54 protein-coding genes (2 of these 54 only partly in view) are annotated in these 55354 nt (G+C 72.5%); 25 read left to right on the top strand and 29 right to left on the bottom strand.

The window, feature by feature from the left end; genetic code table 11:
• On the bottom strand, positions 1–17 hold the 5' portion of the coding sequence (gene tuf, locus ACIO3O_RS33785) for an elongation factor Tu (protein ID WP_401752578.1). It extends 1156 nt beyond the left edge of the window; 17 of the gene's 1173 nt are visible here — the first part of the coding sequence; it begins with the start codon at positions 15–17; the stop codon falls past the left edge of the window.
• 359 nt (positions 18–376) lie between these two features.
• Between tuf and ACIO3O_RS33780 the strand changes: the two genes are divergently transcribed.
• Entirely contained in the window at positions 377–1225 is an 849-nt protein-coding gene (locus ACIO3O_RS33780; protein ID WP_401752576.1) for a spermidine synthase, read from the top strand.
• 98 nt (positions 1226–1323) lie between these two features.
• On the opposite strand, the gene ACIO3O_RS33775 is transcribed toward ACIO3O_RS33780, so the two are convergent.
• Positions 1324–2472: a hypothetical protein gene (locus tag ACIO3O_RS33775; protein ID WP_401752575.1), complete on the bottom strand. Its 1149-nt coding sequence runs from the start codon at positions 2470–2472 to the stop codon at positions 1324–1326.
• A 144-nt stretch (positions 2473–2616) separates the two neighbouring features.
• Between ACIO3O_RS33775 and ACIO3O_RS33770 the strand changes: the two genes are divergently transcribed.
• The 3 genes from ACIO3O_RS33770 to ACIO3O_RS33760 all read left to right on the top strand — a co-directional run bounded on the left by ACIO3O_RS33770 (position 2617) and on the right by ACIO3O_RS33760 (position 5804).
• On the top strand, positions 2617–3063 hold the full coding sequence (locus tag ACIO3O_RS33770; RefSeq protein ID WP_401752673.1) for a DUF4442 domain-containing protein: 447 nt from the start codon (positions 2617–2619) through the stop codon (positions 3061–3063).
• Positions 3064–3331: 268 nt separating this feature from the next.
• The gene (locus tag ACIO3O_RS33765; RefSeq protein ID WP_401752573.1) at positions 3332–4948 is read left to right on the top strand and encodes a carboxylesterase/lipase family protein; all 1617 of its coding nucleotides are present in this window, start codon (positions 3332–3334) and stop codon (positions 4946–4948) included.
• A 130-nt stretch (positions 4949–5078) separates the two neighbouring features.
• Positions 5079–5804 carry a DedA family protein gene (locus tag ACIO3O_RS33760; protein WP_401752671.1) on the top strand — a complete coding sequence of 242 codons (726 nt, stop codon included), beginning with the start codon at positions 5079–5081 and terminating at the stop codon, positions 5802–5804.
• Between the two features lie 67 nt (positions 5805–5871).
• Here ACIO3O_RS33760 and ACIO3O_RS33755 read toward each other — a convergent pair whose 3' ends face one another.
• Positions 5872–6909: a Gfo/Idh/MocA family protein gene (locus tag ACIO3O_RS33755; RefSeq protein WP_401752572.1), complete on the bottom strand. Its 1038-nt coding sequence runs from the start codon at positions 6907–6909 to the stop codon at positions 5872–5874.
• Between the two features lie 152 nt (positions 6910–7061).
• Entirely contained in the window at positions 7062–8171 is a 1110-nt protein-coding gene (locus ACIO3O_RS33750) for a substrate-binding domain-containing protein (RefSeq protein WP_401752570.1), read from the bottom strand.
• 244 nt (positions 8172–8415) lie between these two features.
• On the opposite strand from ACIO3O_RS33750, the gene ACIO3O_RS33745 reads away from it, so the two are divergent.
• The 9 genes from ACIO3O_RS33745 (at position 8416) to ACIO3O_RS33705 (ending at position 19119) form a co-directional block, all read left to right on the top strand.
• A complete protein-coding gene (locus ACIO3O_RS33745) occupies positions 8416–9729 on the top strand; it encodes an ABC transporter substrate-binding protein (protein WP_401752569.1) in 1314 nt (437 codons plus the stop codon).
• Complete coding sequence (locus tag ACIO3O_RS33740; RefSeq protein WP_401752567.1) at positions 9729–10760, top strand: carbohydrate ABC transporter permease; 1032 nt, start codon at positions 9729–9731, stop codon at positions 10758–10760. The genes ACIO3O_RS33745 and ACIO3O_RS33740 overlap by 1 nt, the downstream gene beginning before the upstream one ends.
• 3 nt (positions 10761–10763) lie before the next feature.
• Complete coding sequence (locus ACIO3O_RS33735; protein WP_401752565.1) at positions 10764–11651, top strand: carbohydrate ABC transporter permease; 888 nt, start codon at positions 10764–10766, stop codon at positions 11649–11651.
• Positions 11652–11833: 182 nt separating this feature from the next.
• Positions 11834–15499, top strand: coding sequence for a heparinase II/III family protein (locus ACIO3O_RS33730; RefSeq protein ID WP_401752563.1), 3666 nt, complete (start codon positions 11834–11836; stop codon positions 15497–15499).
• A 168-nt stretch (positions 15500–15667) separates the two neighbouring features.
• A complete protein-coding gene (locus ACIO3O_RS33725) occupies positions 15668–16243 on the top strand; it encodes a gamma carbonic anhydrase family protein (RefSeq protein WP_401752561.1) in 576 nt (191 codons plus the stop codon).
• Positions 16244–16393: 150 nt separating this feature from the next.
• Entirely contained in the window at positions 16394–16633 is a 240-nt protein-coding gene (locus ACIO3O_RS33720; protein WP_401752559.1) for a hypothetical protein, read from the top strand.
• A gap of 186 nt (positions 16634–16819) precedes the next feature.
• Complete coding sequence (locus tag ACIO3O_RS33715) at positions 16820–17605, top strand: acyltransferase (protein ID WP_401752557.1); 786 nt, start codon at positions 16820–16822, stop codon at positions 17603–17605.
• A gap of 111 nt (positions 17606–17716) precedes the next feature.
• Positions 17717–18307 carry an XRE family transcriptional regulator gene (locus tag ACIO3O_RS33710; RefSeq protein WP_401752555.1) on the top strand — a complete coding sequence of 197 codons (591 nt, stop codon included), beginning with the start codon at positions 17717–17719 and terminating at the stop codon, positions 18305–18307.
• 98 nt (positions 18308–18405) lie between these two features.
• On the top strand, positions 18406–19119 hold the full coding sequence (locus ACIO3O_RS33705; protein ID WP_401752554.1) for a hypothetical protein: 714 nt from the start codon (positions 18406–18408) through the stop codon (positions 19117–19119).
• A gap of 23 nt (positions 19120–19142) precedes the next feature.
• Here the strand turns inward: ACIO3O_RS33705 and ACIO3O_RS33700 are convergent, their stop codons facing one another.
• A complete protein-coding gene (locus ACIO3O_RS33700; protein WP_401752553.1) occupies positions 19143–19550 on the bottom strand; it encodes a CoA-binding protein in 408 nt (135 codons plus the stop codon).
• A 93-nt stretch (positions 19551–19643) separates the two neighbouring features.
• Complete coding sequence (locus tag ACIO3O_RS33695; protein ID WP_401752551.1) at positions 19644–20585, bottom strand: AraC family transcriptional regulator; 942 nt, start codon at positions 20583–20585, stop codon at positions 19644–19646.
• Between the two features lie 137 nt (positions 20586–20722).
• Between ACIO3O_RS33695 and ACIO3O_RS33690 the strand changes: the two genes are divergently transcribed.
• The 6 genes from ACIO3O_RS33690 (at position 20723) to ACIO3O_RS33665 (ending at position 28187) form a co-directional block, all read left to right on the top strand.
• A complete protein-coding gene (locus tag ACIO3O_RS33690) occupies positions 20723–22099 on the top strand; it encodes an MFS transporter (RefSeq protein WP_401752549.1) in 1377 nt (458 codons plus the stop codon).
• A gap of 58 nt (positions 22100–22157) precedes the next feature.
• Positions 22158–23066: an SDR family oxidoreductase gene (locus tag ACIO3O_RS33685; protein ID WP_401752547.1), complete on the top strand. Its 909-nt coding sequence runs from the start codon at positions 22158–22160 to the stop codon at positions 23064–23066.
• 60 nt (positions 23067–23126) lie between these two features.
• On the top strand, positions 23127–23753 hold the full coding sequence (locus tag ACIO3O_RS33680; protein ID WP_401752545.1) for a YigZ family protein: 627 nt from the start codon (positions 23127–23129) through the stop codon (positions 23751–23753).
• A gap of 95 nt (positions 23754–23848) precedes the next feature.
• On the top strand, positions 23849–25018 hold the full coding sequence (locus ACIO3O_RS33675; protein ID WP_401752544.1) for an exonuclease SbcCD subunit D: 1170 nt from the start codon (positions 23849–23851) through the stop codon (positions 25016–25018).
• Complete coding sequence (locus ACIO3O_RS33670; RefSeq protein ID WP_401752542.1) at positions 25015–25176, top strand: hypothetical protein; 162 nt, start codon at positions 25015–25017, stop codon at positions 25174–25176. The genes ACIO3O_RS33675 and ACIO3O_RS33670 overlap by 4 nt, the downstream gene beginning before the upstream one ends.
• Complete coding sequence (locus ACIO3O_RS33665; RefSeq protein WP_401752540.1) at positions 25173–28187, top strand: AAA family ATPase; 3015 nt, start codon at positions 25173–25175, stop codon at positions 28185–28187. Before ACIO3O_RS33670 ends, ACIO3O_RS33665 begins: the two co-directional genes overlap by 4 nt.
• Before the next feature lie 49 nt (positions 28188–28236).
• On the opposite strand, the gene ACIO3O_RS33660 is transcribed toward ACIO3O_RS33665, so the two are convergent.
• Positions 28237–28683 (bottom strand): Lrp/AsnC family transcriptional regulator, encoded by a 447-nt coding sequence (locus ACIO3O_RS33660; RefSeq protein ID WP_401752538.1) that lies wholly within the window; start codon positions 28681–28683, stop codon positions 28237–28239.
• Positions 28684–28776: 93 nt separating this feature from the next.
• On the opposite strand from ACIO3O_RS33660, the gene ACIO3O_RS33655 reads away from it, so the two are divergent.
• Both ACIO3O_RS33655 and ACIO3O_RS33650 read left to right on the top strand, forming a co-directional pair.
• Entirely contained in the window at positions 28777–29349 is a 573-nt protein-coding gene (locus tag ACIO3O_RS33655) for a rhodanese-like domain-containing protein (RefSeq protein WP_401752536.1), read from the top strand.
• 65 nt (positions 29350–29414) lie between these two features.
• The gene (locus ACIO3O_RS33650) at positions 29415–30269 is read left to right on the top strand and encodes an SDR family oxidoreductase (RefSeq protein WP_401752534.1); all 855 of its coding nucleotides are present in this window, start codon (positions 29415–29417) and stop codon (positions 30267–30269) included.
• Here the strand turns inward: ACIO3O_RS33650 and ACIO3O_RS33645 are convergent.
• The 3 genes from ACIO3O_RS33645 to ACIO3O_RS33635 form a co-directional block, all read right to left on the bottom strand.
• Positions 30235–31113 (bottom strand): ATP-grasp domain-containing protein, encoded by an 879-nt coding sequence (locus ACIO3O_RS33645; RefSeq protein ID WP_401752532.1) that lies wholly within the window; start codon positions 31111–31113, stop codon positions 30235–30237. The genes ACIO3O_RS33650 and ACIO3O_RS33645 overlap by 35 nt on opposite strands.
• Positions 31114–31194: 81 nt before the next feature.
• Positions 31195–32886 (bottom strand): DUF885 domain-containing protein, encoded by a 1692-nt coding sequence (locus tag ACIO3O_RS33640; RefSeq protein ID WP_401752531.1) that lies wholly within the window; start codon positions 32884–32886, stop codon positions 31195–31197.
• A gap of 35 nt (positions 32887–32921) precedes the next feature.
• Positions 32922–33437 (bottom strand): Lrp/AsnC family transcriptional regulator, encoded by a 516-nt coding sequence (locus ACIO3O_RS33635; RefSeq protein ID WP_401752529.1) that lies wholly within the window; start codon positions 33435–33437, stop codon positions 32922–32924.
• A 60-nt stretch (positions 33438–33497) separates the two neighbouring features.
• On the opposite strand from ACIO3O_RS33635, the gene ACIO3O_RS33630 reads away from it, so the two are divergent.
• Positions 33498–34784, top strand: a complete 1287-nt coding sequence (locus ACIO3O_RS33630) for a trans-sulfuration enzyme family protein (protein WP_401752527.1) — start codon at positions 33498–33500, stop codon at positions 34782–34784.
• On the opposite strand, the gene ACIO3O_RS33625 is transcribed toward ACIO3O_RS33630, so the two are convergent.
• The 4 genes from ACIO3O_RS33625 to ACIO3O_RS33610 form a co-directional block, all read right to left on the bottom strand.
• The gene (locus tag ACIO3O_RS33625; protein WP_401752525.1) at positions 34711–36168 is read right to left on the bottom strand and encodes a GNAT family N-acetyltransferase; all 1458 of its coding nucleotides are present in this window, start codon (positions 36166–36168) and stop codon (positions 34711–34713) included. The genes ACIO3O_RS33630 and ACIO3O_RS33625 overlap by 74 nt on opposite strands.
• A gap of 144 nt (positions 36169–36312) precedes the next feature.
• Positions 36313–36645, bottom strand: a complete 333-nt coding sequence (locus ACIO3O_RS33620; protein WP_401752523.1) for a winged helix-turn-helix domain-containing protein — start codon at positions 36643–36645, stop codon at positions 36313–36315.
• A complete protein-coding gene (locus ACIO3O_RS33615; protein WP_401752521.1) occupies positions 36642–37064 on the bottom strand; it encodes a hypothetical protein in 423 nt (140 codons plus the stop codon). The genes ACIO3O_RS33620 and ACIO3O_RS33615 overlap by 4 nt, the downstream gene beginning before the upstream one ends.
• Positions 37065–37159: 95 nt before the next feature.
• Entirely contained in the window at positions 37160–37990 is an 831-nt protein-coding gene (locus tag ACIO3O_RS33610; protein ID WP_401752520.1) for an alpha/beta fold hydrolase, read from the bottom strand.
• Positions 37991–38158: 168 nt separating this feature from the next.
• On the opposite strand from ACIO3O_RS33610, the gene ACIO3O_RS33605 reads away from it, so the two are divergent.
• On the top strand, positions 38159–39088 hold the full coding sequence (locus tag ACIO3O_RS33605) for an RNA polymerase sigma-70 factor (protein WP_401752518.1): 930 nt from the start codon (positions 38159–38161) through the stop codon (positions 39086–39088).
• A 290-nt stretch (positions 39089–39378) separates the two neighbouring features.
• Entirely contained in the window at positions 39379–40146 is a 768-nt protein-coding gene (locus ACIO3O_RS33600; protein ID WP_401752516.1) for a GntR family transcriptional regulator, read from the top strand.
• 374 nt (positions 40147–40520) lie between these two features.
• On the opposite strand, the gene ACIO3O_RS33595 is transcribed toward ACIO3O_RS33600, so the two are convergent.
• The 13 genes from ACIO3O_RS33595 to bioB all read right to left on the bottom strand — a co-directional run bounded on the left by ACIO3O_RS33595 (position 40521) and on the right by bioB (position 53667).
• Positions 40521–41687, bottom strand: a complete 1167-nt coding sequence (locus ACIO3O_RS33595) for an ROK family protein (protein ID WP_401752514.1) — start codon at positions 41685–41687, stop codon at positions 40521–40523.
• Positions 41688–41792: 105 nt separating this feature from the next.
• Positions 41793–42341, bottom strand: a complete 549-nt coding sequence (gene mug / locus ACIO3O_RS33590) for a G/U mismatch-specific DNA glycosylase (RefSeq protein ID WP_401752512.1) — start codon at positions 42339–42341, stop codon at positions 41793–41795.
• A 6-nt stretch (positions 42342–42347) separates the two neighbouring features.
• A complete protein-coding gene (gene purB / locus ACIO3O_RS33585) occupies positions 42348–43790 on the bottom strand; it encodes an adenylosuccinate lyase (RefSeq protein ID WP_401752511.1) in 1443 nt (480 codons plus the stop codon).
• A 104-nt stretch (positions 43791–43894) separates the two neighbouring features.
• The gene (locus ACIO3O_RS33580; protein WP_401752510.1) at positions 43895–44698 is read right to left on the bottom strand and encodes an SGNH/GDSL hydrolase family protein; all 804 of its coding nucleotides are present in this window, start codon (positions 44696–44698) and stop codon (positions 43895–43897) included.
• 93 nt (positions 44699–44791) lie between these two features.
• Positions 44792–45811 (bottom strand): hemolysin family protein, encoded by a 1020-nt coding sequence (locus ACIO3O_RS33575; RefSeq protein ID WP_401752509.1) that lies wholly within the window; start codon positions 45809–45811, stop codon positions 44792–44794.
• Positions 45808–47154 (bottom strand): hemolysin family protein, encoded by a 1347-nt coding sequence (locus ACIO3O_RS33570; protein WP_401752508.1) that lies wholly within the window; start codon positions 47152–47154, stop codon positions 45808–45810. Before ACIO3O_RS33570 ends, ACIO3O_RS33575 begins: the two co-directional genes overlap by 4 nt.
• A gap of 218 nt (positions 47155–47372) precedes the next feature.
• Positions 47373–47807 carry a GNAT family N-acetyltransferase gene (locus tag ACIO3O_RS33565; protein WP_401752506.1) on the bottom strand — a complete coding sequence of 145 codons (435 nt, stop codon included), beginning with the start codon at positions 47805–47807 and terminating at the stop codon, positions 47373–47375.
• 56 nt (positions 47808–47863) lie between these two features.
• Complete coding sequence (locus ACIO3O_RS33560) at positions 47864–48745, bottom strand: LLM class F420-dependent oxidoreductase (protein ID WP_401752505.1); 882 nt, start codon at positions 48743–48745, stop codon at positions 47864–47866.
• 62 nt (positions 48746–48807) lie between these two features.
• Positions 48808–49512 (bottom strand): class I SAM-dependent methyltransferase, encoded by a 705-nt coding sequence (locus ACIO3O_RS33555; RefSeq protein WP_401752503.1) that lies wholly within the window; start codon positions 49510–49512, stop codon positions 48808–48810.
• Between the two features lie 129 nt (positions 49513–49641).
• The gene (locus ACIO3O_RS33550) at positions 49642–49989 is read right to left on the bottom strand and encodes a VOC family protein (RefSeq protein ID WP_401752501.1); all 348 of its coding nucleotides are present in this window, start codon (positions 49987–49989) and stop codon (positions 49642–49644) included.
• A gap of 10 nt (positions 49990–49999) precedes the next feature.
• Positions 50000–50722 (bottom strand): dethiobiotin synthase, encoded by a 723-nt coding sequence (bioD, locus tag ACIO3O_RS33545; protein WP_401752499.1) that lies wholly within the window; start codon positions 50720–50722, stop codon positions 50000–50002.
• Between the two features lie 472 nt (positions 50723–51194).
• Positions 51195–52490 carry an adenosylmethionine--8-amino-7-oxononanoate transaminase gene (locus ACIO3O_RS33540; RefSeq protein WP_401752497.1) on the bottom strand — a complete coding sequence of 432 codons (1296 nt, stop codon included), beginning with the start codon at positions 52488–52490 and terminating at the stop codon, positions 51195–51197.
• Positions 52483–53667 carry a biotin synthase BioB gene (bioB, locus tag ACIO3O_RS33535; protein WP_401752496.1) on the bottom strand — a complete coding sequence of 395 codons (1185 nt, stop codon included), beginning with the start codon at positions 53665–53667 and terminating at the stop codon, positions 52483–52485. Before bioB ends, ACIO3O_RS33540 begins: the two co-directional genes overlap by 8 nt.
• A 215-nt stretch (positions 53668–53882) precedes the next feature.
• Here bioB and ACIO3O_RS33530 point away from each other — a divergent pair, with 215 nt between their 5' ends.
• On the top strand, positions 53883–55040 hold the full coding sequence (locus tag ACIO3O_RS33530; RefSeq protein WP_401752494.1) for an 8-amino-7-oxononanoate synthase: 1158 nt from the start codon (positions 53883–53885) through the stop codon (positions 55038–55040).
• Positions 55041–55058: 18 nt separating this feature from the next.
• On the opposite strand, the gene ACIO3O_RS33525 is transcribed toward ACIO3O_RS33530, so the two are convergent.
• Both ACIO3O_RS33525 and ACIO3O_RS33520 read right to left on the bottom strand, forming a co-directional pair.
• The gene (locus ACIO3O_RS33525) at positions 55059–55283 is read right to left on the bottom strand and encodes a DUF397 domain-containing protein (protein ID WP_401752492.1); all 225 of its coding nucleotides are present in this window, start codon (positions 55281–55283) and stop codon (positions 55059–55061) included.
• Positions 55284–55322: 39 nt separating this feature from the next.
• Positions 55323–55354 carry the final stretch of a helix-turn-helix domain-containing protein gene (locus ACIO3O_RS33520; protein WP_401752490.1) on the bottom strand. It continues 826 nt past the right edge of the window, so the window shows 32 of its 858 coding nt (coding positions 827–858); its start codon lies beyond the right edge, outside the window; it ends in the stop codon at positions 55323–55325.

The raw sequence follows: 55354 nt of genomic DNA, 5'->3' as shown, positions 1-55354 counted from the left end.
TATGCCGTCTTGGGCATGGCTGTGTTGTTCCTCTGCGAAGTGACGCGAAGCGTGAGTGGACCCCCTGGGCCTGCCGACCCTCCCCGTACGGGGTCCGCCGGACGCGCTCCGGGAAGGGTCAGCTTCGGGCGCCGTCGAAGGGCGCTGCGGCAGCAGGTGCGAGTGCTGCGGGGAATGCGGCGAGAGCCGCGGAAGTGAGTTCGGTGACGGCAGCCTTCGGCGCGTCCGCGACTGCGGACGGCGCTGCGAGGAAGGCGTACCGGAACATGCGTCAGATCATTGCCGATCCGCCCACCTGTGGCGAACGGTTTTCCCGAGGGGCCCCGGTGGTGCGGGGCCCGGCGCGGAGCTGTCGGGTCCGGGGGAGAATGGGCGGATGAATGAATCCGTGCCCGTCGTGCGGGAGGTCGACGGTGGTACCGCCCGGCTGATGCCCGACGTCGACCGTCCCCGGGCCTGGCTGCTCACCGTCGACGGGGCGCCGCAGTCGTACGTCGATCTGGACGAGCCCGAGCATCTGGAGTTCGAGTACGCGCGGCGCCTCGCCTACGTCGTGGACGGGGTGGGGGAGCCGGGGGAGGCGCTCGACGTCCTGCACCTCGGTGGGGGTGGGCTGTCGTTGCCCCGGTACGTCGCCGTCACGCGGCCCGGGTCGCGGCAGGACGTCGTCGAGGCCGACCGGGGGCTGCTCGCGCTGGTCGCCGAGCACCTGCCGTTGCCGCACGGGGGAGCCGGGATCACCGTGCACGGAGCGGACGGGCGGCGGTGGCTGGAGGGGGCCGCGGACGCGTCCGTCGACGTGCTGATCGCGGATGTCTTCGGGGGATCCCGGGTGCCCGCCGCGTTCACGTCGGTGGGGTACGCGCGGGAGGCGGCCCGGGTGCTGCGGGCGGACGGCGTGTATGTGGCCAACCTCGCGGACGGGGCGCCTTTTGATTTCCTGCGGTCTCAACTCGCCACCTTTCGGGGTGAGTTCGCCGAGCTGGCGCTGGTCGCCGAGCCCGCGGTGCTGCGTGGGCGGCGGTTCGGCAACGCGGTGCTGGTCGCCTCACGCAAGCCCCTGGACACCGCCGCCCTGGCCCGGCGCACCGCCCGTGACGCCTTCCCCGCCCGGGTCGAGCACGGGGCGGCCCTGGTCCGCTTCGTCGGGGGAGCGGTCCCCGTGCCGGACGCCGAGGCGACGGCCTCGCCCGAGCCGCCGAGCGGGGCCTTCGGCATCGGGTGAGTCCCGGACGTAGCGGAAGCAACGGAACGGGACGACGGGCGACCGCCACCTGCGAGGTGGCGGGCGCCCGTTTCGTGCGGGACCGGGGGCGGAGTGGGTCAGCCCGCCAGGCGGAGGGTGCCCAGGATCTTCATGACGGTCGCGTCCGAGACCTCGTCCTTGACGCCCTTGGCGCTGTGGAAGACCCAGGTCTTGAAGTCACCCTTCGCGTTCTTGAAGCCGAAGGCGAGCGACTTGCCGTCCGACGAGCACTTGTTGGCCTTCTTCACGCCGACCGCCGTGCCGACCGAGATGCTGCCCTCGACCCCGGCCGTGGTGGTGAAGGGCTTGCCCTTCGTCACGTTGATCTTGCCGGTGCGCTTCTGGTCGTAGCCGCCGAAGACCCAGTTGCCCGCCTGGCCCTGGGCGACCTCCGCGGTGTCCTTCGCGCCCTTGATGCCGCCGGTGGTGCCGACGTGGGACAGGGCGGTCTTGTCCTGGTCGCCGTCGTTGTCCTCGTCGGTCACGCACCACTGCTCCTTGAGCGTGGCGGGCGCGGACATGATGGCGACCGGCGGGCCGGTCGGGTTCTTGGCGTCCTCGAAGCCGAGCAGCGTGCTGGTCGACTGGACGTCCCACTCCGGCGGCACGTCGAAGACCGTGCCGTGCTTGGGGTTGATGACGACCTTCCAGCCGGGGATCGTCGGCTTGGCGTCGATGCCCGCGCGCGGGTTGGCGGTGCCGCCCGCGCCCGGCGCGGGTGCGCTCGGGTCGGAGGTGGCGGGCGCGGAGTCCCCGCCGGCCGCGGGCTGGGTCGTCTTCGGGGCGGCCACCGGAGGAGCCGGCTTCTCGTCCTTGTCGCCGAGGACGAAGATGCCGGTCACCGCCAGGGCGGCGACGACCACCACGCCCGCGATCGACGCGGTGATGATCGTCTTCTTGCGGTCGCCGTCCGGGCTGCCGCCGGGTCCGGGCGGACCCGCCTGCATCGGCACCGTGTACGGAGCCTGCTGGTACGGGGCCTGCTGGCCGAAACCACCCGGCGGGGGCGTCGGCGCGGAGGCGGGGTAGCCGTATCCGGGCTGGGTGGGGGGCTGCTGGTAGCCCGGCTGCTGGTAACCGCCCGGCGGCGGCGTCGGCGGCTGCCCCGGCGGAGGGGGCGGCCCTCCGGGCGGAGGCGTCGCCGAGTACCCCGGCTGCTGGTACGGGTTCTGGTTCTGGTCCTGCGGGTTTTGCTCGCCCCCGGGCGGCTGCTGTCCTGGCCACATGGCCAGTAACCATAGAGGGGTGGGGGCACAGGGGCCACAGTCGCCCCTGGAGGGAGCGTGAAGGCTTCGCCGGGGGACGGGGCGGAGGGGGATGGCCAAGCGTCACTACTCGTGGGTAACATCACGGCCATGAGCGCAGATCAGATGTCCGTCGGCGAGATGCTCGCCGCCACCGTTCCGATGGCCCGCACGCTGGGACTGGAGTTCCTGGAGACCACCCCCGAGAGGGCCGTCGTCCGCCTGCCGGACCAGGCCGACTACCACAACCACGTCGGCGGCCCGCACGCCGGAGCGATGTTCACCCTCGCCGAGTCGGCGAGCGGTGCGATCGTGATCGCCGCCTTCGGCGACCAACTGGCGCGTGCCGTGCCGCTGGCCGTCAAGGCCGAGATCGGCTACAAGAAGCTGGCCATGGGCGTCGTCACCGCGACCGCCACGCTGGGCCGTCCGATCGCCGACGTCGTCGCGGAGCTGGACGCGGGCGAGCGTCCCGAGTTCCCGGTCGAGATCGCGATCACCCGCGAGGACGGCGCGGTGACCGGCGAGATGACGGTCGTCTGGACGCTGCGGCCCAACAAGCCCAACGCGTAGTACGGCGCGGCTCTTTCGGCAGGGCGGTGTCGCAGGGCGGTGTCCCACCTCGGCGGAGGTGGGGCACCGCCTTTTGCGTGTTACATCTGTTTCTTGTTCAACTTATTGACTCCTTCCGGGCCCAGATCTAGCTTTCACGGACAAGTCGCAAGCCCCGGCGTGTTCCGCCTTCAAGGAACGAACGCCGCATGATAGTTGGCACGTGTATATGCCCCATGACCTCAACGAAGAGGGAGCGGCCATGACGCATGCAGCAGCACCGGGCCCGATGAGACTCCGAACGCACCGTGCCGCGCTGGGACTTGCCGCCCTCGCCGCCTCGGTCGCCGCACTCCTGCCGATGCCCGCACAGGCCGCGCCCCACGGGGACGGGCCGGTCGTGCGGACCGCGTCCGGCGCCGTGCGCGGCGAGAGCACCCCCGAGGGACAGCAGTTCCTCGGCGTCCCCTACGCGGCCCAGCCGGTCGGCGCGCTCCGCTGGAAGGCGCCGCGGGCCGCACCGGAGTGGCGGGGCGTGCGCGACGCCACGCGCTTCGCCAACAAGTGCGTCCAGACGTCCAGTGGGGACCCCGGGTACGAGAAGCCCTCGTACACCGAGGACTGTCTGGCGCTCAACGTCTACACCCCGAAGCAGAACGCGCCCCGGCACGGCAAGGGCCTGCCCGTCATGGTCTGGTTCCACGGCGGCGGGCTGACGGCCGGTGCGGGGCAGGACATCGTGCCGGACACGTTCGCCCGCACGACCGGAACGGTCGTCGTCGCCGTCAACTACCGGCTCGGCGCGCTGGGCTTCCTGTCCGCACCCGGCCTCGACGCCGAGGCGCAGGACACGACCTCCGGCAACTTCGGCATGCAGGACCAGCAGGCGGCCCTGCGCTGGGTGCGCGCCAACATCGGCGGCTTCGGCGGCGACCCGTCCGCCGTCACCGTCGCGGGCGAGTCCGCGGGCGGCCTCTCGGTCTGCACCCAGCTCGCCTCCCCGTCCGCGCGCGGGCTCTTCCGCGCCGGGATCATCGAGAGCGGCGCGTACAACGACTGCGCGGTCCGTACGAAGAAGACGGCGGCCGAACAGGGCACCGCCTTCGCCGCGAAACTCGGCTGCACGGACGCGAGGACGGCGGTGGCCTGTCTGCGCGGCAAGAGCTCGAAGGAGGTCCTCGAAGCCCAGGACGGGTTCTCCTGGAGTCCGGTGGCCGGCGGCACGTTCCTGCCCGTCCAGCCCGCGGCGGCCTTCACGGAGGGGAAGGCCGCACGGGTGCCGGTGCTCAACGGCGCGAACAAGGACGAGGGCAGGCTGTTCGCCTTCGGCATGTTCGACGGGCGGGGCACGCCGCTGACCCCCGAGGCGTACCCCGTCGCGGTGAAGGCCCTCTTCGGGCCGCTCGGCGACAAGGTGCTGGCACGCTACCCGGTGACCGCGTACACGACGCCGACGATCGCCATCGGCACCGCCATCGGCGACCAGATGTTCGCGTGCAGCGCGCTGCGGCTCGACCGGTCCCTGGCCACGCACAACACCGTCTACACGTACGAGTTCGCCGACCGCACCTCACCGCCCTTCGCGTCGACGAGTCCGCGGCCGGGCGACTTCGACTTCGGCGCGATGCACGTCAACGAGCTCCAGTACCTCTTCAAGCACTTCGGGCTCACCAGCCCCTTCAACGCCGAACAGCGCAGGCTGTCCGACCAGATGGTGCAGTACTGGGGCTCCTTCGTCCGGGACGGTGCGCCCCGGGCCGCCGGACAGCCCGCCATGCCCACCCAGAACCGCACCCCGGGCACGGTGCTGTCCCTGAAGACCGCGTCCGCCGGGGGCAACACCCGCGACGGGAAGGCCGCAACCGACCACCAGTGCGACCTCTGGGACGCCGCCGCCACGGCCTGACCAGGGGGGTAGGCTGCCCGGCGGCGCCCGCGGGGCGCGGGCCGGGCAGTCCGCTTGAGTTGTCGCTTGCGTCGACCCAGCCGTTTTGAACCTTGTGACCTTGCGTACGAACACGACGGAGGAACCGGCGTTGCACGTCCAGGAATGGCTGGAGACCGTGCCTGCGGTCAGCATCTACATCCTGGTGGGGGTGGTCATCGGTGTGGAGAGCCTCGGCATTCCGCTGCCCGGTGAAATCGTCCTCGTCAGTTCGGCCCTGCTCGCCTCCCAGCACGGGGAGATCGACCCGTACGTCCTGGGCGCGTGCGCGTCGGCGGGGGCGATCATCGGTGACTCGATCGGGTACGCGATCGGGCGCAAGGGAGGCAGACCACTGCTCGCCTGGATGGGCGGGAAGTTCCCGAAGCACTTCGGTGAGGCGCAGATCGCCATGGCGGAGCGCTCGTTCCAGAAGTGGGGCATGTGGGCGGTCTTCTTCGGCCGCTTCGTCGCGCTGCTGAGGATCTTCGCGGGACCGCTGGCCGGTGTCCTGCGCATGCCGTACTGGAAGTTCCTGATCGCCAACGTGCTGGGCGGCATCGTCTGGGCGGGCGGCACGACGGCCGTCATCTACTCGGTGGGCGTCGTCGCCGAGGCGTGGCTGAAGCGCTTCTCGTGGCTGGGGCTGCTGCTGGCGGTGGCCTTCGGTCTCGCGTCCATGCTGGTGCTGAAGAGCCGGGCCAAGAAGGCGGCGGCGAAGGCGGAGGCGGAGCAGGCGTCGGAGGAGTCCGTCGCGGTGCGGGCTGCCGGGGAGAAGCCCGCCGCCGAGGCCGGGTCGGCGGCGGAGCGGGAAAAGATTCCTGCCGCCGCCGACTGAGCCTCTCGCGAGGTACGTTCGAGATCGCGAGGTACGTTCGAGATACGTTCGAGGAACGTTTTCCCGCCTACGCCCCCGCGCCGACCACGGCGACGGGGGCGTGGTGCACCTCCTGCGCCTGACCCAGCGCCGAGGAGGCGTACGCGGCGAGGACGGTGGCGACCACGTCGCGACCGGTACGGGCCCCGACCGCCGGGGGGCGTTCGCCCCGTACCGCCGCCACGAAGTCGCGGAGCTGGTCGTGGAAGGCGACGGCGACGTCCGCGTTGATGTCGGCGGGGGCCCGCAGCTCCCGCGCCTCGCCCGAACCGTCCGCCAGCCACAGCCCCTTGGCCTTGGACGCCCGCAACGTCCCCTTCTCACCGGTGATTTCGAACTCGTCGAGGTCGGACAGCGCACCCGCCGTCACCGAGACCGTGGCCCGGATGCCGCCCTCCAGCTCCAGGTGCAGCAACCCCTCGGTCTCCACCGGCACATCGCGGTGCACGATGCGCGCGTCGACCCGCAGCGGGCGGGCGTCGGTGATCCAGGTGACCCGGTCCACACAGTGCGCCCCGATGTTCATCACCGCACCGCCGCCCGCGAGTTCGGGGTCGAAGAACCAGGCGGGCCGGTGGCCCGGCCGGTAGTCGGTGGCCCGGCGGTCCACGACCGACACGGGTGCGCCGATCAGGCCGGTGCGCACCGCCCGGTGGGCGGCGGCCGTCAGCGGCAGATAGTGCTGGATGTGGCCGAGGAAGAGGGCAACCCCCGCCTGGGCAAAGGCCTCTGACACGGCGTCACAGTCGCTGAGGCTGGTCGCCATCGGCTTCTCCAGCAGCACCGGTATCCCGGCGCGCGCGGCGGCGAGCGCGGGCTCCACGTGCAGGGCGTGCGGGGTGCACACCACCAGCGCGTCGACCAGGCCCTCGTCCAGCATCTGCGTGTACCCGGTGGTGACCTTGGCGCCGGTGAGGTCGGCGAGGGAGCGGGCGCGGTCCTCGGCGATGTCGTGGACGGCGGTCACCCGCGCCTGGTCCGGCAGCGCGAGCGCGGCCTCCGCGTGCAGCCGGGCAGCGCCTCCCGCGCCGACGAGTCCGAGCCGTACGGCACCTGTGGGGGGCACTGCTGGGGGCATGACTACCTCGCTGGTCCGGGAAGCTGAGCCCCCACCCTCACCAATTCAATCCCTGAATACAACCCATTGGAGGGAATGAATTATGCCGTGAGTGCTCCTTCAGGTGCTCCTGCGGCCGCCTCCACCAGCCCCCGGTGCCCTCACCCCACCGGCCCCGTCGAGTCCCGCACCACCAGCCTCGGCACCACCAGCTGCTGCACGACCGGCGCCGACGGGTCCGCGATCCGGCGCAGCAGCGTGCCCGCCGCGAGCCGCCCCACCTCGGCCTTCGCGGGCGAGACCGCCGTCAGCGGCACCTCCGACAGCTCGGCCACCTCGTCGTCGTACCCGACCAGCGAAAGGTCCCCCGGTACGGACAGCCCGCGCCGCCGCGCAGCCGAGACCAGCAGTGCCGCCTCCCGGTCCGCGAAGCAGACCACCGCGGTCGCGCCCGCCGCCAGCAGCTCGTCCAGGAAGGCGTCCGCGTCCGGCATGTCCCACCGGGCCCGGCCCGCGTACGGGGCCCCGGCCGGGTCGAGCCCCGAGTCGGCGAGCGCCGTGCGGAACCCGGCGGCGACCGCGTCGGCCGTGAAGGGGCTGTGCCGCTGGAGGTAGCCGATCTTCCGGTGGCCGAGCGAGACCAGGTGGCGCACGGCCACGTACGCCCCGGCGGAATGATTGGAGCAGACGAATTCATGGTGGTCCGCGGAGGTCGCGAAGCGCCGCTCCACCATCACCACCGGCACCCCGAGCGCCTGGATCGCGTCGTGCTGGAGCATCGGGTCCGCGCCCGGCTCCAGCTCCGGCACGAGCAGCAGCCCGGTCGCCCCGGCCGCGAGCATCCCCTCGATGGCGGACCGCTCCTGACCTGCGTCGTAACCCGTGCTGCGGATCATCATCTGGGCGCCGCCCCGGGTCAGTTCGGCCTCGATCGCCGCGATGATCCGGGGGTAGTAGTACGTCATCGAGGGCACGCAGATGCCCACGACCGGACCCGGCACCGGCTCCCCGCCCGCCGGGCCCGCACTCTGCTCGGTGTCCTCGGCGATGTACGTTCCCGAGCCCTGCCGCCGGTAGACCAGACCGTCGGCGACCAGCAGGTCCACCGCCCGGCGCACCGTGTTCAGGCTGACGCCCTGCTCCTTGGCGAGCTGCTGCTCGGTGGGCAGCCGGCCGTCCGGCCAGCGCAACTCGGCAACGCCGCGCCGCAGTTCCTCGGCGAGGCGGCGGAACTTCTCCCCGCGCGCGGCGGGACGCGGCGCGGTGCTCATCGGGTCTCCCGACGGAAAACCGACGGCTGACGGACGGACATAAGGCCTCCAAAGGGGGCGTCCAGGGCGGTCACTGCGCCTTCAAGGGTATGTATCGAGCCGGTAACGGAAAATTCATTCGTACGAATGCCTTGACCTTAGTGCAGCGGCGGCAACAGAATCCGGGCATTCCTTCCTTCCCCAGCTCGTCAGCTCGTCTCCCTTCGGCGCCCAATGAATGTGCGCCCGAGAACGGTGGTGTCACATGAGACTTCGTACCACGACCAAGAGCACGGCACTCGTCGCCGTCGCAGCCCTGGCCCTGACCCTCTCCGCCTGCGGCGGTGCGAGCAGCGCGGGCGGCGGCGAGGACTCCAAGGAGTTCACCTACTGGTCGATGTACAAGGAGGACGAGCCCCGCGCCAAGGTCATCAAGGACGCGGTCGCCGCCTTCACCCAGGAGACCGGCATCAAGGTCGAACTGGTCTTCCAGGGCCGCGAGGTCCTCAACAAGCTCCAGCCGACCCTGGTGGGCGGCAACGTCGCGGCGGACCTGGTCGACCAGAGCCAGTTCAAGATCCGCGACACCCTGGCCGCCACCGGCAACGCCCGCGACCTGTCCGGGGTGCTCGACGCGAAGGTCACCGGAGAGTCCAAGACCGTCGGCGAGACCGTGCCCAAGGCGTACCAGGACCTGGTCAAGGACAAGGAAGGACAGACCTACCTGATCCCGACCAACGTCCAGACCTGGCAGGTCTTCTACAACAAGAAGCAGCTCCCGGACGTCGCGGCCAACCCGCCGAAGACCTTCGACGAGTTCATCGCCCTCCTCGACAAGCGCAAGGCCGCGGGCAAGGCCCCGCTCGCCCTCGACGGCGACATCCTGGCCTACGTCGACCAGTGGGTCTCCACCCTGATGATCCGCGAACTGGGCGCGGGCAACTGGAAGAAGGTGCTGGAGGACAAGTCCGGCGCCGGCTTCGACAAGCCCGAGGTCCTCAAGGCCGCCCAGAACGCCGAGAAGATCGGCAAGGGCACGTACTTCGTCGACGGCTGGGACGCCAGCAAGTTCCCGGCGATCCAGCAGAAGTGGGCGCAGAACAAGGCCGACTTCCTCTACATGGGCACCTGGGGCCCGTCCGAGACCGGCGAGATCGCGGGCAAGGACTTCGAGTACGGCTCCTTCCCGTTCCCGAAGACCGCCGCGGGCCACGACTCGGAGCAGGCCAGCCTCTACGGCTACGGCATCCCGAAGAAGGCGAAGAACGGCGTCGCCGCCGAGAAGTTCATCCAGTTCTTCCTCGGCAAGAAGTGGATGGACCGCCTCGCCACCGAGGAGAAGTCCATCACCGTCCGCGCCGACGTCCCCGCGGTCAAGGACCTCCAGGGCCCGCAGAAGGCGCTCCAGGGCGCGGGCTCCATCCACGTCAGCCAGGACGGCGTGGAAGGCATGTCCGACTGGGAGACCAAGATCACCCAGCCGCTCAGCAAGAAGCTGATCTCCGGACAGATCAGCGCCGCCGACTACGTCGCCGAGCTGAAGAAGAGCACCGTCAACTGGTGGAAGGCCAACGGCTGATGAGCACCGCCTCCGCCGAGGTCCGGGAGTCCGGGACGGCCCCCCTGCCGTCCCGGGCCCTGCCCGACCCGGCCGTCACGCCCCCGGGCGCCGTCGTCGACGTACCGCCGACGAAGAACGACAAGCGGTCGGACGCGCCGACCAGCCCCCTCCAGCGGGGCCGCCGCAAGCTCTTCGTCCCGTTCGTCGGCCCGGCGTTCTTCCTGTACGCCGTGGCCATCGTCGCCCCGACACTCTTCACGGTCGTCCTCTCCTTCTCCAAGTGGGCCGGGTCGGGACCCATCGAGTGGGTGGGCTTCGACAACTACAAGCGCCTCTGGTACGACGACGTCTTCGCCTCGTCCTTCGGCAACACCCTGCTGATCCTCTTCGGCGTCGGCTTCGGCACCTTCCTGCTCAGCTTCTTCTTCACCACGGTGCTGCGCGAGATGGCCGGCCGGAAGTTCGTCCGCGCGGTGATCTTCTTCCCGAACGCGGTGTCCGCCCTCGCGATCTCCATCCTCTGGGGCTTCCTGTTCCAGGCGGACGGCCTGATCAACAAGGTGATGGGCGCGCTGGGCCTGGACGCCCCGCCGCGCTGGCTCGCCGACGACAACCTCTTCTACGTCATCTGCATCGGCCTGATCTGGATCAACACCGGCTTCTACACGACCATCCTGATGGCCGCCGTGGACCGCATCCCGATCACCCTGTACGAAGCGGCCGACCTCGAAGGCGCCAACGCCTGGCAGAAGTTCCGCCACGTCACCCTGCCGATGATGTGGGACGCGGTCGCGGTGAGCGCCACCCTCTGGGTGATCAGCGCCATCAAGATCTTCGAGTTCATCTACGTCTTCGCGGGCGCCGCCGGATCCACCCCGACCACCAAGGCGTGGACGCTGTCCCTGTACGCGTACGCCGAGGCCTTCCAGCCCACCGGCGTGGCCAGGTTCGGCGCGTCCGCCGCGGCCACGGTCGTGACGCTCGTACTGATCGTCCTGCTCATCGTGCTGACCCGCCGGGTCACGCGTCGAGAGTCCCTGGAGTTCTGACCCATGGCCAACCCCGCACTGCCCCGCCCCGTGCTCGGGAGCCCCGCCCCCCGCCGGAAGTTCCAGCGGCCCCGCGTCAAGCACGTCGTGTACACGTTCGTCTGGGCCATGGTCGCCTTCGACCTGCTGGTCCTGGTCTGGATGGCGCTCTCCTCCTTCAAGACCGCCCGGGAGATCTTCGCGACCCCGTTCGGACTGCCCGAGAGCTGGCAGCTGGAGAACTGGGCCCGCGCCTGGGAGGTCGGCGACTTCGGTCCCGCCATCCTGCGTACGCTCCTGGTGGTCGCCGCCACCGCGATCGGCACGGTCGCCATCGCGGCCCCCGCCGCCTACGCGCTGAGCCGGTTCGGGGCGCGCTCCGCGAGCGGGCTGACCTCCTTCATGGCGATGGGGCTCGGCATCCCGATCCAGGCGATCATGCTGCCGCTGTTCGTGGCCATGTCGCAGATCGGCCTGGTCAACAGCCTCGGCGGGCTGATCCTCGTCTACATCGCGACGTCCGTCCCCTTCGCGGTCTTCTTCCTCACCGCCTTCTTCCGCAGCCTCTCGGCCGAACTGGAAGAGGCCGCGGCCCTCGACGGGGCCACCCCCTGGCGCACCTTCTGGCAGATCATGCTGCCGCTGGCCCGCTCCGGCATCGTCACGCTGGTCATCCTCAACGTGATCGGCCACTGGAGCGAGGGCATGCTCGCCATGATCTTCCTCCAGGACCCGCAGCAGCAGACCCTCTCCCTCGCGCTCCTCGGCTTCATGTCCCGGGTGCAGTTCAGCGGCGCGGACTGGGGCGGCCTGTTCGCCGCGATCGGCCTGGTCGTCCTGCCCCTGCTGCTCGTCTACATCTGGCTCGGCCGCCGGATCATCGAGGGCATGACCCTGGGCTCCGGCAAGTAACCCTCGGGGGCTCTGCCCCCGGACCCCCGGATTTCGCCCCTGTCCCGCCCCTTCACCTAAAGCGCTCGCCGCGCGGCTTGTTCGTGGTTGCTCGCGCAGTTCCCCGCGCCCCTGACGGGGCGCGCTCCATCACAGCAGTACGGCACTTCCTCCCCATCCCTTCCTCGTCAAAGGAGACGAGTGTGCCTGCTCGAAGAACGGTTGCCGCGTCCATCACCCTGGTGGCCCTCACCACCGGCCTCACCGTCGTCGCCCCCGCCGCGTCGGCCGCGGACTCCCTCGTTGTCAACGGCGGCTTCGAATCGGCTGCCGCCTCAGTCCCCGAAGGGTGGGGCGTCTGGAAGCCCGCCGGTGACGGCCAGGTCGTCGTATCGGACGAAGCGGCGGAGGGCTCCCACTCCGTCGAACTGCGCACCGACAGCGCCGACGACCGCGTCGCCATCACCCAGAAGGCCAAGCTGCCCAGCGCCGACGGCGGCTGGGTCAAGGTCTCCGCACAGGTCCGCGCCAAGGACCTCAAGGGCGGCCGGGCGAGCGTCCGCGTCCAGTTCAAGACGGCCACCGGCACGAGCGCCGGTTCGATCCGGTACGTCGGCGTGGCCACCGGCACCACCGCCTGGCAGCGCGTCGAGGCGTACGTCGAAGTACCGGCCGGTACCGCCCAGTTGAGCGTCGAGCCGATGGCGGACGGCGCGGTCGGCAGCTACTTCCTGGACGACCTGCGCATCGACTGGGCCGGGGACCTCGCCCCCGTCGGCGGCTGGACCCGCGTCCCGCTCGCCGGCACCCCCGACCTCGCCCTCGACGAGCAGGTGCGGTACGCCGGGAGGCCCACGCTCCGTATCGACGCCAAGACCGGCCAGCAGGGCCGCTTCCGGCGGGACTTCCCCGTCACCGCGCGCCAGGTCTACCGCTCCGAGGTGTGGGCCAAGCTGGCCGGGATCACCTGCAAGCAGAGCGTCTTCGAGGTCGCGTACACCCCGCTGTCCGGCGGCAAGCCGGTCCTCGGCCCGGACAAGAAGGAGATCCGGTACGCGTACAAGACCCTCGACCAAGAGCTGACGGACTTCACGCTGCTCTCCCACAACGTGCCGATCCCCGACGGCGCCGACGCCCTGCGCGTCGAGCTGACGTACGCCGGACCGGGCACGGTGTGGACGGACAGTTCGTACGCTCCCGAACTGCGTCCCGGCGACGTGGGCGGGCGCTTCCCCAGCAGCCGCGTCCAGCACCCGCTGAAGAACCCGCAGAACATGATGGGCAAGGCCGACTGGGACTCCATCGCGAACGAGTCCGCCGACGTCAAGCGGGAGAAGCTCGGCGCGCTGGCCACCGCCGACGAGGCGACGTACCTCGCCGAGGCCCGCAAGGCGTCCGCCGCGCGCACCGGACTCGACCAGCACCCCGAGTTCGAGAACCACCTGCGCCGCCTCGCCGAGCTGGGCGGCGACCAGGAGCGACGCCGCGCCGTCCTCGGCCTCACCGCCTTCGCCGAGGGCTACGACAAGGTCCCCTACCTGCACGCCGCCTGGTCGAAGAACACCATTCCGTACAACGCCGTCCGCGCCTACGACCTGGTGTACGACTCCCCGGACTGGACCCCCGAGAGCCGCGCCGCCGTCGAGAAGTGGCTGCGCGCCACCGTCGTCGCCTTCGCGAACCTCGCCGACCACCGCATCGTCGGCCAGCACAACATCGAGGTGTACGGCTTCCGTTACGCGTTCGGCGTGGCCTCCGTCCTCGGCGACCCGGACCTGGTCCGGCACGTACTGCCCATGGCGGACCGGATGTTCAGCGGCGAGCAGTTCTTCGCCGACGGCAACTGGGAGGAGGGCTCCGCCTCGTACCACGACCAGGTCGTGGTCTTCGGCCGAGGCGCCTTCCAGCTCCTGGCCGACAACTTCACCGACCCGGACGGCTACCAGGACCAGGCGTACGGACTGAAGCTGGACCACACCGACCTGGTCCCGGGCCGCTACCCGATCTTCACCAGGACCGACCGCCCGCTCAAGGAACTGCACTACCCGGACGGCGCGCCGATCACCCTCAACGACACCCACTTCCTGCCCGCCGACCAGGCCGTCGCGGACGACCCCATCAAGCCCGAGTACCTGCGCAACGTCGAGCAGTACCACTACGGCTACTTCGGCCTCACCGCCGGGAACACCCAGGACGCCACGCACGCGGGCCTGATGTTCCCGCAGTACAGCGAGGGCCTGCCGTACAAGGCCGGGCACGGCCACGGCAGCCACCTCGGCCTGAACCTCTGGGGCTCCGGCATGGAGGTCCTGCCCGACCAGGGCTACCCGGTCAAGCCGGACAACAACCGGTACTGGCACATGGACACCCCCGCCCACAACACCCCCTGGATCTGGTCCCGTTCGGCCACCGCCCAGGAGTGCGCGGACGCGCTGCCCACCCGGGCCTCCCTCCTCGCGTACGACGACGGGGCACGCTCGAAGAAGCAGGTCCAGCTCGTCGAGGCGAGCGAGCCCGGACCGGCCTCCGACAAGGCCGAGGTCAAGCGGCGCCTGCTCGCCGTGATCCAGGTGCCCGGCGGCCGCCCGTACACCGTGGACCTCTCCCGCCTCAAGGGCGGCGACGCGCACCAGTGGTTCCTGCGCGCCTCCGAGGACGAGGACACCACCCTCGACACCGCGCTCCCGCTCAAGGACGGCGGCGCGACGGTCAAGGACTACTACGCGGCGTCCGGCCACGACGAGGGCCTCGCCGAGGACCGCGACCTGATGAAGACGCCGAAGGTCGGCGACGGCGCGAAGGACCTCTCCTTCACCTGGACCGGCGACCGCACCGGAACCGGCATGCGCGCCTATCTCAACGGTGCCGACGGCGACGAGGTGATCTTCTCCAAGACGCCCACTTTGCGCCGCACCGCCAACGAGATCCCCAAGAAGAACGACTTCCCGGGCTGGCACTTCCAGCGCCGCTCCCTGGTCACCCCCGACGACACCACGACGTACGGCGCGGTCTACGACACCTGGCGCAAGGGCCAGAAGCCGCAGCTCACCTCCTCGGCGTTCGAGACCGGCTACCAGGGCGACGCGATGACCACGGTCGTCCGCACCGAGACCGACCGCTACCGCGACACGGTGTACGTCAGCGACGACACCACGATCCGCGACGTCGACGGCATGAAGCTGGCCGGACGCTTCGTCCTGGTCCGCACCGACAAGCGCACCGGGGCCGTCGTCTCCTCGTACGTCTACGGAAACGGCCAGGTCAAGGCGGGTGCGTACGTCGTCGTCCAGAACGACGCAGAGGCCACCCTCCCGGTCACCGGTACGTCCAGCGCCTACGACGGCACCCCAGCCGCCCCGGCCACGGACGCCCCCAACGAGCTGAGGGTCAACGGGCCGACGGACGGCCTCGGCTGGGCCAAGGGCCTGTGGGCCACCACCCGGCTCGGCGACGGGCGCGGCTACGGCCTGCGCGTCGACGGGGTGAAGCCGGGGGCGCTCGGGGTGCACGACTGGGTGCCGTTCCAGGTCAAGGACGGTGCGGCCGAGACCAGCTTCGAGAACCGCGGCGAACGTGTCGAGGGCCCCGTCACCGCGACCGTCCGCCGCCCCGACAGCAGCACACTCGGCCCGGACACCCTCACGGCGTCCGTCCGCGACGCGGTGGCCGACCGGCGCATCACCGGCCGCATCACCGAGCGCAGCCTCCTCGACCAGCTCTCCGGACTGCGCCGGGACTGGGACAGGCCGCTGCTGCGCAACGCCCGCATCGCGGCACTGGCCGTGCAGGTGCGGCTGGCCTCCGGGGTGACGATCGAGCGGCAGTACGCGGAGCAACTGCTGGCGTCGCTCAGGTCGGCCACAGCCTAGGGGCCCCCTCTACCGGGCGGGGTGGGACGCAGCCGTTGGGGCGGCTGCGCACCACCCCGCTCAGCCGTGTCCGCCGACCCCCGCTCGGCCGGGTTCCGGCGGGGTCGTCTACGGTGCCGGGCAAGGACAGCGGCGCGGCAGGACCCGACAACGTACAAGGAACACACCATGACCGAAACAGCAGGTCGCAGCGGCAGCACCCAGGGTGCGCTGATCATGGGCGTCGGCGGGAGGCAGCCGCGGCTCGCGGCGGACGCCTTCGCGGCCCCGACCTCCGTGGTCGTCGGCGACGTGACCCTCGCCGAGGGCGCCAGCGTCTGGTACGGGGCGGTGCTGCGCGCCGACTGCGGGCCGATCGTGCTGGGCGCCGACGCCAACATCCAGGACAACTGCACCGTCCACGTCGACCCCGGGTTCCCGGTGACCGTCGGCGAGCGCGTCTCGGTCGGCCACAACGCCGTGCTGCACGGCTGCACCGTCGGGGACGACGTGCTGGTCGGCATGGGGGCGACCGTCCTCAACGGCGCGGTCATCGGCGAGGGCTCCCTGGTCGCGGCCCAGGCGCTGGTGCCGCAGGGAATGGTGGTGCCCCCGGGGTCGCTGGTGGCGGGCGTACCGGCGAAGGTGCGCCGGGAATTGACCGAGGAGGAGCGCGAGGGCATCAAGGTCAACGCCCTGATGTACCGGGATCTGGCGGCGCAGCACGGGGCTGCGGTACGGGAACAGGACCCGTCCGGGGCCTGATGCACACGCACGTGCTCCCGCGCAACCCGCACTGGGCCGAACGGCCGCACTACGGCTCCGAACGGGCGTAACCCGACCGGCCCCGTAGTAGGACGGATGGCGCACGGTATGCCTAAGTGCGTCCCATTCCTCCTCACTTAGGAGACCAGTATGCGCGCCATAATCGGACGAGCGGTGGCGGCTTCGGCCCTGGCCGTCATCGCGATCGCACCCCTCGCCGGCACGGCTGCGGCGAGCACGGTGGACCAGACGGCCAAGGCGACTGTGGCGGCCGACGGTTGCTGGCGGCACCACGGTCACGTCTACTGCGACGACGGCCCGTGGTATCACCACAACCACGGCGTCGGCGTGGGCGTGGGCGTCGGACTGGGTCTGGGCGTCCTGCTCTGACCCGGCTGACCAGCCCGTAGTACGCAACACCAGCACGTCGGCAGTACCGCAGTACCGGACATGAAGAGGGCCGTACGGAGCACCGTCCCAGTGCTCCGTACGGCCCTCCCGCGTCCACCCCGGGTGGGGTGAAGATCACAGGTCGCCCCGCTGACCGGCCCGCGCCCCGCCGACTACCGTGTGCGGGTGCCGAAGAACAGAAACACGTTCTCCTTTCCCGCCCTCCCGGCCCCCGTGACCGGGGCCCTCGCCGCCGCGGCGCACTGGCGGCGGCGCGCCACGACGCGGGCCGTCCACGGCGGCTGGCGCATGATCCAGCAGGCCGGAGCGGTGAGTGCGCAGCGGCCCGGCAAACTGCGCTTCGGCTCCCTCGGCCACGGCAGCAAGCTGGCCTTCCCGCAGGGCACCGTCTTCGGCGAACCCTGGATACACCTCGGCGACTACTGCATCATCGGCGAGCACGTCACCCTCACCGCCGGAATGATGCCGGGCCTGGACCTGGGCCCCGACCCGATCCTCACCCTCGGCAACGGCGTCGTCCTCGGCCGCGGCAGCCACATCATCGCCGACACCACCATCACCATCGCCGACGACGTCTACTTCGGCCCGCACGTCTACGTGACGACCACCAACCACAGTTACGACGACCCCGAGACGCCCATCGGCAAGCAGTGGCCGCGCATGGAACCCGTGTCGATCGGGCCCGGCTGCTGGATCGGCACCAACGCAGTGATCCTGCCCGGCGCGAAGCTGGGCCGGAACGTCGTCGTCGCGGCCGGGGCGGTCGTCCGGGGCGAGGTCCCCGACCACGCGGTGGTCGCGGGCGCGCCCGCCCGGATCGTACGGACCTGGGACGAGGAGAAGGGCTGGCAGCCGCCGCTGCGCACCCCCGCACCCGTGCCGATACCGGCGGACATCACGCCGGAACAGCTCGTCGCGCTGGCCGAGTTGGAGGAGCGGGAGGCGTCCTGAAGCGCTCGTGGTCCCGTACGGGCGTTCCCGTGGGTTCCGGTACGTTCCAGTAAAGTGAACCAGCCGTTCAACGCATTGCACGGCCTGGCCACTTCTGGGACGGAACGGTACGTGTCGGACCTCGACCAGCTCACGCAGTCGCTCGCCCGCAACCTCAAGCGGTGGCGCGGCGAACGGGGCTTCACGCTCGACGCGCTGGCGGCCCGCGCCGGGGTCAGCCGGGGCATGATCATCCAGATCGAGCAGGCCCGCACCAACCCCAGCGTCGGCACCACCGTCAAGCTGGCGGACGCCCTGGGCATCAGCATCACCACCCTCCTCGACGAGGAACAGACCACCCGGGTCCGCCTGGTGACGCCCGAGCAGGCGGTACGGATGTGGTCCACCGGAGCGGGCGGCCACGCCACCCTCCACGTCGGCACCGAGAACGCGGGCCCCCTCGAACTCTGGTCCTGGCTCCTGATGCCGGGCGACTCCCGCACCTCCGACGCCCACCCCCCGGGCACCGTCGAACTCCTGCGCGTGACGCACGGGGAGCTGACCCTGGTGGTGGACGGCACGGTCCACCCGGTGCCCGCGGGCACCTCCGTCACCTTCGAGGGCGACGTCACGCACACCTACCGCAACGACGGCCCCGCCCCGATGGAGATGACGATGGCGGTCTCGGTCCCGCCCGCCCGCCCGGTCCCGCACGCACGCTGAGGCCGCCGCCTGCTGCGCCCGGCCGTCCTGGGTCCTACGATGTCGTGCGTCGAAAGTCGGCACGGACACGGCACGGACACGTACGACCGGGGGACCCCATGAACGACAACACCTTGCCGGTACCGGCGCACGGTCAGGGACAGCCCCCGCACGGCCCGTTGCCGCAACTCCACGGACAGCCCCCGTGGGGCCCCCTGGACGACCACCTCCTCTACACCTGCGGCGTCGTCCACGACCTCACCCGCGGCCTGCTGTGCAACCGCCCCCCGCTCCCCACCACCACCCGCCTCGCCCCCGGCGAACTCTCGCTGGCCGCAGGGCCGGCCGCCCGCTCCACCTGGCGTCCGCTCGGCGACGGCTCGTACACCCAGACCAGCACCATGGCGATGGGCTCCACCGGCTTCGTCGTCGGCGCACTCGCGGTCAACGCCATGGGCAACGCCTCCCGCCGCAACCAGGCGATGGCCGCCGCCCAGCCCCGCTGGGTGATGGAGAACGGCCACGGCGAACTCACCATCACCGACAAGCGCGCCATCTACTCCCACCCCGAGACCTGGCTCGACCTCGGCTGGACCGGCCTGGCGACGATGGACTTGGCCGCCCCGGACACCTTCGAGTGCGCCTTCCACGACATCAACGGCCGCGGCTACACCACGATCCGCCTGCACAGCCTCTGGGCCTCCCTGATCTTCGTCCTCGCCGCCCACGCCGCCTTCCCCGCCCACCCCCGCCTGCTCTCCCACGGCTGGCTCCCCCTGGGCTTCGAGGCAAGGGCGGCGGCCCACGGCCGCCCCTGCCCGCCGGTGCGCTGACCGGCGCTCCGCGTTGTCGTGCCTCAGCCCAGACGCGGGATCTCGATCGCCGGGCAGCGGTCCATCACCATGTCCAGGCCTGCCGCGCGGGTGCGGTCGTAGGCGGCCTCGTCGATCACGCCGAGCTGGAACCACACCGCCTTCGCGCCGATCGCCACCGCCTCGTCGGCGACCGGGCCCGCCAGGTCGCTGTTGACGAAGACGTCCACGACGTCGACCGGGAAGGGGATGTCGGCCAGCGAGGCGTAGCCCTGTTCGCCGTGGACGGTCTCCGCCTTGGGGTGGACGGGGACGACGCGCTTGCCGAAGCGCTGGAGGGTCTGGGCGACGCCGTACGCCGCACGCGACTGGTTGGAGGAGAGGCCGACCACGGCCCAGGTGTCGCCGGACTCCAGGAGGATCGTGCGGATGGTCTGCCGGATGTCGTCCATGAAGGTCCCCTTGATGTCGGGTGAGGTCGGGTTGACGTCAAGTCATGTGTCGTTGTGCGCTCGATGGTACGAAGTCACGGCGACGGTACGACGTCACGGCGACGCGGGAGCCGTCCGCTGCGCGCGGTACTCGCCCGGTGTCAGGCCGAGCTCCTTGCGGAACGCCAGGTGGAAGCCCACATGGCTGCCGTAGCCGATGGCCTGGTGGATCTCCTGCAGAGGGACGGCCGGGTCGGCCAGCAGTCTGCGGGCCTCCTGGAGTCTGCGGAACAGCAGGTGGCGGGCCGGTGGTTCGCCGACCAGGTCGCGGAAGGTCCGGGTGAACGCCGAGCGGGACATGCCGGCCTCCTGGGCGAGCGAGGCGAGGGTCCAGGGGTGTGCGTACGAGGCGTAGATCGCGGTCAGTGCCCGGCTGACGCCCTCGTGGCGCAGGGCCGTCAGGGCGGGGGAGGACGCGGCGAGTCGTTCCATCGCCGTACGCAGGGCCAGCACGAACACCATCTCGAAGGCGCGGAGTGAGACGAGGGGGGTTCCGGGGGCGCTGCGTGTGATGTCCCGGGGCAGGTGCTCCAGCGTGAGGTGCAGGAGCGGTTCGTCGCGCAGCAGCTCGCGGCGCAGCACGAGGACGCGGGGCAGGGCCCGGTAGAGGGCGGGTTCCGTCGTGGGGTCGTAGTGCAGGCTGGCGCAGAGGATCTCCGTGTCCGGCGGTGCGCTGCCGATCGTGACGGAGGCCGAGGTTCCGGGGGAGAGGTCCGGGAGCACGGAACGCAGCGGGGTCGTCGCGCGGCCCGGGGCCGAGGCGAAGGAATGGGCCGTTCCGTGCGGGAACACCGCGAGATCGCCCTCGTGGAGGGGGAGCGTCTCGCCGTCGTCGAAGGTGAGGTGGCAGCCGCCCCGGACCATGTGGTGGAGGACGGCGTGGCTGTCGTCCGCCCCGGCGATTCCCCAACTCCCGCCCGCCCGCCACCGGCTGCAGTACGTGTCGGTCAGCCGCAGGGGCTTGAGCAGCTCGCTGAGGACGTCGGCCCGGGGCATGGACGATCCTTAAGTGGTTCGGGTCTCTGGTTAATTGATCGTATGCAGTGGACGTTCGAACCTGGGTGGGAGTTCCTCAACTCCGCGTCCCTGCAAGGGAGTGCGGAGTTGTCCGCCACCGTGCTTCCAGGAGAGACATGCCCCGCGCCCTCGTCAGGACCGGCCGGGCGCTCGCGCTGCTCGCGGGCACCCAGTTCCTCCTGATCCTGGACACCTCGGTGATCAACGTCGCCGCCCCCTCCATGGGCCGCGAGCTCGCCATCCCGCCGGCCGCCCTGTCCTGGGTGGCCAACGCCTACCTGGTCTCCTTCGGCGGTCTGCTGCTGCTCAGCGGGCGGGCGGCCGACCTGCTCGGGCGGCGCAGGGTGTTCGCGTCGGGGCTCGCCGTCCTGGTCGCTGCCTCACTGCTCGGCACCCTCGCCGACAGCGCCGCGCTGCTCATCGCCGCGCGCACCGCGCAGGGCGTCGGCGCGGCCATGGCGGCGGCGTCCGCGCTCGCCCTGTTGCTGATGCTGTACGAGGACGGGCCCGGACGGCACCGGGCGCTCGGCGTCTTCGCGGCCATGGCCGGTGCGGGAGGCGCGGCGGGAACCGTACTCGGCGGCGTCCTGACCAGCTGGTTCGGCTGGGAGTCCACCTTCGCCCTGAATGTCGTCGCCGGACTGCTCCTGCTGGTTGCGGCGCTGCGGCTGCTGCCCGAAGGGCGCGCGGAACGCGACGGGCGAGGTATCGACCTGCCCGGCGCGGCCACCGTCACCGGAGGCCTCGCGCTCCTCGCGTACGCCGTCGTCAGCGCCGGTGAGGCGGGCTGGAGCGCGCCACAGACCCTCGGCACGGCCGCCGGAGCGGTCCTGCTGCTGGCCGCCTTCGTGGCGATCGAACGCAGGGCGGCCGCGCCCCTGGTACCGCTGGACATCTTCACTCGGCGCACACTGCGCACGGCGAACATGCTGGCCGCGCTCTGGCAGACGGCCCTGTTCCCGATGTTCTTCCTGGTCAGCCTCTACCTCCAGACGGTCCTCGGGTACGACGCGGTGGGCGGCGGCCTCGGGCTGCTGCCGTTGTCGCTCACCGTGGTCCTGGTCGCGGGCGGCGCGGGGCGGCTGATCGGGCGGTTCGGGCTGCGTGCGGTCATGTGCGCCGGGTTCGTGCTGATCGCGGTGGGGATGGGGTGGCTGTCGCGGATCTCGGCCGCGGGGTCGTTCGTCGGCGACGTGCTGCCGCCCAGCCTGCTGCTGGGCGTCGCGCTGCCGCTGGCCGCCGTCACCACCCAGGTTGCCGCCACCGCGGGCACCTCGGACGACGAGGCGGGACTCGCCTCGGGGCTGGTCAACACCAGCCTCCAGTTCGGCTCCGTGATCGGACTCGCCGCCCTGTCCGGGATCGCGGCCGCCCGCACCGCGGCGGGCGGCGACCTCACCGAGGGCATCGGCGCGGCGTTCCTCGCCGGCGCCGTCGTCGCCGTGGTCGGGGCGCTGGTCGCGGCCCGGCTCCGTACCCCCGTACCTGTCTGATCCCCGTACCTCGTCGTCCGCCTCGTACCACTCGCCCCCCCCCGAAAGGCAGTCCCGCATGACCGAGCACACCGCCCGCCGCCGCCACCTCGTGACCGGAGCCACCGGCCTCCAGGGAGGGGCCATCGCCCGGCACCTCGCCGCACAGGGGGCCGAGGTGACAGGGCTGGTCCGCGACCCGGACGGGCCCGGGCCCGCCGGGGTGAGACTGGTCGGCGCCGATCTGGGCCGGGCGGAGGAGGTCCTGAAGGCCTTCGCGGGTGTCACGCACGCCGTGGTGACGATCCCGCTGGAGTACGACACGGACACCGTGCTCTCCTACGCGCACAACATCGCCGACGCCGCGCGCGCCGTCGGCGTCCGGCGGCTCGTGTTCAACACCAACACCGCGCTGCCCGAGACGGCCACCCCGTACGCCGCCTTCGAGACCCGGCGGGCCGCCGAGGCCGTGATCACGGGCAGCGGCGTGCCCACCGTGGTGGTGCGTCCGCCCGTCTACCTCGACAACCTCTTCAGCCCCTGGAACGGTCCCGCGCTCGTCAACGACGGCGTCCTCGCCTACCCGTTGCCCGCCGACCAGCGGGTGGCCTGGCTCTCGCACGACGACCTCGCGCGCATCGTCGCCGCCGCGCTGGAGAGCGACGCGGTGGTGGGCCGGGTGCTGGACGTCGGCGGCGCGGACGTCGTCACCGGACCCGAGCTGGCGCGGGCCTTCGCCCAGGTGCTGGGGCGGGAGGTGACGTACGTGGCGTTGGACGTCCGGCGGTTCGAGGAGGGGCTCGCCCAGGTCGTGGGCGTGGAGGCGGCCGCGGGCGTCGCCGGGATCTACCACCACGTGAGCACCGGCCTCGCCGCCGGCCTGCTGGCCGCCGATCCCGGGTGGACGCGGCGGGAGCTGGGCGTGGAGCTCACCCCGGTGGTGGAGTGGATCAAGGCGCAGCGCTGGGAGCACTGGGCAGCCGACTGACGGGCGCCTGCGGATCCCCTCGGTGGGCGGGCGAATGCGCAGGCCGCATAGGGTGGCCGGATGGCAGAGCAGTACCGGACCGTCGCCCAGGCGGGCGTGCACGAGGCCGAGATCAACCGATCCCGCTTCCTCTGTGCCCTCGCGCCCGCCGCCACCGAGCAGGAGGCGCAGGACTTCGTCGCCCGCGTCCGCAAGGAGCACCCCACCGCCTCGCACAACTGTTATGCGTACGTCGTCGGGGCCGACGCCGGAATCCAGAAGGCCAGCGACGACGGCGAGCCCGGCGGCACCGCGGGCGTCCCGATGCTCCAGATGCTGATGCGCCGCGAGGTGCGGTACGTCGTCGCCGTGGTGACGCGGTACTACGGCGGCGTCAAGCTGGGCGCGGGCGGCCTGATCAGGGCGTACGGGGGAGTGGTCGGCGAGGCGCTGGACGAACTGGGGACGATCACCCGGCAGCGGTTCCGCCTGGCCACCGTCACCGTCGACCACCAGCGCGCGGGCAAGCTGGAGAACGACCTGCGGGCGACGGGGCGCGCCGTGCGCGAGGTGCGGTATGCGGAGGCGGTGACGATCGAGATCGGACTGCCGGACGCGGACGTCGACGCCTTCCGGGGGTGGCTCGCGGACGCGACCGCGGGAACAGCCACCTTCACGCTGGGCGGAGAGGCGTACGGGGACGCCTGAGAGGGCCCGGGACCAGCGCGTCGTGGGGTCCGTGGTGCGGTGGATTCCCCCGTTGCCGCCTTGATTGTCAGACCCTCCCTTTACTCTCGTGAACCATGAGGCTTCTGCACACGTCCGACTGGCACCTCGGCCGGTCCTTCCACCGGGTGGGACTGCTCGACGCCCAGGCCGCGTACCTCGACCACCTGGTGGCGACGGTCCGCGCGCACCAGGTGGACGCCGTGCTGGTCGCGGGGGACGTGTACGACCGTGCGGTGCCGCCGCTGGCCGCCGTGGAGCTCTTCGACGCGGCCCTGCACCGCCTCGCCGCCGAGAACGTGCCGACGGTCATGATCTCCGGCAACCACGACTCCGCCCGCCGCCTGGGCGTGGGCGCGGGCCTCATCGAGCGGGCGGGCATCCACCTGCGCACCGACCCCGCCGGATGCGCCACCCCCGTCGTGCTGTCCGACGCGCACGGCGACGTCGCCTTCTACGGGCTGCCCTACCTGGAGCCCGCTCTCGTACGGGACGCACTGGGCGCCGCCAAGGCGCGGCACGAGGACGTCCTCGCCGCCGCCATGGACCAGGTCCGCGCCGACCTCGCCGCCCGCCCGGCCGGGACCCGCTCGGTCGTCCTGGCGCACGCCTTCGTCGCGGGCGGCGAGCCCAGCGACAGCGAACGCGACATCACGGTCGGCGGGGTCGCCGCCGTCCCCGCCGGGGTCTTCGCGGGCGTCGACTACGTCGCGCTGGGCCACCTGCACGGCGCGCAGACGGTCAACGAGCGCGTCCGCTACTCCGGCTCCCCGCTCGCCTACTCCTTCTCCGAGGTCAACCACCGCAAGACCATGTGGCTGATCGACCTCGGGCCCGGCGGCGAGATCGCCGCGGCCGAGCGGCTCGACTGCCCGGTGCCCCGGCCGCTCGCCCGGCTGCGCGGCCACCTGGCGGACCTCCTCGACGACCCCGCGCTCGACCGGCACGAGGACTCCTGGGTCGAGGCCACGCTCACCGACCCGGTGCGGCCCGACGACCCGATGGCCCGCCTGTGCGCCCGCTTCCCGCACACGCTGACCCTCGTCTTCGAACCGGACCGCGGACCCGAGAGCGAGCACGTCTCGTACGCGCAGCGGCTCAAGGGCCGCGACGACCAGCAGATCGCGGAGGACTTCGTGGCGCACGTACGCGGCGGCAGCGGCCCCGACGGAAGCGAACGGGCGGTGCTCCGGGGCGCGTTCGACGACGTCCGGGTGGACGAGACGGTGCGCGAGGTGGCCCGATGAAGCACTCCTCCCCGCAGGTGCGCGAGGCGGTCCGACGCGGCCCGTGCGAGGTGGCCCGACGCGGCCCGTACGAGGTGGCCCGGCGCGGCCTGTGCGAGGCGGTCCGACGCGGCCCGTGCGAGGTGGCCCGGCGCGGCCTGTGCGAGGTGGCCCGATGAGGCTGCACTCCCTGGACGTCACCGCCTTCGGGCCCTTCGGCGCCGCCCAGCACGTCGACTTCGACACGCTCAACGCCGCCGGGCTCTTCCTCCTGCACGGCCCGACCGGTGCGGGCAAGACCTCCGTCCTGGACGCCGTCTGCTTCGCGCTGTACGGATCGGTGCCGGGCGCCCGCGAGGGGCGCGGCCTCACCCTGCGCAGCGACCACGCCGCCCCCGGCACGCCCACCGAGGTCGTCCTCGACCTCACCGTCGGCGGCCGCCGCCTCGAAGTCACCCGCCGCCCCGCCCAGTTGCGGCCCAAGAAGGGCAACCGGCCCGGCCTCGTCACCGAGAAGGCCCAGAGCTGGCTGCGCGAGCGCGACCCCGAGACGGGGGAGTGGCAGGCCCTCAGCCGCTCCCACCAGGAGATCGGTGAGGAGATCGGCCAGCTCGTCGGCATGAACCGCGAGCAGTTCTGCCAGGTCGTCCTCCTCCCGCAGGGCGACTTCGCCCGCTTCCTGCGCGCCGACGCCGAAGCCCGCGGCAAACTCCTCGGCAAGCTCTTCGACACCCGCCGCTTCGCCGCCGTCGAAGAACGCCTTGCCGAACTGCGCCGCACCGCCGAACAGCAGGTCAAGCAGGGCGACGAACGCCTCCTCGCCCTCGCCGAGCGCACCGCGGAAGCCGCCGGGCCCGCCGCCCGCGACCTGCCGCGCCCCGAGGAACGCCCCGGCGACCCTGGGCTCGCCGCCGCCGTCCTCGCCTGGGCGGCCGTCGCCCGCAGCGGGGCCGTCGAACGCCGGGACCTCGCCGCCTGCGCCGTCGACGCCGCCGACAGCAGGCGGGCCGCCGCCCGACGCGTCCTGGAGGAGCAGCGGGACCTGCTGCGGCTCCAGGAGCGGTACGCCGAGACGCGCCGCCGCGCCGCCGCCCTGGACGAACGCCGCGAGCAGTTCGAGGGGCTCTGCGTCCGCCAGGACCTGGCCCGGGCCGCCGACCGGGTCGCCCCCGCCCTGACCCTGCGCGACACCGCGGAGCGCGAACACCGCGACGCCGCCCGCGTCCACGAGCAGGCCCGCACCCGGCTTCCCGCCGCCCTCGCCGACGCCGGGGCCGACCAGCTCGCCGAGCTGGAGCGGCGGATACGGCAGGAACTGGGCGGCCTCGACGCCGCCCGCCGCGCCGAGCGGCGCAGCGCCGAGATCGCCGCCGAGCGCACCGCCCTCGACCGGGAGGCCCGCGCGGACGAGGACCTGCGGCAGGACGCCGAGGACTGGCTCGCCGCATGGGACGCCGTACGACACGGCCTCCAGGCGCGGATCGAGACCGCCCAGGAGGCCGCCACCCGCGCCGGGCACCTGGAGTCGCAGCTCGAACCGGCCGCCGCCCGGCTGGCCGCCGCGCGCCGCCGCGACGCACTCGACCAGGAGCTGACCGGCGCCGAGCAGCGGCTGCGTACCGCCCGCGACACGGCGGGCGACGCCCGCGAGCACTGGCTCGACCTGCGCGAGCGCAGGCTGAGCGGCATCGCCGCCGAACTCGCCGCCGAACTGCGCGACGGCGAGGCCTGCAAGGTGTGCGGCGCCACCGGCCACCCGGCCCCCGCCCGCGCCGGGGCCGGACACGTCGACCGGGACACCGAGCAGCGTGCCGAGGACGCCTACGGGCGTGCCGAGGAGACCCGGGCGCAGGCCGAGAGCGCCCTGTCCGAGCTCCGCCAGACCCACGCCGCCGCCCAGGCCGAGGCCCAGGGGGCGGGCGTCGACGAACTGGCCGTGCGGGAGGGGGAGTTGCGCCGCGACCATGCGGCGGCCCGCGCCGCCGCCGGTGACATGCACGCCGCCCGCGAGGAGCTGGGCCGCGCCGAGCAGGAGCACGCCCGCCGGGTCGACGCCCGCGAGCAGGCCGAACGCCGCAGCGCCGCCCGCACCTCGCACCGCGAGGCCATCGACCGCGAACTCGCCGGACTCCAGGAGGAGCTGACCCGGGCGCGCGGGGACGCGGGCAGCGTCGAGGAGCAGTTCGCCACCCTCACCCGCCGGGTCGCCCTGCTCGCCGACGCCGCCGAGGCGGTCCGGGCGTACGAGGACACCGCCGAGCGCCTCAAGGCCGCCGACGGATCCCTCGCGGACGCCGCGTTCAAGGCCGGATTCGCCACCCCCGACGAGGCGGCCAGGGCCTTCCTCGACCACCAGGAGCAGCGCGCCCTCCAGGACCGCATCGACGCCTGGCAGGCCGAACGGGCCGCGGTCGCCGACCGGTTGCGCGAGTCCGACGCCGCCGAGGCAGCCGCCCTGCCCGCCGCCACCCCGCAGCGGGCGGAGGCCGCCCTCGTCGCCGCCGAGCGTGCCCAGCGGGACGCCACCTCCGCGTACGACGCCGCCCGCGACCGGTGCGCCGCACTGGCCCGGCTCGGCAGGCAGGCCGAGGACGAGTCCCGCAGGCTCGGCCCGCTGCGCGCCGACTACGAACGGGTGGCCCGCATGGCCGGGCTCGCCGCCGGCACCTCCGCCGACAACGAACGCAAGATGCGCCTGGAGTCGTACGTCCTGGCCGCCCGCCTGGAGCAGGTCGCCGCCGCCGCGACCGCCCGGCTGCACCGCATGTCGGCGGGCCGCTACACCCTCGTGCACTCCGACGAACGCACGACCGGCACGGGCAGCAGGCGCGCGGGCCTGAGCCTGCACGTCGTGGACTCCTGGACCGGCCGCGAGCGCGACACCTCCACCCTGTCCGGCGGCGAGACCTTCTTCGCCTCCCTCGCGCTGGCCCTCGGCCTCGCGGACGTCGTCACCGACGAGGCGGGCGGGGTGCGCCTGGACACCCTGTTCATCGACGAGGGCTTCGGCAGCCTGGACGACCAGACACTGGACGAGGTCATCGACGTACTGGACGCCCTGCGCGAACGGAACCGCAGCGTCGGCATCGTCAGCCACGTCGGCGACCTGCGCCGCCGCATCCCGGTCCAGCTGGAGGTGATCAAGGGGCGGGCGGGCTCGGCCGTGCGCCGCAGGGGGACCGAGGCGTGAGCCCCGGCGGGACCGGCGTATGAGCCCCAGGGGGATCGACGCGTGAGCCTCAGCGGCTGATGGCCCGGCGCGTCAGCGGCGAGGAGTACACCACGCTGGTCGTCACCGAGCCGAGCGCCCCGATCCGCCCGGACACCTCCTCCAGGTGCTGCATCGACCGCGCGGCGACCTTCAGCACGAAGCAGTCGTCACCGGTCACGTGGTGCGCCTCCAGCACCTCCGGCGTCACGTCCAGGAGGTCGTGGAAGGGCTTGTAGTTGCCATGCGGGTAGCGCAGCCGCACGAAGGCGAGGATCGGCATGCCGATCCGCTCCGGCTCGACCACGGCGGCGTACCCCGAGATCACCCCCGCCTCCTCCAGGCGGCGCACGCGCTCGGTCACCGCGCTCGACGACATCGAGACGGTCCGCGCCAACTCGGCGAACGTGGCACGGCCTTCACGCTGCAGGGCTTCCAGGATGCGCCAGTCGGTGGCGTCCGGTGAATATCCGGTCATGCGCACAGACAACAGGGGAATCACCGGCAGATCAAGAGATGTCCCGGGGGAATCCACTTCAGCGCGATGATCATCAACCGTAGATTTCTGGCCATGACGAACAACGCCACGAGCACCCCGACGGACACCCCGACGACCGCCCCGACGACCGTCACGACGGGCACCCCGACGACCGCCACCGCGCACCCCGCCCCCAACGCCGTCCTGCGGGTCCCGCCTGAGTCCCCCGCCGCTGCCGCCGCGTACTTCGGTGCCAGCCTTGCCTTCCACGCGGACGTCTCCGACGTCGCCGCCGCCCTCGCCGCCGCCCGCGAGACGGGCGGTGACCCCGGCTTCGTCGTGATCGACTCCCGCAACACCGCCTCCTGGGACCAGGGCCACGTCCCCGGCGCCGTGCACCTGCCGACCGCCCTCGTCCCCGAGCAGGCCGAACGCCTCCTCGCCAAGGACGTCCCCGTCGTCACCTACTGCTGGGGCCCCGGCTGCAACGGCGCCACCCGCGCAGCCCTCGCCCTGGCCCAACTCGGCTACCAGGTCAAGGAGATGCTCGGCGGCATGGAGTACTGGATCCGCGAGGGTTTCGCGTACGAGACCTGGGAGGGGCCGGTGACCCCCACGGCCGACCCGCTGACCGCCCCGGTCGACTCCGACGACTGCGGCTGCTGAACCCACCTGCTGCGGCAGGGAATCCGGTGGTGCAGGAGGCACCCCCTCGGGGAGCATTCGGGACCATGCCCCCGATCCAGCACCCCGCCCCCGAAGACCTCCGACGCGACCCGCGCCCCCTCCTCGGCCGCACCGCCCTCGTCACCGGAGCCAGCAGGCGCGACGGCATCGGGTACGCGGTGGCCCGGCGGCTCGCCGCGTACGGAGCCAGCGTCTACCTGCACCACCACGTCCCGCACGACGCCGCCCAGCCGTGGGGCGCGGACCCCGAAGGCCCCGAAGGAGTGGCCGCGGGCGTCCGCGAAGCCCGCAGCGACCCCGCGGCGGTCGTCGCCCACGGCCCCGGCGACCTGACCGACCCCGAGGCCCCCGCCGCCCTGGTCGCCACCGCCGCCGCAGCACTCGGCGGACGCCTGGACATCCTCGTCGCCAACCACGCCCTCAGCGGCTCCGACGGCACCCTCGACCAGATCGACGCGGCGATGCTCGACGCCCACTGGGCCACCAACACCCGCTCCGTGATCCTGCTCGCCCAGGCCTATGCCCGCCTGCGCACCGCACAGCCGACGCCCGCCCCCGGCGGCCGTCTCCTCCTGATGACCTCGGGCCAGGACCAAGGCGGCGGCATGCCCGGCGAACTGGCCTACGCCCTCGCCAAGGGCGCCCTCGCCTCGGCCACCCGGAGCCTGGCCACCACCTTCGCCGACCTCGGGGTCACCGTGAACGCGGTCAACCCGGGCCCGGTCGACACCGGTTACCTGTCGGGGGAGGTCCACGACGCCATCGCGTCGATGTTCCCGGCGGGCCGCTGGGGCGTGCCGGACGACCCGGCCCGCCTGCTCGCCTGGCTGGCCACCGACGAGGCAGTCTGGGTCACGGGCCGGGTCATCGACTCGGAGGGCGGCTTCCGCCGGGGCTGACCGCCGCGCCCAGCACCTCGAACAGCCCCCGGGCGTCGGCCCCTTCGGGCAGCCCGCTGACCTGCCCGTCCCCGACCTCCACGACCCGCCACACCCCGTCCTCGCGCAGGGCGAGATCGGTGGTCACCCACCGGCAGCCGAGCGCCCGCACCGCCGGGCGCACCGCCGTGAGGTCCGGCTCAGGAGCAGCGCCGGGGGCATCGGGATGCGCGGTGACCAGCACCGCCTCCCCGTCCACCCACCACACCCGGGCCTCCCCACCCCGTACGAAGGCCTCGAACTCCCGTACCACCAGACCGCCCGCGAGCGAATCCTCCTGGAGCGCGAAGAGACGGTCCACGACGGCCGACAGGGCTGCTGTGTCCCGGAGTTCGGGCACGAAGCAGGCCTCGTGCCACTCGTGCTTGCGGGACTTGACGAAGTCCTTCACCACGGCGGGGCCCGCCCGCAACGGGCCGACGAGCGCGGCCAGTTCAGTCCCTCGGGGCGGCGCTCCCGGCGGGCACCCCTGCCAGACGCTGCGCGGGGTCACGTCGGCGAACTCCTCGTACCAGCCCGGCAGTTCATGTGCCGTCCGGTACGCGTCAGCCCCGGTCAGCAGGGTGCAGCCGCGCTCCTCCAGGCCGCGCGCCAACTCCGCGTACCGCCGTACGGGAATCATCCACCCCCGGTACCAGTACGCCCCCGACCCGCGCGGCACCCGCGCCAGCGCCGCCCCGGGGTCCCCGGCGAGCAGTGCGTCGTGGTCCAGCAGCGCCACCGGCCCGCCCAGGTCCCGTACGACCGCCGCCTCCCCGGCGAACGCCGGATCGACCCGCCGACCCGACAGCGGATCGGAGCACATCAGCCAACTCGCCTGCACAGTAACCCCGTTACTCAACAGAAGGGGGGCGGAGGCCGGAGCCCCCGCCCCCTCTTCACCGACTCAGAGCTTCGACAGCTCGTCCACCAGGTCGTCCAGGCCCAGCGACCCCTGCGACAGCGCCGCCATGTGCCACGCCTTCAGGTCGAAGGACTCCCCGTGCGCGGCCCGCGCGTTCTCGCGGCCCTTCAGCCAGGCGCGCTCGCCCAGCTTGTAGCCGATGGCCTGGCCCGGCATGGACAGGTAGCGGGTCAGCTCGCTCTCCACGAAGTCCGCCGGACGCCCGCTGTGCAGCCCGAAGAACTCCTGCGCCAGGTCCGGCGTCCACCGCTCGCCCGGGTGGAACGGCGAGTCCGCCGGAATCTCCAGCTCCAGGTGCATGCCGATGTCCACGATGATCCGCGTCGAGCGCATCATCTGGGCGTCCAGGTAGCCGAGCCGCTGCTCGGCGTTCTTCAGGAAGCCCAGCTCGTCCATCAGACGCTCCGCGTACAGCGCCCAGCCCTCGGCGTTGGCGCTGACCAGGCCGACGGAGGCCTGGTAGCGGGAGAGCTGGTCGGCGACGTGCGTCCACTGTGCGAGCTGGAGGTGGTGGCCCGGGACGCCCTCGTGGTACCAGGTCGACACCAGGTCGTACACCGGGAACCGGGTCTCGCCCATGGTGGGCAGCCAGGTGATGCCCGGGCGGGAGAAGTCCTCGGAGGGGTTCGTGTAGTACGGGGCCGCAGCGCCGCCGGGCGGGGCGATGCGGGACTCCACCTTCTTGACCCGCTCGGCGAGGTCGAAGTGGGTGCCGTCGAGGGACTCGATCGCCTCGTCCATCAGGCCCTGGAGCCAGACCCGGACTTCCTCGACGCCCTCGATGTGGGTGCCGTTCTCGTCCAGCCAGGCGAGCGCGGCCCACGGGGTCTCGGCGCCCGGGAGGACCTTCTCGGCCTCGGTCTTCATCTCGGCGAGCAGACGGTGGTACTCGGCCCAGCCGTAGGCGTACGCCTCGTCCAGGTCCAGGTCGGCGCCGTTGAACGCGCGCGACCACACCGCGTACCGCTGACGGCCCACGGCGTCGGGCGCGTCCTTGACGGCCGGTGCGTACACGTCCCGCACCCAGTCGCGCAGCGCCACCACCGAGGCGGTCGCCGCACGGGCCGCCTCGTCCAGCTCCGCGCGCAGCGACTCGGGGCCGCCCGCCGCGAACTCCTCGAACCAGCCGCGCTCCTCGCCGGCCCACTCGGTGAGCTGCTCGACGAACGTGGCGGTGGGACGCGGGCCGCCCAGCAGACCCTGCTCCAGGCCGAGTTCCAGGCACTTCCGGTAGCCCTCGAAGGCCGCCGGGACACCGCGCAGGCGCTCGGCGATGTCCGCCCAGTCCTCGTCGGTCTCGGTCGGGTTGAGGGTGAACACCTCGCGGATGGTGTGCGCGGGGGAGTGGATGTTGCTGACCGCGCGCAGGTCCTCCTGCGCCGCGTGCACCGCGAGTTCGGCGGTCAGCCGCTCGCGCAGCAGCCGCCCGCAGCGCCGCTCGGCCTCGGTGTCCGCCTCCGGCCGCTGCTCCGCCTCGTCCAGGACGGCGAGGGTGTGCCGGGCCAGCTCGGCGACGGCCTGACGGCCCTCGGGGGAGTAGTCGGGGAGGGAGCGGTTGCTCGCCCGGACGCCGAGGCTGGTGCCGATGACGGGGTCGAGCGCGATCAGGGCGTCGACGTACGCGTCGGCGACCTCGCGCGGGAGCGGGGTGCGAAGGGTGCTGTTGTCTGACATGCGGACATCCTCGTACGAAGAGGGGGTCCGCGTCACTAGCGTTCTGCGGCGGACCCCTGTCGCCCGGTGACCTGGGCGGACGCCGGGGGCAGCAGGGGCCCGCAGTCCCACTGCTGGAAGATCAGCCGGGTCTCCACCCGGGCCACCTCGCGCCGGGAGGTGAACTCGTCCAGGACGAGGCGCTGGAGGTCGGCGGCGTCCGCCACCGCCACCTGCACCAGGTAGTCGTCCGGCCCGGTGAGGTGGAACAGCGCCCGCGACTCGGGCAGTGCTCGGATCCGCTCCACGAACGGGCCGATCAGTTCGCGCCGGTGCGGGCGCACCTGGACCAGCAGCAGGGCCTCGATGCCGCGCCCCAGCTTTGCCGGGTCCAGCCGCAGCTGGTGGCCCAGGATCACACCGGAGCGGCGGAGCCTGGTCACCCGGTCCAGGCAGGTGGAGGGGGCGACGCCGACCTCGGCGGCGAGGTCGCGGTACGTCGTCCGGGCGTCGTTCTGCAGCAGGCGCAGAATGTGCAGATCGACCGTGTCCAGTACGACGGATTCAGCCATGGGCCGAACGTAGCACGGGAGTTCACCGCCGGAGTCCGGTGGTTGTTCAGACTGCGCAGCATGACCCCCGCATCCTCGCCCGCACCCCGGGCAGCCACCTCCGCGCACCCCGCACCCCGGGCCCTCGCCACCCACGCCGTCCACGCCGGCCGCGAGGACCTCGCCGCGCTGGGTGTGCACGCCGTGCCGCTCGACCTCTCGACGACGTACCCCTCCCACGACAGCCGTGCAGAGGCCGCCCGCATCGACGCCTTCGCCGCGACCGGCGAACTCCCCGAGGGGCCGCCGGTGTACGCCCGTCTCGACAACCCGACGACCGCCCGCTTCGAGGAGGCGCTCGCCCGGCTCGAAGGGACGGACGCCTCCGTGGCATTCGCCAGCGGCATGGCCGCGCTGACCGCCGTCCTGCTCGTACGGGCGTCGGCGGGGCTGCGGCACGTGGTGGCGGTGCGCCCGCTGTACGGATGCAGCGACCACCTGCTCACGGCCGGGCTGCTGGGCACCGAGGTGACCTGGGTCGACCGCACCGACCCGGCGGGCATCGCCGGGGCGATCCGGCCCGACACCGGACTCGTCATGGTCGAGACCCCCGCCAACCCGACCCTCGCAGAGATCGACATCGAGGCCGTCGCACGGGCCTGCGGCTCGGTGCCGCTGCTGGTCGACAGCACCTTCGCGACGCCCGTGCTCCAGCGTCCCGTCGAGCACGGGGCACGTCTCGTCCTGCACAGCGCGACCAAGTACCTGGGCGGGCACGGTGACGTGCTGGCCGGTGTGGTGGCCTGCGACGAGGAGTTCGCACGGCAGTTGCGGCAGGTGCGCTTCGCCACCGGCGGCGTGCTGCACCCGCTCGCCGGATACCTCCTGCTGCGCGGCCTGTCCACACTTCCGGTACGGATGAAGGCCGCCGCTGCGAACGCCGCCGAGCTGGCCCGCCGCCTCACCGCCGACCCGCGCGTGGCCCGCGTCCACTACCCCGCACTGGGCGGCGCGATGGTCGCCTTCGAGGTGTACGGGGACCCGCACGCGGTGATCTCGGGCGTCCGCCTGATCACCCCGGCCGTCAGCCTCGGCAGCGTCGACACCCTGATCCAGCACCCGGCCTCCATCAGCCACCGGATCGTGGCCGAGGGGGACCGGCGCTCGGCGGGCGTCAGCGACCGGTTGCTGCGCATGTCGGTCGGCCTGGAGGATGTCGAGGACCTGTGGCGCGACCTGTGCGAGGCCCTGGCGGCGGCCGGTTCCGTACCGGAGCCGGCCGACCGCCCGGCGCTCAGCTCCGGTCGGACCGAGGCACGTACGGCAGGCCTTCGGCCTGCTGCCCGGTCCCAGGGCGTACCGGCGTAGGCACCCCGCCGAGTCGCGCCGTCACCACGAGCGTGCCCTCCTCGATCTGGTAGTCCAGGGGCAGTTCGAGACCCCGCATCGCGGCGACCATCCCGGTGTTGGACGCCTGGGTGACGGCGTAGACGCTCTCGCAGTCGGCCTCGGCGGCCAGTGCCACCAGCCGGTTGAGCAGTTCGGAGCCGATGCCCCGGCGCTGCCAGGCGTCCTCGACGATCAGCGCCACCTCGGTCTCGTCGCCGTCCCACAGCAGGTGGCCGAGGGCGACGAGCCGCCCGGACGCGGTCTGCACGGCCAGCGTGCGGCCGTAACGGGGGCTGAGCAGGTGGGTCAGATAGCGGTCGGCGTCGGCGACGGGGCCGTGGTAGCGCAGGCCCAGCGTCCGCTCCGAGCAGCGCTCGTGCATGGCGAGCGCCGCTTCGAGGTCGTCGGGTCCGGCCCGGCGCACGGTGATGGCGTTGCCCTCGGGCAGCGTCAGCACGTCCTGGCTGCGCGGCACCCGGGGCCCGAGCCGCGCGTCCAGCTCCACCAGCGCCCGTGCCCGCGCGAACTCGGTCGGCGTGAACGGCAGGTACGGCCGCTCCACGGTGATCGACCCGCCCGACGGGTGGCCGAGCCGCATGACCGTCCCTTCGAGTACGCCCTCCACGGGCGTCGTGTGTCCGGACGGCCGCCCGGTGAGGGTGGTCGCGGGCAGCGAGTGGATGGTGCACCGGCCGAGCAACTGCCGCAGTGCGAGCGGCAGTTCGGCGGCGTCGAGCGCGGTGCGGGTGGCCAGACCCAGCACCCGGGTCGGCGCGTCCACCAGGTCGTGCGCGTCGGCCCGCTCCAGCCAGGTGTCCTTGGCCCCTATGGCCGCGACCTCCCGGGACAGGTCCCGGATCTGCACCCCGGCGGGCGCCCTGAGCAGGAACTCGTCCACGGTGCCGTCGCCCAGCGGGTGCGTCTGGAGGGTGAGGATGTCGACCTCCAGCCGGGCCAGGACGGTGCACAGCGCGGCCAGCGAGCCGGGCTCGTCCTTGACGGTGGTGCGCATCCGCCAGAGCGCGGTCTCGCGGGCCTCGGCGGGCCCGGACTCCTCGGCGGAGATGGGCGCCGCGGGGGCGTCGGTCGCCCCGGGGTCGGTCGGCGGCGCCGGTGGGGGCGCGTGCCCGTGCTTGCGTGCCCACCAGGTGTGGAACCCGGCGGTGGCGGCGAGCGCCACGGCCGAGGCGATGAGCAGCACGGGTCCTTCGGGACCGTGCACGATCATGTTCGCGATCGAGTCGGCGACCGCCACCGCCGTGAAGAGCGCCGCCAGCTCGACGAGGTCGCGCCGCCAGTGGTGGCGGGGCCGGGGCTTGGTGGCCTTGGAGGTGCTTGCCGCAGGGCAATTCGTGTCCGTCATGGCAGCACTCTTGCTCAGCGGTGTTGCGTGATCACGAACGGTTTGTGACTGATGGGTTAAGTGTGCTTCTGGTCGTTTCGCCGCACTTTTTGGTGACGGCCGACCTGAGCTGACCGATCCCGTGGCGGGATACGTTCGCCCAGGTCAGGCGGGAGTGTCAAGCCCCTGGCCGCCCGCGATGGCCCGCAGGGCGTCCAGGTGGCGTCCGTACACCGCACGCCCCTCCTTCGTGAGCGCGAGCCACGTCCGGGGCCTGCGCTCGACGCGCCCCTTGGTGACGGTCACCCACCCGGCCTCCTCCAGCGCCGCCACCTGCTTGGAGAGCACGGAGTCGGACACCTCCACGAGGTCGCGCACGAAGGCGAAGTCGGCCTTGTCGAGAGGGGCGAGCGCCGCCACCACGGACAGCCGCACCGGCGAGGTCAGCAGCGGCGCCAGCGCGTGCCGGGGGTGCGCTCCGGCCTTGTGCTCGGTCATGCCGTCCTCCGCAGTTCCAGCGCTGCCCCCACCAGTAGGGGCAGCGCGCAGGCCAGGGCGCCCCCGACGGCGAGCGGCACGCTGTCCGGCCACCCGTCCCGGCTGTGCAGCACGATCGTCGCCGCGTAGAGCAGGCTCCAGGCGGCGATCAGCAGGCCGTGCCGGAGGCCGAAGTTGCGCCGTGCCGTCCGCTGCCGGGCCGCGTACACGCTCAGCAGGACGATCATCATCGCGTACGCGCCCATCGTGACGCCGGTGGCCAGGGCGCCGTGCCACAGCACGACCAGGGGGATGAAGCCGAACTGGGCGATGCCGAAGACCAGGAGGTAGCGCGCGTACCAGTTGCTGCCGCGCCGGGCGTCGCCCTCCATCTGCTCCGCCCGCCGCAACGCCGCGACCGCGTCCGTGTATTCACTCATGGTTCCCCCAACGTCCGGTGCAATCGGTGTTGTTGTCAGGGTGCCATGTACTTTCCACTTTGGAAAGTGATTGGTTGTCGGAAGCCCCCCCGGCCTCAGCGGCTCGTGTCGAGAATGACTCGCGCCACCGCCGCCGGGTCGTCGTTCATCGGCACGTGCCCGCACCCCGGCAGCCGGACCAGCCGGGCCCCCGGGATGATCCCCTTCGCCCGCACCCCCTGCCGCCGCACCAGCAGCCGGTCCTTCGTCCCCCACGCCACCGTCACCGGCACGTCCCGCACGTCGTCCCGGAACTGCACGCTCAGCCCCGTCGCCAGCGTCGGCTCGAAGCCGGTGGCCCCGCGCAGCGCGAGAGTCTCCGCGACGACCGCCTCCGGCGTGCGCCGCCCCGGCTTGGCGTAGATCGTGCTGGTCAGCACGGTGCGTCCGGCCTCGCTCCGGGACAGCCGCTCGATCAGCGGCAGCGGCATGGCCTTCGCCGCCACCCGCATCCCGCGCAGCGTCCCGAACGCGTACCGCCGCTCGGCCTGCGTCCAGAAGCCCGCGGGCGACAGCGCCGTCACCGACCGCGCCAGCCCCTTCCGGCCCATCTCCAGGGCGAGCAGCCCGCCGAGGGAGTTCCCGGCGACGTGCGGCCGGTCCACCCCCAACTCCCGGCAGAGCGCACCCAGTACGGGCACCACCGACTCCAGGTCGTACGACACACCGTCAGGCAGGGACGGCGAGGCCCCGAACCCGGGCAGGTCGACGGCTATCACGTCGCGCTCCGCCGCCAGCGCGGACAGCACCGGCTCCCAGGCCTGCCAGTGGTGGCCGATGCCGTGCAGCAGGAGCAGCGGCTCGCCCCGCCCGCGGCGCTCGTACGTGACGGACGCGGTGCGCGGGCCGCCGGGGGACTCGACGGCGAAGGTGACGGTGGCGGTCATGGGGGGACTCCTCGGGGGGTCGGGGGAGGGGGGGGCAGGGGGGGCGGGGAAAGCCTTAGACACTCTGTCAGCAACAACTACCCTTCAGTAGCTTGGAGTTCAAGAGTGTGGGCCACGCCGCGCCCGTCCGCCCTGGACAGCGCGTCGTCCGTGGGCTGGGATGGACCGATGATCACCGAGACAGCCCCCGACATCGCCACGCTCTTCGAGGAGCACCGCCCCGTCCTGACCGGCGTCGCCTACCGCATGCTGGGCCGGGTCGCCGACGCCGAGGACGTGGTGCAGGAGGCGTGGCTGCGCTGGTCGTCGGCGGGTCGCGAGCGGGCCGGGGAGGAGACCCGCGAGGCGGTCCGGGAGGAGGTCCGCAACCCCCGGGCCTATCTCGTACGGATCACCACCCGCCTGGCCATCGACCGGCTGCGGCACGTGCAGTCGCGCCGCGAGGCGTACGTCGGCCCCTGGCTGCCGGAGCCGCTGGCCACCGACTTCGGCGCGGGCGTCCCCGACACCGCCGAACACGCCGTCCTCGCCGAGTCCGTGTCCCTCGCCGTCCTGGTCGTCCTCGAATCGCTCTCGCCGCTGGAACGCGCCGTGTTCGTCCTGCGCGAGGCCTTCGGATTCCCGTACGGGGAGATCGCCGCCGCACTCGACAAGTCGGACGCGGCGGTGCGCCAGCTCGCGGGCCGTGCGCGCAAGCACGTGGAGGAGCGCAAGCCGCGCTTCGACGTGGACCCGGCCGAGCGCCGCGACCTCACCGAACGGTTCCTCGCCGCCGCGACCGGGGGCGACCTTGGCGACCTGCTCGCGCTGCTGGCCCCCGAGGCGCGGCTGGTCGGCGACGGCGGCGGCAAGGCACGGCTCTCGCTGCGGGTCGTGGAGAGCGCGGACAAGGTGGCGCGCTTCCTGCTGGGGGTGGCGAAGAAGGTGGTCCCGGGTACGGAGTTCCGTTTCGTCGAACTCAACGGCGGGCCCGCGATGGTGACGGCGGTGGACGGGGAAGTGGACTCGGTCTTCCAGCTGGACGTCGCCGACGGGCTCATTCGGACCGTCTACATCATGCGCAATCCCGACAAACTCTCCGCACTCGCGCCGGAATAGGCTCTTCCGGATTTCTCGCCCCGGATTACCCGTACGTCCCGCTGCCCCGTATCCGCCCCTCGGATGCGGGGCAGTTTGCGGCTTCGTGAACGGTCCGTGGCCTACGCCCAATTCGCTCCCCGGCTTCCATAACCTCCGTAAAGGAAAGCGGATTGGTCTTGACCAAGTAGGGGGGCGGACCTATGGTCGCAGAGTTAGTGCAAGGACCTTTAATAAACAAGGGCGCGGAACGGCGTCTTGGCGGACGTCTCGGAATGCCGCGGGGGACGCGGCGATTGCGGAGGATCAGGGTGGGGACCACGCAGCTCGAAACGGTGCCGGAGCCGAAGTACTGGCACCTCAAGACCGTGCTCAGCGAGGCACTCGACTCCGACTTCTCGGTCGGCGAGATCCTCCCCAACGAGCGCGAGCTCGCCGCCCGCTTCGGCGTCGCCCGGGCCACGCTCCGCCAGGCCCTGGAGCAGCTGGAGCTGGAGGGCCGCCTCCAGCGCCGCCGGGGTGTGGGCACCACGGTCGCGCCGCCCCGCATGGGTGTCGACGTGTCGACTTCCCAGCACTCCTGGCCGGGCACGGCCGACGACGCCTGGGTGCCCGTCGACTCCACGCCCGCGGTGCCGCCGGCCGCCGTGAGCCGCATGCTGGGGATTCCCGTGGGGGACGAGCTGCACGTGGTGCGGCGCACCCGCATGACACACGGGCAGCCGGTCGCGGCCGAACTGCTCTACGTGCCCGTGGCCTCCGTGCCCGAACTCCCCTCCCTGGACGCCCCGTCGGGGCAGGTCCGCGCGCGTACGGTGCTGCGTGAACTGCAGCGGCTCGGGCTGGAGGGGCAGGACCGTGCCGTCGAGCTGGGCTCGGCGCGGGCCGACGACGCCAGGGAACTGGACCGGCTGCCCGGGGCTCCGGTGCTGGTCGTCACCACGCGGTACTTCGCGGGGGGTGGGACGGCGGCGGTCTCGGTGGCCACGTACCGGGCCGACACGTGCCGCCTTACGTTCGGTGACTCCGGTGACCTGCACATAAGCCACCACACCACCCCCTCCGCCCAAGCCTCCTGACCTCCCGGTCGGGTACGAAGCGCCGCCTTCCCCGTAGCCCCCTTGGGCGGCGGGGCCGCCCCCCGGGGGCGGGACGGGCGGGCAAGGGGGCGGCCCCTCCCGCTCCCGGCCCACCCGGGTGCCGCCCCTGGCCGCGCCCCTGTGCCGGACGCCCGTCCAAAGGGGCCCCGGCTCGCCTCCCGGCGCTGGACAGTCGCAGCTCTGCCCCGCCGGGGCAAGGGGTCCCCAGCCCCGCCCCTTCACCTAAACCCGCGGGGGCATGCACGGTTCCCGTGCGGGTGCGTCGTGGTTGCTCGCGCAGTTCCCCGCGCCCCTGAAGGGGCGCGCCCGCGCGGCGGAGCCGCAGGTCCAGTGCAGCCCCGCGCGGCAGCGCCTCAGCGGCGGGCCGTCACCGTGGTTTCGACCGCGAAGAGTTGCTCCTCCACGTGGTCCAGGGCGAGACGCAGAGCCCCCGTCGCGACCGATGCCTCGCCGAGGAGGGAGAGGGCCACCCTCGGCGGCCGCAGGCAGAAGCGTTCGAGTTCGGAGCGCAGGGGGTCCAGGATGCCGTCCAGGCCGGCGGCCCAGCCGCCCACCACCACCAGCTCTGGGTCCAGCGCCAGCACCAGCGCCGCCACGTCGTGCACCAGGCGCTGCAGGAAGCGGTCCATCGCCGCCCGCGCCCGCGCATCCCCCCGCTTGGCCTGCGCGAAGACCGCCGCCACCGCCTGCTCGTCCAGCGGGTGCAGGGGCTCGTCCGTGGTGGAGAGCAGGCTCTCGGGGCGGTCCTCCTGGCCGAGGAGGTGCAGTGCGCCGATTTCGCCCGCCGCACCGCCGTAGCCCCGGTGCAGGCGGCCGCCGATCAGGGAGCCCGCCCCCGGGCTCAGTCCGGCCAGGACGAAGACCATGTCGTCGGTGTCCTGGCCGACGCCCTTCCAGTGCTCGGCCACGGCGGCGGTGTTCGCGTCGTTCTCGACCAGGACGGGGCAGCGGAACGAGCGGCGGAGCCGTTCGCCCAGGGGGAGTCCGGTCCAGCCGGGGAGTGCCGTGCCGAGGCGCACTGTGCCGTCGGCCTCCACGATCCCCGGGCTGCCCACGCCCACCGCCCGCAGCGAGCTGCGCGCCACTCCGGCCCGGCGCAGCACATCGGCCACCACGGCCCGTACCCGCTCCAGGCGGTCGTCCGCGCTCGCCGACTCGTCGACCTCGCGCGAGCCCGCGCCGACGATCCGCCCGTCGAGTCCGGAGATCAGCGCCGAGATCCGGTGCGGCCCGATCTCGATGCCCAGCAGGTGTCCCGCCTCGGCCCGGAACCGGAACCGCCGCGCGGGCCGCCCCTGCCGCTTGGCCCCGCCCTCCTCGGCCTCCGCCTCCACGACGAGCCCGGTCTCGATGAGACCCTCGACCACGCCCTCGACGGTCGGCCGGGACAGCCCGGTGACCCGGGTCAGGTCGGTGAGGGTGGGGGAGTCCGCGGAGTCCGCGCCGCGCAGGGCGTGCAGCACCACCGCGGAGTTGATCCGCCGCAACAGAGACGGATCTCCGCCGGTCAGCCGCCCCAACGTGTCCTCCCGGCTCGTACGTGTGTCTGGCTGCTGGATCGTATCCGCTGGCCAGACGCGGGGCGAGCCGCAGCGTACAAAGCGGAACCGGATCGTTGCCGGGCGCTACCCGCCCGTAACATCCGCCGACGCCTCGCGCAGTCGCCCGTACTCCTCGGCCATCGCCTCCAGGCTCCAGTGCGCGTTGAGTCCGCTGGGGTTGGGCAGCGCCCAGACCCGGGCCCCGCCGATGGTCCGTTCCTGCGGTCCGATCCGCGCCTTCTTCTCGCCGAAGGCCGTGCGGTACGCGGTCACACCGACCACCGCCAGCCACGTCGGCCCCAGCCGCTCCACCTTCTCGGTGAGCAGCCGCCCGCCCTCGCGGTACTCCTCCGCGCTCAGCTCGTCCGCCCGGGCGCTGGCCCGCGCGACGACGTTGGTGATGCCCAGACCGTACGAGAGGAGTTCGTCCTGTTCGTCCGGCTGCAACTGGCGCGGGGTGAAGCCCGACCGGTGCAGCACCGGCCAGAACCGGTTGCCGGGGCGGGCGAAGTGGTAGCCGGTGGCCGCCGACATCAGGCCCGGGTTGATGCCGCAGAACAGCACACGCAGGCCGCCCGCGACCACGTCGGGGATGACGCGGTCGCGGGCGGCCCGGAGTTCCTCAGGAGACACGGCGCCTCAGAGGATCGAGCCGGGGGTGTAGGCCGCCGCCTCGGGGTGCTGCTTGGCGATCTCCTCGATGCGGGCGACCAGGACGGAGACCTGCTGGCCCGCGGCACCCGTGAAGGACAGCTTGTCCGCCATCAGCTCGTCCAGCTGCGCGCGGTCCAGCGGCATCCGGTCGTCGGCGGCCAGCTTGTCCAGCAGCTCGTTGCGCTCGGCGCCCTGCTCGCGCATGGCGAGCGCGGAGGCCACCGCGTGCTCCTTGATGACCTCGTGCGCGGCCTCCCGGCCGACCCCGGCCCGTACGGCGGCCATCAGGACCTTCGTCGTGGCGAGGAAGGGGAGGTAGCGATCCAGCTCGCGGGCGACGACGGCCGGGAACGCGCCGAACTCGTCCAGGACGGTCAGGAAGGTCTCCAGCAGGCCGTCGAAGGCGAAGAACGCGTCCGGGAGCGCCACCCGGCGGACCACGGAGCAGGACACGTCGCCCTCGTTCCACTGGTCGCCCGCCAGCTCGCCGGTCATCGACGCGTAACCGCGCAGGATGACCATCAGGCCGTTGACGCGCTCGCAGGAGCGGGTGTTCATCTTGTGCGGCATCGCGGAGGAGCCGACCTGGCCGGGCTTGAAGCCCTCGGTGACCAGCTCGTGGCCCGCCATCAGACGGATCGTCTTCGCGACGGAGGAGGGGGCGCCGGCGAGCTGCACCAGCGCGGTCACCACCTCGTAGTCCAGCGAGCGCGGGTAGACCTGGCCGACCGAGGTGAAGGCGTGCGCGAAGCCGAGGTGACCGGCGATGCGCTGCTCCAGCTCCGCCAGCTTCTCCGCGTCGCCGCCGAGCAGGTCGAGCATGTCCTGCGCGGTGCCGACGGGGCCCTTGATGCCGCGCAGCGGGTAGCGGCCGAGCAGCTCCTCCAGGCGGCCGTACGCGACGAGCAGCTCGTCGGCGGCGGTCGCGAAGCGCTTGCCGAGGGTGGTGGCCTGGGCGGCGACGTTGTGCGAGCGACCGGCCATGACCAGCTCGGCGTACTCCGCCGACAGCTTGCCGAGGCGGGCGAGGACGGAGACCGTGCGGTCCCGCATCAGTTCGAGCGAGAGGCGGATCTGGAGCTGCTCGACGTTCTCGGTGAGGTCGCGGGACGTCATGCCCTTGTGGACCTGCTCGTGCCCGGCGAGGGCGTTGAACTCCTCGATGCGCGCCTTCACGTCGTGGCGCGTGACCTTCTCGCGCTCGGCGATGGAGGCCAGGTCGACCTGGTCGAGCACGCGCTCGTAGTCGGCGAGCGCCTGGTCCGGAACCTCGATCCCGAGGTCCTTCTGCGCACGCAGCACGGCCAGCCACAGCTGGCGCTCCAGCTTGACCTTCTGCTCGGGGGACCACAGGACGGCAAGCTCCGCGGAGGCGTAGCGGCCGGCCAGGACATTGGGGATGCGAGGCTTCGCAGGTGCAGCAGTCACATGACCGGATTCTACTGGGGGTTTGTGCAGGCCAGGGCCACGGGTTCGTTCGTACGTTGCTACGAGAGCGGGGGCCCCGCGCCGCGGCACGGGCCCCTCCCGGCTCAGCGGACCGGGCCGTCCTCCGTGACCTCGCGCATGCTCTCGTACGGCAGCAGCTCGGGCCGCTTCGCCGGGCGGCCGTCCCCCGACGAGCGTCCCGTCAGCCTGCGACCGATCCACGGCACCAGGTGCTCGCGCGCGAACCGTGCGTCGCCGACCCGGCGCGCGACCCACTTCGGCGGCACCGCGTCGGGCAGCGGGCACAGCCAGTCGTCCTCGGCCTCCAGGCCGAGCGCCTGCCAGACCGCCTCGGCGACGCGGCGGTGCCCCTCGGCGGTGAGGTGGAGGCGGTCCACGTCCCACATCCGCTGGTCGCCGAGCACGGCCGCCCCGTACAGGTCGACGACGACCGCGTCGTGCCGGGCCGCGAGCTCCTCGACGATCACAAAGAGCTCCTCCATGCGCGGCCGGAAGCGCTCCATGACCGGACCGTTGCGGCCGGGGCTGCGCATCAGGACCAGCTGCTTGCAGGAGGGGGCGAGCTGCTCGACCGCCTCGGTGAGCTTGGCGCGGACGTGGCCCATGTCGACCTTCGGGCGCAGGGCGTCGTTCAGGCCGCCCACCAGCGTCACCACGTCCGCCTTCATCGCGGCGGCGCGCGGTGCCTGCTCGTCGGCGATCTGGCCGATCAGCTTCCCGCGTACGGCGAGGTTCGCGTACCGGAAGCCGGGTGTGCGTGCGGCCATCCGGGCGGCGAGCAGATCGGCCCAGCCGCGGTAGGAACCGTCGGGCAGGAGGTCGGACATTCCCTCGGTGAAGGAGTCGCCGACCGCGACAAGACTGGTGTAGGTGGCATTCATCTCCATGGCGGAGCGATCGTACCCAATCACGTGTGGGCACGTACGGTCGGGAAACGACAATGCCCGACCTCTCGGCGGAGAGGTCGGGCACAGCGTCCGTCAGGCCTGCTGCGGCGGCCCCACCAGTTCCCGCAGCACGTCCTCCATGGTGACCAGCCCGGCCGGGCGGCCGTCCTCGTCCGCCACGGCGGCCAGGTGCGTACGGCTGCGGCGCATCGCGGTGAGCACGTCGTCCAGCGGGGTCTCGGCCCGTACCCGTGCGATCGGCCGCATCGCGGAGACCGGGAACGGCAGGTCACGGGGCGTCGCGTCCAGGGCGTCCTTCACGTGCAGGTAGCCCAGGATGCGCCGGGTGGAGTCCAGCACCGGGAAGCGGGAGAACCCGGACTCGGCCGCGAGCCGCTCCAGTTCCTCCGGCGTCGTCCCCACCTGCGCGTACACGACCCGCTCGACCGGCATCACGACGTCCCGCACCGGGCGTCGCCCCAGTTCCAGGGCGTCCCGCAGCCGCTCGGCGGCCCGGTCGTCCAGCAGACCCGCGTCCTCGGTGTCCTTCACCAGCCGGGCCAGCTCGTCGTCCGAGAACGTCGCCGACACCTCGTCCTTGGTCTCCACCTTCAGCAGCTTCAGCAGCAGGTTGGCGAAGGAGTTGATCGCGAAGATCACCGGACGCAGCGCCCGGGCGAGCGCCACCAGCGGCGGGCCCAGCAGCAGCGCGGTCTTCGTCGGCTCGGCCAGCGCGATGTTCTTCGGCACCATCTCGCCGAGCAGCATGTGCAGGTACGTCGCCAGCGCCAGCGCGATCGCGAAGGAGATCGCGTGGGTCAGCGCGTCCGGCACGCCCACCGCCTCGAACAGCGGCGTGAGCAGGTGCTCGATGGCGGGCTCGGCGACCACACCGAGCACCAGGGTGCACAGCGTGATGCCCAGCTGGGCGGCGGCCAGCAGCGCCGAGACGTGCTCCAGGCCCCAGATGACGCTGCGCGCCCTGCGGTTCCCGGCCTCGGCCTGCGGCTCGATCTGGGAACGCCGCACCGAGATCAGCGCGAATTCCGCGCCGACGAAGAAGGCGTTGACGACCAGCGTGAGCAGGCCGATGAGGAGCTGTATCGCGATCATCGTCCGGCCTCCGCGGTCTCGTCCTGCTCGACGTCGGCGGCCAGCGGCGCGTGCATGAGCACCCGGGCCGCCCTCCTGCCGCTCGCGTCCACCACGTCCAGCTGCCAGCCGGACAGCTCCACGCAGTCACCCACCTCGGGGATGCGGCCCAGCTCGTTGGCGATCAGCCCGGCCAGCGTCTCGTACGGGCCGTCCGGCACCCGCATCCCGATCCGCTCCAGCTGGTCGCAGCGGGCGGCGCCGTCCGCCGACCACAGGTCGTGGCCCTCGGTGTCCTCGCCCGCGCGGGCCAGGTCGGGGGTCTCGTGCGGGTCGTGCTCGTCGCGCACCTCGCCGACGACCTCCTCGACGATGTCCTCCAGCGTGACCACACCGGCCGTGCCGCCGTACTCGTCGATGACCACGGCCATCGTGCGCTTGCCGGACAGCCGGTCCAGCAGCTTGTCCACGGTCAGCGTCTCCGGTACGAGCAGGGGCTCGCGGACCAGTTCGGTGACCGGGTGGCGGGGCCTGCGGTCGGCGGGGACGGCCAGGACGTCCTTGATGTGCACCAGGCCGACGACGGAGTCCAGGCTGCCCCGGTAGACGGGGAAGCGGGACAGGCCGGTGGCCCGGGTGGCGTTCGCGACGTCCTCGGCGGTGGCCAGCACATCCAGTGCGGTGACCTGCACGCGCGGCGTCATCACGTTCTCGGCGGTCAGTTCCGCCAGGTTGAGCGTACGGACGAACAGCTCGGCGGTGTCCGCCTCCAGCGCGCCCTCCTTGGCGGAGTGACGGGCCAGCGCGACCAGCTCCTGCGGGCTGCGAGCGGACGCCAGCTCCTCGGCGGGCTCCATGCCGAAGCGGCGCAGGATGCGGTTGGCGGTGTTGTTGAGGTGGCTGATCAGCGGCTTGAACGCGGCCGTGAACCAGCGCTGCGGGGTCGCCACGACCTTCGCGACGGCCAGCGGCGAGGAGATCGCCCAGTTCTTGGGGACCAGCTCGCCGACGACCATCAGCACGACCGTGGAGAGCGCCGTACCGATGACCAGGGCCGCCGAGGACGCCACGGCGGGGGACAGGCCGATCGCCTCGACCGGCCCCTTGAGCAGTTTGGAGATCGACGGCTCGGAGAGCATGCCGACGAGGAGGTTGGTGACGGTGATGCCGAGCTGGGCGCCGGAGAGCTGGAAGGTCAGGCCGCGCACGGCCTTCAGGGCGCTCTCGGCACCCCGCTCGCCGCGCTCGACGGCCCGCTCCAGGTCGCCGCGCTCCACCGTCGTCAGCGAGAACTCGGCCGCGACGAAGGCGCCGCAGATCAGCGAGAGCAGCAGCGCCACGAGGAGCAGAAGCACTTCAATCATCGGTTCACCTCCGTCCCATGATCGTTCAGGGTCGGGAGGATCGCGCGATGTCGGCTACTGGGAGGCTCGCCCATGGGCGGACGCTCACACCTTTCGAAGAGTGCGATGAGGCGGGGCACGGCGGACGCCTGCCCCGTCGATTCATCGGAGTGAGTGACCAAGGGTAAACGACCGGCAAAATTACCGGGTGGGTGCGGTACACCCGCTCGGTGGGCGAGTCAGTGTGCGAGCGGCTTGACCCAGCGGGACCACTGCGGCTCGGGCGCGTAACCGGCCGCCCGCCACGCGGGGTGCGCCGTGTCGTTCGCGTCCAGCACCATCGCGTCCCCGCGCCGCCCGCCGAGCGCCGTGAACCGCTCCTCGGCCGCCGCGAGGAGGGCCCTGGAAATGCCCTGCCGCCGGTGGTCGGGATGCACGGCCAGCCGGTACAGGCTGCACCGCCAGCCGTCGAATCCGGCGATCACCGTGCCGACGAGCTCGCCGTCGCGCTCCGCCAGGATCAGCGCCTGCGGGTCGCGGGCCACCAGCCGCTCGACGCCGTCCCGGTCGTCGCTGATGCTGGTGCCCTCGGCGGCGGTCTTCCAGAAGGCGAGGACGGCGTCGAGGTCGGCGGGGGTGGCGGGGCGCAGGGACGTGCTCTGGTGATCGCTCATGGCGGCATCCCATCACCGGGCCGCGAGCGGGGGCGAGCCCGTTTCTCACCATGTGGTCAGGTGCCGCGCAGCGCCTCGACGACCGGGGCGAAGGCCTCCATGTACGGCTCCAGGATGCTGAAGTAGGAGAAGCCGTAGCGCTCCCGGGTGGCCCGGAACTGCTCCGCGATCTGCTCGACCGTGCCGACCGCGAGGACGGGCAGCTCCAGCACTTCCTCCTCCGTCAGGTACGGGGCGTGGGCCAGGTAGTCCCGCACCGCGGCCCTGCGGTCGTCGGTGATCACGACCAGCTGGATCAGCAGGTTCAGCTCCGTCTCCGTCGTCCGCCCGGCCGCGAACTTCCGGTAGAGGGCGACCCGTTCGTCCATTCCCTCGGCGCTGAGCACCCGCAGCTCGCCCGGCGTGACCTGGAGTCCGCCCGCGAACGCCACCACGTCCGCGTGCTCGGCCGCCAGTTTCAGCACCCGGTCGCCGCCGCCCGCGATCAGCAGCGGCGGGCGGGGCCGCTGCACCGGCTTCGGAACGTGGCTCGCGTCGCGCAGGAACCGGTCCAACTCCTCGACCGTACGCGCCAGATGGTCGACCCGGCCGCCGGGCGACCGGTACTCGATGCCCGCCGTCTCGTGCTCCTCCTTGACGTACCCGGCGCCGATGCCCACCTCCAGCCGTCCGCCGGTCAGGTTGTCGACGGTCGCCACCTCGCGGGCCAGCAGCGCCGGGTTCCAGAAGGCCGCGTTGAGCACGAACGTGCCGATTCTCGGGCGTTCGGTGGCGGCCGCCGCGGCGACCATCGCCGGGAACGGGGAGGGCATCCCCAGATGGTCGGCCACCTGGATCACGTCGTACCCGATCTCCTCCGCCCGACGGCATCGGGCGGCCCACTCGCCGGCGTCGTTCAGCGTCACCATGTTGACCGAGAAACGGAACGGCCTGACCACGAAGTCTCCTTCTGTGGAGGGGGATTGAGGGGTACTCGGTTCACCGTGCACCGACCTTGAACCTAACTGTCTGCCGGACGCATCGCCACCCCCAGCACACACGCCGACGACGGCAGCCGCGGCCCCTTCTCCGGTACGTTCAGCCGCCGGAACGCGCCGAGTTCGAGCCCGGCCGCACGGATCGAGGCGAGGGGGTCCCGGGAGGTGTGGCAGTTGCCGAACAGCAGCGGCCACACGGTCCTGTCCAGGCCCCGCTGGAGGGCCGCCATCCCGCGCCGCTCGTCGCGCCCGTGCTCGAAGAAGCGCAGCTCACCGCCGGGGCGCAGGACCCGCCGGGCCTCCGCGAGGGCCCGGTCCACGTTCCGTACGCTGCACAGCACCAGGGAGAACACCACCGCGTCGTACGCCTCGCTCTTGACCGGGAGCGCCTCCGCCGCACCCGGCACCACGTCCACCGGGATGCCTGCCCTCAGCGCCTCGTCCAGGGCCAACCGGCGCAGGGAGCGCTCCGGTTCGATGGCGACCACCTCGGAGACCGTCGCCGGGTAGTGGGCGAAGTTCAGCCCGTTGCCCGCGCCGACCTCCAGCACCCGGCCGGACAGCCCGGCCAGCAGTTCCGCCCGGTGGGCCGCGATGCCGCCGCGTACGTCCGCGGAGACGCTGAGCCGGGCGTAGAACCGGGCGAACAGGGGGTGCTGCACGGCGTCGTGCGGGACCTTGCGGGAGCGGCGCCGGACGTGTCGGGACAGGCGTGGGCGATCGGCCATCGCGGACCTCCTCCGTGGAGCCCCCGGGGGCTCCGGGGTGCGGGCGGACACCGCGATTGTCCTCCTGGGGGCGGATGGTGACAGCCCGTCAGCCCGTTGTGGGTTGCCTATGGGTCGCCTGTGAGCCGCTTACGGGCTGCTCACGAAGCAGAACTCGTTGCCCTCCGGGTCCAGCAGCACCTGGAAGGAGCCGACCTCCTGCGTCACGATCCCGCCGGACAGCGTCGCCCCCAGCGCCACCGCCTCGGCGCTGAACGCCGGGATGTCGTCGGCCACCAGGTCGATGTGCAGCCGGTTCTTGGCCGACTTGCCCTCCGGGACGCGCTGGAAGGCGAGCCGGGTGAAGTCGGGGACGTCGATGTACGACCAGTGCGCGTCGCGGTCCTGGGGCTCGCCGCCGACCAGGTTCGCCCAGAAGCGGGCGAGGGCGGACGGGTTGGCGCAGTCGAAGACGATTTCGTCGATACGTGCTCGCATGATCGGCAGCCTACGTACGGTCGGCGGCGGCGGTGAAGTCCTCCGCGCTCCAGGTGCCGCCCAGCTCCCGGGCCAGCCAGCCGGACGCGTCGGCCGCGAAACGTGCGGGGTCGAGGCCGCCCGCGCCCTCGGGGACCGCGCCGAGCAGGGGCGCGCCCGCCATCGCGGCGAGCTCCCTGACGTTGCAGCGCTCGGCGAGGCCGGGTTCGTGCGGCCAGGCGCCGATGACGACGCCGCGCGTCGTCAGGCCCCGGGCGCGCAGGGCCTCGCCGGTCAACTGCACGATGTTCAGCGTGCCGAGGGCGGGGGCGGCGACGACGAGGACGGGCGCGTCGAGGAGCGCGGCGACGTCGGCCAGGGTGCCGCCTTCGTCGTCCAGGTGGACGAGGAGGCCTCCCGCGCCTTCGACGAGCACGAGGTCGTACTTGGCCTCCAGCTTGCGGACGGCGTCGGCGGCGGCCTGCGGGGTGACGGGGGGCAGCCCGGCCCGCCGGGCGGAGGTGGCCGGAGCCAGCGGCTCCGGGAACCTCGCCAGCTCGACGGCCGTGACCCCCTCCCCGGCCAGCCGCGCGGCGACGTGCGCGTCGCCGGGTTCGCCGGGGGCGATGCCGGTCTGGGCGGGCTTGAAGACGGCCACGCGACGGCCGGCGGCGCGGGCGAGGGTGGCGAGGGCGGCGGTGACGACGGTCTTGCCGATGTCGGTGTTGGTGCCGGTGATGACGAGGGTGGTCATGGGTGCTCCTTGCTCTGTGTTCTACGGAATGGGTGGTGCGGCCCCTTCGTGACGGGCCGGCTGCGCGGGGCCCTGCTGGTGCCGTCCCCGGCACCCCGATTGCCTGCGGCGCCCGCCCCGGTCCCGCCCCTTCACCTAAACTCGCGAGGCTGGGTGGTGGGTTGCTGTTCCTGATGGGGCTACGCCCCTCGCCCCCTGCACGGGCTCCGCCCGCGCGTCCTCAAACGCCGGACGGGCTGATATGCCTGGCGCGCCCCTGATATGCCGCCCGAAGGGCAGGCATTCAGGGGCGCGGGGAACTGCGCGACCAGCCACCCACCCACCCGCACGGAACCGTGCAACAGCCCCGCAGGGTTACGGGAAGGGGCGGGGAGGGGAGAGAACCCGCCCCGGCACCGGGTGCCGACCCGACCGAGCCCCGCCCCGCGCCCCCGGGCACCGGGTGCCCATCCGACCCCGCCGCCCCGCGCCCCTACCCCGCCCCCACCGCCGCACAAACCCCCCGCCCCACCCTCCCCACATCCTCATCCCCCATCACATACGGCGGCATCACATACACCAAGTCCCGGAACGGCCGCACCCACACCCCCTCCCGCACCGCCGCCTCCGTCGCCGCGGCCATCGGCACCGCATGGTCGAGCTGCACCACCCCGATCCCTCCGAGCACCCGCACATCCCGCACCCCCGCCATCTCCCGCGCCGGCGCGAGCCCCTCCCACAGGCCCGTCTCCAGGCGCTTGACCTCCGCCTGCCAGTCCTGCGACAGCAGCAGGTCGATGGAGGCGCACGCCACCGCCGCGGCCAGCGGGTTCGCCATGAACGTCGGGCCGTGCGCCAGCACCGGCACCTCGCCCTGCGAGATCCCCTCCGCCACCCGCGCCGTGCACAAGGTGGCCGCCATCGTCAGGTAGCCGCCCGTCAGGGCCTTGCCCAGGCACATCACGTCGGGGGAGACCGCCGCCTGCTCCGCCGCGAACAGCGTGCCCGTACGGCCGAATCCCGTCGCGATCTCGTCGAAGACCAGCAGCACGTCGTGCGCGTCGCACGCCTCCCGCAGCACCCGCAGGTACTCCGGCGCGTGGAAGCGCATGCCGCCCGCGCCCTGCACCACCGGCTCCACGATCACCGCCGCCAGCTCGTCCGCGTGCCGCGCGATCGTCTCGCGGAGCAGGTCCGCGTACGACTCCTCGTAGGAGACGGGGGGCTCCGGGACGAAGAGCTGACGGGGCAGGACGCCCTGCCACAGCTCGTGCATCCCGCCGTCCGGGTCGCACACCGACATCGGCTGCCAGGTGTCGCCGTGGTAGCCGCCGCGCCAGGTCAGCAGGCGCTGCTTGGCCGGGCGGCCCACCGAGCGCCAGTGCTGGAGGCACATCTTGACGGCGACCTCGACCGACACCGAGCCGGAGTCGCAGAGGAAGACGTGGCGCAGGGGCTCCGGGGTGATCTCGACGAGCTTCGCGGCCAGCCGCACGGCCGGCTCGTGGGTGAGGCCGCCGAACATCACGTGGCTCATCCGGTCGAGCTGCTCGCGGGCCGCCTCGTTGAGGACCGGGTGGTTGTAGCCGTGGATCGCCGACCACCAGGACGACATCCCGTCGATCAACTCGGTCTGCCCGAAGGCGGGTTGCGCCAGGCGCAGGCGCACGCCCGACGCCGATTCCACCAGGAGGGGTTCGACGCGGCCGGGCATCGGGCCGTACGGGTGCCAGACGTGTTCCCGGTCCAGGCGCAGGAGGTCCGTGGGGGAGAGGAGCTGGTCAGGCATTGGGTGCGAGGTCCGTTCCCGCGCCACGGCGTCGTACCGCGACCAGGTCCGTACGGGCCTCCTCGCGGGCGGCGGGGAGAGCGGGCTCGTCCGGGGCCGTCGTCGTACCGCACACCGAGCCGCAGCCGTCGGCCGAGGAGGAGGCGTCCGAGCCGCAGCCGCCGCCCGCCGTCGCGCGGTGGCCCGGCAGGGTCGTCGTGTCCGTGCCCTCCACCTCGAAGCCCGCGTCCGCGATCATGTCCAGGTCCGCCTGACCCGCCTGGCCCTCACTGGTCAAGTAATCGCCCAGGAAGATGGAGTTGACCAGGTGCAGGGCGAGGGGCTGCATGGTGCGCAGGTGCACTTCGCGGCCGCCCGCGAGGCGTACCTCGACGTCCGGGCAGACGAAGCGGACCATCGCCAGGATGCGCAGCGCCCGCTGCGGGGTGAGGTTCCACTCCTTGGCGAGCGGGGTGCCCTCGAAGGGGATCAGGAAGTTCACCGGGACGGAGTCCGGGTCGAGTTCGCGCAGCGAGAAGACGACGTCGACGAGGTCGGCGTCCGTCTCGCCCATGCCCGCGATCAGGCCGGAGCAGGCGGAGAGTCCCGCGGCCTGGGCCTGCTGGACGGTCTCGACGCGGTCCGCGTAGGTGTGGGTGGTGGTGATGTCGCCGTACGTCGACTCGGAGGTGTTGAGGTTGTGGTTGTACGCGTCCGCGCCCGCGGCGCGCAGGCGTTCGGCCTGGCCGTCGGAGAGCAGGCCGAGGCAGGCGCACACCTCCACGCCCTCGTTCTGCTCCTTGATTGCTTCGATGGTCTTCGAGACGCGGTCCACGTCCTTGTCCGTCGGGCCGCGACCGCTCGCCACCAGACAGACCCGCTTGGCGCCGCCCGCGACCCCGGCGGCTGCCGCCTGCGACGCCTCGTCGGCCTTCAGCCAGGTGTACTTGAGGATCTCGGCCTTGGAACCGAGCCGCTGCGAGCAGTACGAGCAGTCCTCCGGGCACAGGCCCGACTTGAGGTTGACGAGGTAGTTCAGCTTCACCCGCCGCCCGAACCACTGGCGGCGCACCTTGCCGGCAGCAGCCACCACGTCGAGCAGTTCGTCGTCCGTCGTCGCCAGCACGGCGAGCGCTTCTTCACGGGTCGGCAGCTCGCGCCGCAGCCCCTTCTCCACCAGTGTGTTCAGCAGGTCCATGGGCATGATCCTGAACCATGGCACTGCCCCGGGCCAAGGAGGATTCGTACAACAGGGCGCGTTCGAGGTGTGGGTATTGCCACACCCTGAGAGCGGTTCGGGGCGGCTAGTGTCTGTGGGCTGCCTACAAAAGCGGCATGCGTTCCCGTGTGCCCCGCCTTGGGCGGGCGCATCCGTTCACCGCTTCGCTTCCCTGCTCCACGGAGGGTCCACCCATGCCCCAGCGCGTCACCACCCCGACCCCCTTCGGACGGCTCGCCGAGGAGGCCGCGCACCGGGAACGCGCCGGGCTCGTCCGGACGCTGCGGCCGCGCGCCGCCGACAGTCCCCTCCTGGACCTCGCGAGCAACGACTACCTCGGCCTCACCCGTCACCCCGAGGTCACCGGGGCCGCCGCCGAGGCCGCCCGCCGGTGGGGCGCCGGGGCCACCGGCTCGCGGCTCGTCACCGGGAGCACCGAGCTGCACGCCGAACTGGAGCGGGAGCTCGCCGAGTTCACCGGGTTCGAGGCCGCGCTCGTGCTGTCCTCCGGGTACGCGGCCAACCTCGCGGCGCTCACCGCGCTGACCGCGCGCGGCTCCCTGATCGTCTCCGACGCGGGCAACCACGCCTCCATCGTGGACGGTTGCCGTCTGTCGCGGGCGGAGACCGCCGTCGCCGCGCACACCGACCCCGCCGCCGTGCGCAAGCTCCTGGACGGGCATGCGGGGGAGGCCCTGGTGGTCACCGACTCGGTCTTCTCGGTGGATGGTGACGCGGCTCCGTTGGGTGACATCGCTGCTGTAGTGCGGGAGTTCGGGGCAGGGCTCGTCGTCGACGACGCGCACGGGCTCGGCGTGCTCGGCGAGGGCGGGCGTGGCGCCCTGCACGCGGCGGGGCTCGCGGGTGACTCGGACGTCGTCGCCACCGTCACCCTCTCCAAGTCGCTGGGCAGTCAGGGCGGTGCGGTGCTCGGTCCCGCGCACGTCATCGACCACCTGGTCAACGCCGCCCGCACCTTCATCTTCGACACCGGGCTCGCCCCGGCGGCCGTCGGCGGGGCGCTCGCCGCGCTGCGGCTGCTGCGCCGGGAGCCCGGCCGGGCCGTGCGGGCGCGCGAGGTCGCGCATACCGTGCACCGGCGGGTGACCGGCGCGGGTCTTCTCGCCGCCGTGCCGGACGCGGCCGTGGTCTCCGTACAGGCGCCTTCTGCGGAGGCCGCGCTGCGATGGGCCGCCGACTGCCGCAGGGAAGGGCTGGGGGTGGGGTGCTTCCGGCCGCCGTCCGTGCCCGACGGGATCTCCCGGCTGCGGCTGACCGCCCGGGCCGACCTCGACGAGGCACAGCTCGCGGGTGCGGTGGACACCATCGTCCGTACCGCACCCGCGAGGTGAGGGACCGTCAGAAGTGCGTCAGAGTGCCTCTTCGCGCACCGCGCCGACGAAGCGCGCCCATGCGTGCGGGGTGAAGAGGAGAGCGGGCAGCAGCACGCGCTTGGAGTCCCGGACGGCTTGCAGGCCGCCGGGGGCCGAAGCGGTTTCCACGCAGTTGTTCATGCCGGTGCTGCGACTGCTGCGACGCCACGCTGCGTCGGGCAGAAGCGAGCTGGAAGGTACGACTCCGAGGTGTGGGGACATGGTGTCTCCCTGCGCGTCGTCACCGGTACGGGGAAGTGGTCAGGCGCCGCTTTCGATGCCGTCGATCAGGC

This window comes from Streptomyces sp. NPDC087440 (assembly GCF_044744005.1).
Taxonomy (GTDB): domain Bacteria; phylum Actinomycetota; class Actinomycetes; order Streptomycetales; family Streptomycetaceae; genus Streptomyces.
This window is presented reverse-complemented; position numbering and strand designations above follow the sequence as displayed.

Excerpts from the sequence above, each read along its gene's own strand:
- ACIO3O_RS33780 (WP_401752576.1), top strand. The coding sequence starts at position 377 with ATGAATGAATCCGTGCCCGTCGTGCGGGAGGTCGACGGTGGTACCGCC.
- ACIO3O_RS33775 (WP_401752575.1), bottom strand. The coding sequence starts at position 2,472 with ATGTGGCCAGGACAGCAGCCGCCCGGGGGCGAGCAAAACCCGCAGGAC.
- ACIO3O_RS33770 (WP_401752673.1), top strand. The coding sequence starts at position 2,617 with ATGTCCGTCGGCGAGATGCTCGCCGCCACCGTTCCGATGGCCCGCACG.
- ACIO3O_RS33765 (WP_401752573.1), top strand. The coding sequence starts at position 3,332 with ATGAGACTCCGAACGCACCGTGCCGCGCTGGGACTTGCCGCCCTCGCC.
- ACIO3O_RS33750 (WP_401752570.1), bottom strand. The coding sequence starts at position 8,171 with ATGAGCACCGCGCCGCGTCCCGCCGCGCGCGGGGAGAAGTTCCGCCGC.
- ACIO3O_RS33745 (WP_401752569.1), top strand. The coding sequence starts at position 8,416 with ATGAGACTTCGTACCACGACCAAGAGCACGGCACTCGTCGCCGTCGCA.
- ACIO3O_RS33740 (WP_401752567.1), top strand. The coding sequence starts at position 9,729 with ATGAGCACCGCCTCCGCCGAGGTCCGGGAGTCCGGGACGGCCCCCCTG.
- ACIO3O_RS33735 (WP_401752565.1), top strand. The coding sequence starts at position 10,764 with ATGGCCAACCCCGCACTGCCCCGCCCCGTGCTCGGGAGCCCCGCCCCC.
- ACIO3O_RS33725 (WP_401752561.1), top strand. The coding sequence starts at position 15,668 with ATGACCGAAACAGCAGGTCGCAGCGGCAGCACCCAGGGTGCGCTGATC.
- ACIO3O_RS33720 (WP_401752559.1), top strand. The coding sequence starts at position 16,394 with ATGCGCGCCATAATCGGACGAGCGGTGGCGGCTTCGGCCCTGGCCGTC.
- ACIO3O_RS33705 (WP_401752554.1), top strand. The coding sequence starts at position 18,406 with ATGAACGACAACACCTTGCCGGTACCGGCGCACGGTCAGGGACAGCCC.
- ACIO3O_RS33700 (WP_401752553.1), bottom strand. The coding sequence starts at position 19,550 with ATGGACGACATCCGGCAGACCATCCGCACGATCCTCCTGGAGTCCGGC.
- ACIO3O_RS33695 (WP_401752551.1), bottom strand. The coding sequence starts at position 20,585 with ATGCCCCGGGCCGACGTCCTCAGCGAGCTGCTCAAGCCCCTGCGGCTG.
- ACIO3O_RS33690 (WP_401752549.1), top strand. The coding sequence starts at position 20,723 with ATGCCCCGCGCCCTCGTCAGGACCGGCCGGGCGCTCGCGCTGCTCGCG.
- ACIO3O_RS33685 (WP_401752547.1), top strand. The coding sequence starts at position 22,158 with ATGACCGAGCACACCGCCCGCCGCCGCCACCTCGTGACCGGAGCCACC.
- ACIO3O_RS33680 (WP_401752545.1), top strand. The coding sequence starts at position 23,127 with ATGGCAGAGCAGTACCGGACCGTCGCCCAGGCGGGCGTGCACGAGGCC.
- ACIO3O_RS33675 (WP_401752544.1), top strand. The coding sequence starts at position 23,849 with ATGAGGCTTCTGCACACGTCCGACTGGCACCTCGGCCGGTCCTTCCAC.
- ACIO3O_RS33670 (WP_401752542.1), top strand. The coding sequence starts at position 25,015 with ATGAAGCACTCCTCCCCGCAGGTGCGCGAGGCGGTCCGACGCGGCCCG.
- ACIO3O_RS33665 (WP_401752540.1), top strand. The coding sequence starts at position 25,173 with ATGAGGCTGCACTCCCTGGACGTCACCGCCTTCGGGCCCTTCGGCGCC.
- ACIO3O_RS33660 (WP_401752538.1), bottom strand. The coding sequence starts at position 28,683 with ATGACCGGATATTCACCGGACGCCACCGACTGGCGCATCCTGGAAGCC.
- ACIO3O_RS33655 (WP_401752536.1), top strand. The coding sequence starts at position 28,777 with ATGACGAACAACGCCACGAGCACCCCGACGGACACCCCGACGACCGCC.
- ACIO3O_RS33650 (WP_401752534.1), top strand. The coding sequence starts at position 29,415 with ATGCCCCCGATCCAGCACCCCGCCCCCGAAGACCTCCGACGCGACCCG.
- ACIO3O_RS33645 (WP_401752532.1), bottom strand. The coding sequence starts at position 31,113 with ATGTGCTCCGATCCGCTGTCGGGTCGGCGGGTCGATCCGGCGTTCGCC.
- ACIO3O_RS33640 (WP_401752531.1), bottom strand. The coding sequence starts at position 32,886 with ATGTCAGACAACAGCACCCTTCGCACCCCGCTCCCGCGCGAGGTCGCC.
- ACIO3O_RS33635 (WP_401752529.1), bottom strand. The coding sequence starts at position 33,437 with ATGGCTGAATCCGTCGTACTGGACACGGTCGATCTGCACATTCTGCGC.
- ACIO3O_RS33630 (WP_401752527.1), top strand. The coding sequence starts at position 33,498 with ATGACCCCCGCATCCTCGCCCGCACCCCGGGCAGCCACCTCCGCGCAC.
- ACIO3O_RS33625 (WP_401752525.1), bottom strand. The coding sequence starts at position 36,168 with ATGACGGACACGAATTGCCCTGCGGCAAGCACCTCCAAGGCCACCAAG.
- ACIO3O_RS33620 (WP_401752523.1), bottom strand. The coding sequence starts at position 36,645 with ATGACCGAGCACAAGGCCGGAGCGCACCCCCGGCACGCGCTGGCGCCG.
- ACIO3O_RS33615 (WP_401752521.1), bottom strand. The coding sequence starts at position 37,064 with ATGAGTGAATACACGGACGCGGTCGCGGCGTTGCGGCGGGCGGAGCAG.
- ACIO3O_RS33610 (WP_401752520.1), bottom strand. The coding sequence starts at position 37,990 with ATGACCGCCACCGTCACCTTCGCCGTCGAGTCCCCCGGCGGCCCGCGC.
- ACIO3O_RS33605 (WP_401752518.1), top strand. The coding sequence starts at position 38,159 with ATGATCACCGAGACAGCCCCCGACATCGCCACGCTCTTCGAGGAGCAC.
- ACIO3O_RS33580 (WP_401752510.1), bottom strand. The coding sequence starts at position 44,698 with ATGGAGATGAATGCCACCTACACCAGTCTTGTCGCGGTCGGCGACTCC.
- ACIO3O_RS33575 (WP_401752509.1), bottom strand. The coding sequence starts at position 45,811 with ATGATCGCGATACAGCTCCTCATCGGCCTGCTCACGCTGGTCGTCAAC.
- ACIO3O_RS33570 (WP_401752508.1), bottom strand. The coding sequence starts at position 47,154 with ATGATTGAAGTGCTTCTGCTCCTCGTGGCGCTGCTGCTCTCGCTGATC.
- ACIO3O_RS33565 (WP_401752506.1), bottom strand. The coding sequence starts at position 47,807 with ATGAGCGATCACCAGAGCACGTCCCTGCGCCCCGCCACCCCCGCCGAC.
- ACIO3O_RS33555 (WP_401752503.1), bottom strand. The coding sequence starts at position 49,512 with ATGGCCGATCGCCCACGCCTGTCCCGACACGTCCGGCGCCGCTCCCGC.
- ACIO3O_RS33550 (WP_401752501.1), bottom strand. The coding sequence starts at position 49,989 with ATGCGAGCACGTATCGACGAAATCGTCTTCGACTGCGCCAACCCGTCC.
- bioD (WP_401752499.1), bottom strand. The coding sequence starts at position 50,722 with ATGACCACCCTCGTCATCACCGGCACCAACACCGACATCGGCAAGACC.
- ACIO3O_RS33540 (WP_401752497.1), bottom strand. The coding sequence starts at position 52,490 with ATGCCTGACCAGCTCCTCTCCCCCACGGACCTCCTGCGCCTGGACCGG.
- bioB (WP_401752496.1), bottom strand. The coding sequence starts at position 53,667 with ATGGACCTGCTGAACACACTGGTGGAGAAGGGGCTGCGGCGCGAGCTG.
- ACIO3O_RS33530 (WP_401752494.1), top strand. The coding sequence starts at position 53,883 with ATGCCCCAGCGCGTCACCACCCCGACCCCCTTCGGACGGCTCGCCGAG.
- ACIO3O_RS33525 (WP_401752492.1), bottom strand. The coding sequence starts at position 55,283 with ATGTCCCCACACCTCGGAGTCGTACCTTCCAGCTCGCTTCTGCCCGAC.